Genomic DNA, 54,676 nt, shown 5'->3' on the forward strand with positions numbered 1-54,676 from the left:
ATGACCATCAATCCCTACTTGTAAAAGAGATACTCCAATAGCTAGGTATAATAAGAATGCAACAATTATCATTAAAACAAGTATTGAAAGGGGCACAAGAACCATGTAGAAGAAATTGATAAGAAGAGAAAATAACCATATCATTGGATGAATGAGAGCTATCAATATCACATTAAAAAAAATATTATTTTTATAGTATGTTATTGCAAGAAATAGCACTGAAGAAATAGTAGATAGAACGCAAAGAATACTTACTAATACTTTCATTGGAAAGAACGTTGAATTTAAAGCCGCAATTAAAAACATTACGGCAAGTAAGGTGCAAAAAACAAATGCAGGAACTGAAATAGCCCTATTTACCCCATTTTCTCTTTTAATCTTCTTCATTTGTTTTATCTCTCCTTAGAACTTTCAACTAACGTTTCTGTATTCACGACCCGACGACTGTCGGACCAAAGGCGTATGCCCGCAGCGTGAATATTATGTTATATGACGGAGCCACTTCTTCGAATAAACAAATAGGATATTAAGTTTTATATCAACTTAACCGTATTATTGATTACATCACATTCTAAAATTTCTACATATTGAGGTATCAAATGTCCGTATGTTCTTTTATAATATTCTGCTAATGTCTCATTTCTTTTTATTGAATAATCTTTAAGAACAAATAATATTTTTCTTGTATTTTCGGGCGCAAGTGAAAAGTACAACATCACTTCATTCCAAACTGTCAGTTTAGCACTTGGTACATTATTGCCTAATGTCCATTTGTGGCTTTTGCATTCAATGAGCACATCATTTCCTTTATCGTCTTTGCCTCCAAAATCGAATTTATGAACCTTTTTAGTTTGAAATCCCAGAGCAAAAGGGTATTTTGCAGTTACGTTAAATTTCATACTGATAAAATATTGTTCCGCTAATTCTTCAAATGAACTTCCTACATGAGCATTACTTAAGGCTCCTACTCTTTGAAAATTGGTCATTAATTATTCTCCTTTGATAGTAGTTTTAAATTCACTCTGGCTCTGTCATATAACGTTCCCGTATTCACGACTCGACGTATGTCGAGTGGCCGGCGAATGCCGGACCAAGGACGAATGTCTGCAGCGTGAATATTATGTTATCGGATGTCAATTACTTCTTCGAGTTACTAAGTTAAATTTTCAATAAGTCTGTCATACTATTCCTAAAGATCGTTTCTTTTGTTCTCTAAACTCTTCAAATTCTGACCACGACATTTCATGATTATTAATCATATCCTCAATGACTTTTCCTATATATCCTTGAAGCTCTAGCATTACCTTCTTTACTTGCATCTCATCTTCAAGAATATCTTCAATGCTATCACCTATATGAACAATTCTTGTTCGATAACCTATATGATTACCAGTTTCATCTTTTTTGCTTGTCAATTTATTAAATCTATCTTTTAATCTCAAATAATCATTATAATCTTTCGCTAAATGCGGAGTGATTTTTTTTCTTACATACTTAAACTGTTGATAGTCATCTGGATATGCTAAAAATTCAAGTAGTGTCATAGCTCTTACAAACTGAGTAGTCGGACTGTTAGACTCTAAAAAAGACGTGTGCATTGAAAGAGCCATTTTCGCAATCTTTCCCACTTCTCCATTTGTAGTGGTTAACTTTTCATATTTTTCAGAGATTTCTTCGCAATTATTCAAGTCTAAACCACTACCCTTTACTGCTTTATGAGTGATAATTGAACCTGCGATGATATAGCTTTCGTAATCATCAATATTAAAAATTAGCGCACTTGAGAATCCATCCGGTTGATCCCAAATTCCTGCGACACTTGGTAAAGTATCAATTAAATCTGCTCTACATAAAAAGAATTTCAATATATCCATTACTTTTTCTGCTTCGTTCGTAAGGCTTCTTAAAATTTTTAAATCATAATCATGAGAATCCGCTTCAAGAAACCGATCCCAGTCAAAGCCATCCACTGGAAATACTAATAAAGGGCTAGAATCAAATACTTCGGAGCAAGCGCCAGTTAAAGCTGTTGCAGCTTCTCGTAATGCCTGGCCCTCAAGACCGATTGCCATAAATTCATCTTCATTCATTTCACTACCATTCATAACCGAATGAAATTTATTTGGAACTGGTCTTAAAGAACGTATTTCAAACTCTCCAATTGGATAAAATCTATATTTACCAATTTTAAACTCGTCCTCAATTAAAACTCTTGATAACGGCATTACAACAAGATGTTGGCCATCGTTTAGTTCTTCATTAAATTCTTCAATCATATTCATTATCGTTACACTCTCCATAATTTAGAATTTAAAATATTGCTCTTGATTGATTTCCGATAACGTTCCCGTATTCACGACCCGGCGCATACCGGGTGTCCGACGACTGTCGGACCCAGGACGAATGTCCGCAGCGTGAATATTTTGTTAGATGTCGTGAAATCGACGGGCTTCTCTGCTTTCTCCCGCAAACTCACATCCAGTCTGCTTCCGGACGGAAGCGCACCTTCTCATTCAGTCAATCCGCATTCCTTATTCATGGATCAGTTTCCGTATGGAAACGTACACTCTTTGGCGCTTCTACACTTCTAATCCAAGATTCGCGTGAATCCACTTCCCGTTCTCTTCATTCTTTACCTATCCTTGTTCTTCCGTCGTATTTCATGTTCGTATAACGTCTTATTCATGAACTTCATCTATACCTCGTTTAAGCAGTATTCCTGAACTTCGCATATCCTACTTCACTCAGCTTATTCCCGAACCTCTTCCTTCCCTAATACATCTCAAAATGCTCATTCGCTTACTTTTTTCCATTTTAGCATCATAAGCATTATCCGTACACAAAATTCCCAATAAAAAAAGGTCTTTAGACGCATCATCGTCTAAAGACCTCAATCTTTCCAACTCTATATTACACTCCAATTGGCCTATTACTCCAGCCAATCTCAGCTTCTTCCCGCCTCAATCTGCTCCGCCAGTTCATTCAAATAGGTCCAACGCTCCATCAGTTCCTCCAACTTCGCTTCCGCTGCTGCCTGCTGCTGCATCAGCTCCTGAAGCTTCGCGGAATCGCTGGCTGAGCGTTCCATCTCGGCCGATATATCCTCGATCTTTTTCTCCGCCGCTTCGATCGTCGCGTCGATCGAGTCGTATTCGCGCTGCTCGTTATACGTGAACTTCGCTTTTTTCGCGGCAGGAGCGGGAGCTACGTTATCGGCAGCAGCCGTATTCGCTGCGCCGCTGCTTTTCCCGGCACCGGAAGAACCGTTCGCCGCACCTGATCCACCCGCTCCTTTCCCGCCTTCCGAGAACCCATCTTTTAACGAACCTCCACCCGTCCGCTCCATATACTCGCTATAATTCCCCGCATGAATCGCCACTTTCCCGCCGCCCTCAAAAGCAAACAGCTTATCGCACACCCGATCCAGGAAGTAGCGATCGTGGGATACGGTAATCATGACGCCGGGGAAATCGTCCAGATAATCTTCCAGCACCGTCAACGTCTGAATATCCAGATCGTTCGTCGGCTCGTCGAGCAGCAGGACGTTCGGGGCGGCGATCAGGATGCGTAGCAGGTACAGACGGCGGCGTTCGCCGCCGGATAGCTTCCCGATCGGCGTCCATTGGGCAGTCGGCGTGAACAGGAAGCGTTCCAGCATCTGCGACGCCGTCACGGTGCCTTCGTCCGTTTTGACCGTCTCGGCCGCTTCTTTGATATAATCAATCGCTCGCATACTCGGGTCCATCTCGGCGGCTTCCTGGCGGAAGTAGCCGACGCGGACGGTGGAGCCTTTGTCCACGGTGCCGCTGTCCGGTTCCAGATCGCCCGCGATCAGGTTGAGCAGCGTCGATTTGCCGCGTCCGTTCGGGCCGACGATGCCGATTCGGTCGCCTGGGACGGTCATGTAGGTGAGATCGTCGATCAGCAGGCGTCCGGCCAGCGTTTTGCCGACGTGATCGAGTTCGAGCACTTTGCGGCCCAATCTCGCGGATAACGTCGCCATTTCGAGATCGCCCGATTTTTGCTGCGGCTTGTCGTCCTGAAGCTGTTCGAACCGGTCGATCCGCGCTTTCTGCTTGGTCGAACGGGCTTTGGCGCCGCGACGTATCCAAGCCAGCTCTTTGCGCAGCAGGTTTTGACGCTTATCCTCGGTCGCCGCTTCGCGTTCTTCGCGTTCTGCTTTGAGTTCGAGGAAACGCGAATAGTTCGCGGTATAGCGGTGCATTTTGCCGTAATCCAGCTCCAGCATGACGTCCGCGACCCGATCCAGGAAGTAGCGATCGTGCGTCACCATAAGCAGCCCACCGCGGCGCTTTTTCAAATACGTTTCCAGCCACGCTACCGATTCCGAGTCGATATGGTTGGTTGGCTCGTCGAGGATCAGCAGCTCGGACGGTTGCACGAGCGCCGCCGCCAATGCGACACGCTTGCGCTGACCGCCGGACAACGTACCCATTTTCGCGTCAAAAATATCCAAACCGAGCTTCGACAGCACGCTTTTCGCTTCGCTCTCGATACTCCACGCGTTCAGCCGATCCAGCTCCTGTCCGGCTTTGAGCAGACGCTGCTGAAGTTCGTGCGAATCCGGCTCCTGTTCCAGCTTCAACGCTGTTTCGCTATATGCACGCGCCGCCGCCAACTCTTCCCCTTCGCCGTGCAACAATTGCTGGAGTACCGTCAATTCCGGATCGAAATCCGGGTTCTGCGCCAGGTAACGAATACGCACGCCCCCACCTTTTACTACCTGGCCCGAATCCGGCTGTTCGATGCCCGCGATTACTTTCAGGAACGTCGATTTGCCTGTGCCGTTCACGCCGACGACGCCGATCTTGTCCTGATCTTCCATGCCGAACGAAGCGTCGTCGAACAGCACCTTTTCCCCGTAACTTTTGGATACCCGTTCAACGGTCATGATATTCATCGCCGTTCACTCCCCTTTTCTGCTCACACTTTTCTTCTATAAAAAAACGAACTCCCGCTGCCTGCGGAAGCCCGTTCGTCCTCCAAAACCTCAGTTCAATTCCCCTTCGCTGCCGCGCAGGAACAATCGGACGGTCTGATCCACACGCAGTTCCAACTGTTCGCGCGTGAACTCGCCTTCGAACAAAATGTCCATTTTCAAGCGATCCAGCATCCCGATAAACGCTTTGGCGTAAAAGTCCGGGTCGGGCATCCCCGCTTCTTCCAGCACGTCCTTCACCGTCGCCATATAGCGGGTTAAGAATCCGTGCATCATCTTCATCAGCTCGGAATCATTGTTGGGCGCGTGGAAAAAGATTTTGCCGTGCGACTTTCGCTCGTAATAATACTCCAGATGGTGCTCGGCGACCTGTCGCAGCTTGGGCAGCAGCCCGTCCACATGCTTGACGCGATAATTCAGGTTACGCAAAAAGGTATCCCAATCCCGCCGCGTTACCGCCATAAACAGCTCTTCCTTGCTTTTGAAATATAAATACATCGTCCCTTTAGCGATTCCGGCATGCTCGGTAATATCCGAAATTTTGGTTTCATAGAACCCTTTTTGACCGAAAATCTCAAAGGCCGAATCCAGAATCGCTTCATGCTTCTCGCGCTGCGCTCCGCTCATCCGAACCACCTCCCTGCCAACACCATAATTGCCAAAGCCAACCCGCCGCCCGCGATCGAGGACAGCAGATTGACCGCATCGTTATTCATAAAAGGCCAGCCGCGATAACGCACGGTAGCTTGACCGCAATGCGTGCGGCTTTCGACGCTTTTTCCGCATACTTGGCAGCGATACATGACCTGAACCGTCGCACCCAGATACGAATCGACGAAAGCGCCGACGGTTCCGCCTAGCGCTCCCGCGGGAATCCAGGCCCACCACGGCCAGTCCGGCCCGCTTTTCGTCCATAGCAGCAATACGAGCGCCGCAGTGCCGATCATGCCCGCGCCGACGACCGCAGCCGTGCTGCCGCGAAGCGACACGCCTCCGGACGTCCCCGCAGGCAGCGGCTTCCACGTGACGATCGAGCGCGGCGGACTTTTGCTCAAGCTGCCCCACTCCGTTGCCCAAGTATCGGCGGTTACGGTAGCCATTACGCCGACGAAAGCACCGAACCAGAGCGGCGAAGGCCAGATATAGTTAGCCAGACACAACACCATGCCGATGCCGCCGTTGGCAAGCACCTGCACGGCGTCGCGCCGACCGCTTTTTTCGTACATTTGCTCGGCTTGGCGCTTCTCCGCCTGCTTGACCTTGGACAATACGCTCGATGTGATAAAAAAGAGCAGCAATAAGCCGAACCAGAACAGATCGCCCGCGCCGTAATAAATCGTGCCCATGATCACAGCCGCGATCGCGCCGGACGCCGACAATGAACGTTTTGCGTAGGCCGCACCCGCGACGAGGCAGGCGCCTACAGCTCCGATGATCCAATCCACTTGATGATACGCCTCCCGCGCGGAAGCCGCATCCGTCTAGCCTAGTCGCTTGACAAAGCTGCTAGCCGACGGTGCAGCCGCCCCATTTTTCTTCGTTCCAGTACAGCTCCAGCACGTCGCCGGCCACGGTCGGACCGACGCCTTCCGGCGTGCCCGTATAGATCAGATCGCCTTCGCCGAGACCGTAATGCTCCCCGATGTAGTCAATCAACGTTTGCAGGTCGAAGATCATGTTGGTGATGCTGCCTCGCTGCACGACTTCGCCGTTTTTGCGCAGCGAGAACCAGGCTTCGTTCAATGCGTCCAACCCGGGGAAAGCAATCTCTTGGGTCAACGGGGCAGAATTGCGGAAGCCTTTGGCCGCGGTCCACGGATGTCCTTTGGCTTTGATCTTCGATTGGACGTCGCGCAGCGTGAAGTCGATGCCGAGCGCGACCGATGCGACAAGATCTTCGACTTTGATGCCCGGCTCGTAAGCCCGGCCGATGCGCAGCACAAGCTCCGTCTCGAAATGCACTTCGCCTACGTTTTGCGGCAAAGCGATCGTTCCGTCGTCCAACGCACAAATCGCATGGGACGGCTTCAGGAAGATCATCGGTTCGGAAGGAACGTCATTGCCCAATTCTTCGGCGTGCTTTTTATAGTTGCGTCCTACGCAGTACACATTGTTGACAGCGATCATCGTAAATCCCCACCTTCGTCGTTTTAGGTTAAAAAGGCATCCAGCGACGCCATGCCGCACGTTCGCGGATCTCCGGCAGCTTGCGTGCCAGCAACCAGCGGTCCGGGCGATTCGTACAGATCATCAGATCCGGATGCATGGAGCCTAACTCGCGCATCCGGCGAATATTGTCTACCGTCCACACCATGATGTCGATGCCGCGTTCGATCGTGGATCGGACGAATGCCGGTTCGACTTTTGCGTGTGCAATCGACAGCAGGGTGCAGCCGCACTTCTGCAATCGCTGCTCCAAATCCGGAGGACGGGCATCGGTAATCAGTCCGCGGCGAACATCCGGTGCGAGAGCACGGGCTTCAAGCAACGCTTCGGGGATAAAAGAAGTCAGGACCACATCTTGCCCCATATTGCGCAGAGCCACTTCTTTTAAAACGGCAGCGGCAAGCCCTTGATAACTGTCCGCTTTCGCTTTCAGCTCGATATTGACCTTCAAGCGTCCGCGAACTTCGTCCAGCAGCTCGCCCAGCGTCGGAATCCGTTCCCCAGCATGCCAGCGCGATTTCCAGCGTCCGGCGTCCAGTTTTTTCAGCTCCGCCAATGTATGGTTACGGACAATCCCGCTACCGTTAGCCGTACGGCCGAGCGTAAAGTCATGAATAACCATCGGTACGCCGTCGCTCGACAGCTGGACGTCGATCTCGATCCATTCCACTTCCGGTATCTTCATCGCCAGCCGGATCGCAGCCAGCGTATTTTCAGGCGCCACGCCCGAGAACCCCCGGTGCGCGACGCAGCGATTGTTCAACATCCTTTTCGTCATCTCCTGATGGTTACGCGAGAAAATGGTCGATTGTTGCGGAAGCTCAAAGCAAACGAATCAATTCGCCGTAATCCGTCCGTTGGCATCGATACGCACACCGGGCGACAGACTCTCAATACGCTTTAGCAGCTTCTGCGCATCATCCTGTTCCATCGGAACCGGACGGCCCACTTCAGCCCAGTACGGAACCAGTTTCAGTGAGCAATCGCCGTTTTTGCTGCACTCCGCCTGGAACACGCCTGTCTCCCAAGTCTTTGCCGTGGCGGATTTCGTGAAAATAAAGTTGCCGGTTCCGTATGCGATCCATTTGCCTTTGTATTGTTCAAAGCCTTGCAGCACGTGAGCGTGACCGCCAATGATCAGATCGGCTCCGGCGTCGATCATCCGGTGAGCCAGCGTCGTCTGGTTATCATCCGGCAGATCGACACGTTCTTTGCCCCAATGCACGATAGCAACCACGACATCGGCATTCTTTTTCGCGGCTTCGACGGCACGCGCGGCGGTTTCCGGATCGTAGGCGCTGGCCGCGCCCGGATGATCCGGTCCCGCCGCCCAATCCGTTTCCGGCAACACCCGGCTGACACCGACGATCGCGACCTTGACGCCTTTACGTTCCACGTAGACCGGAGCGTAGGCGGCAGAAGCGTCTTTGCCCGCGCCGACATGGGCAAGGCCCGCCTGATCCAAATTGGTGATCGTATCCAATAACCCGTTGATCCCCTGATCCAGCGTGTGATTGTTCGCCAGATTCACGACATCCACGCCTGCATTCTTCAAAGGACCCAGCGCTTTCGGCGACGACTTGAACACGAATGATTTATCCGCTCCGGTCGTGCTTAGCGCCGTAACTGGCGTTTCAAGATTAATAACCGTCAAATCATCGTTTTTAAACCGATCCTGTACATAAGCGTACGGATAATCGTAGCCTTCTTTCTCCAAAAGAGACTGCACTTTGCCGGAAAAAATGACGTCTCCGGCGAAGGTCAGATTGACAACGGCGCCGTTGTCGGCCGAAGGCGTAGGGATGGCTGCTGTTTCGGCTGGAGCTTGTTCGCCAGCCTGGCCGGAGGAGTCTTCGTCCTCCGGCTGGGAACCGCCTGCCTCGGCAGCAGGCGGCTCGGCGGCAAGTCCTCCGGCCGCCGGTGGGGCCGCGCCTACGGCGGAGCCGGCGGCCAGAGGCGGATTCGCTTCCGAGGAATCCGCCTCGCCGCCGCTGAGCGGCGCGTCCCCGGCCTGATCTTCGGCCGGGGCACCCCCGTCCGGCTGCGCATCTGCGCCGGACGGCTCTTCAAGATCGGCTGCATCGCTGCCGATCGGCTCCGCCCCAGCCGCCGCTTCGGAGGCGGCTGGCTCTTGCGCGTCGGACGATTCTTCCCCGTCCGACAAGCCCGGCGCTTCCGCGATCCCTGCCGCGGAAGCGAGCGCAGATTCATTCTGCGCGGCGGCTGCACGCAAAGCCGCAGCCGTACTGGCTTCTCTAGCCGCGTGCTCGCGCGCATAAACCAACGCCGCGCCTGCGACAACCAACAGCGCCAAGATCAAATTAACCGTCAACAACACCCGGCGCTTACGCTTCCGGGCTTTCTTGGTTCGAGTGCTTCTCGAACGCGGGGAATCCAAATCATTCAAAGCGCAAAATCTCCTTCAATCTATCGGGACAACATCAATAACCGAAGACATTTAAATTTAACTAGGGCGTGTACGCAAACTCCGAAGGGCGCAGATTGAGCTGAATTTTCGTTCTCATCCAGGAACTTTTCCGAAGGCGTGCCGGGGCACGTCAAGGGAACGTGACGTAGAGGAGGGCGAAAAGGCAGCTCAAGATGCACGTCGCCTGAGTTTGCGTACACGCCCTAGTACTCTGTATTAAATCTAAGGTTTTCAAGAGGCGTAACCTACCATCTTAAACGGTCAACGTACTCGCAGTCTGATCCGCAAAGCTAATCTTCATTATAGCAGGTTATCCGGCAGAAGGAGAAGGCAAGCTCGTCAAAACAAAAAAAGCCGCTTCATTATCCCCGATCCCCGGATAACGAAAACGACTGATTGGAGCGGCTTGTTTGCTCACACGGTCATGTTTGCGTTTGTCTGCGACACATACCGTTCAACTGTAATCCGTTGCGAACTTCATTCGAATGCGTGCAAAACGTCAACATTTTCGAGCATCCGACACTCTTTTCCCTTTGGATTATGACGTTTGGTCAACATTTTAGCTAAAATCACTCCGAATCTCGCGATTGCTTTCCAAAATGTTGACGCTTCGTCAGCATTCTCAAAAAAGGAACCTTTTTTCCCGGAAATTGCGTGCAAAACGTCAACATTTCCAAGCCACAGACCGATTTCCCGGCAAATCGCAACTTGTTAGGCTACGATTCGCCCTGCTCACCCTGCCGACATAGCAGGAGCCGAAGCCTCATCCGCTACCGAAGCTTTTGTCGCCGCCGCGATCGCCGCCATTTGCGTCGAAATCTCTTTCGCCTGGCGGATACAGTCCGGCAAGCCGACGCCGTCGTAACCCGCTCCGGCGATAAAGACGCCCGGCAGCTCCTTCGCCATCTGCTCGCGCAAATCGGCAATTTGCTGCTTGTGCCCTACCGGATACTGCGGCATCGAGTTGTTAAGACGCGTCACTTCCGTGAACAGCGGCTCCGCGTCGATCCCCATCAGGTCGAGGATGTCTTGGCGAACCAGTTCCACCAGTCCGGCGTCATCGCGCTTCAATGCTTCCTGCTCCCCGGCCCGTCCGACGTAACAGCGCATCAGCACTTTGTCGTCCGCGCTGGTATGCAGCCATTTGGCCGACGTCCAGGTACAAGCGGTAATCGTGCGCCCTTCTTTGCGCGGAACGAGGAAGCCCGATCCGTCGAACGTGGTTTTGATGTCTTTTTTATCGAAAGCCAATACCACATTCGCCACCGACACATAGTCGATATCGTCCAGCGCCGCCGTGTTCACGTGCGGCGACAGCAGATTCGACGTGGCGAACGTCGGCGTGGTGACCACGACGAAATCCGCCGCGACCGCGCTGCCGTTTTCCAGTTCTACCGTATAGCCGTTTTGCGGCTGCTTGACGATCGAGACCGCTCCCGTGTTCGGACGCAGATCGACCGTGCCGGACAGCTCGGTAATCAGCGCATGGATCAGGCTTTGCAATCCTTGACGGAACGTCAGGAACATGCTTTTTTTCGTGCCCGTATGCGTCTCGACCGGTTTGCGACCCGTCATCATGCCGCGGATCAGGCTACCGTGCTCGCGTTCGACGGCGCCGAATTGCGGGAACGTCGACTGAAGGCTGAGATGGCGCGTATCGCCCGCGTAGATGCCCGCAAGCAGCGGTTCGGTCACGTTTTCCAACACTTCGTGTCCCAATCTCCGCTCGATAAAATCGCCCAGCGATTCGTCTTCTTTGCTCCGACGCGGCGGCAACACGTAATCCATCAGCGCGCGCAGTTTACCCGCAGGCGAAACCAGTTTGCTGGCGAGAAAAGGCTTGAGTTGCGTCGGAATGCCCAGCACAAGCCCCGAAGGCATCTCGTGCAGCTTGCCTTTATGCAGCAAGTACGTTTTTTTGGCATCCGGGTTGGTCGTCACCAGATCGTGGTCGATCTCGAGATCTTTTGCCAGGTCGACCATCGCCGTTTTGCGGGCCAGGAACGAATCCGGGCCTTTTTCGATCACGAAGCCTTCCTTGTGCAGCGTCTCGATCTTTCCGCCCCATGTATTCCCTTTTTCCAGCACGGTGATGATCGGCTCGAAGCCGGCTTCGCGCAGGAAGTTCCGGGTGTAAAAGGCGGCGCTGAGGCCGGTCAGGCCCCCGCCGATAATGACGACGTTACGCTGTTCAGCCATGAACCAGCGCCCCTTTGCGGCATTCGGTTACGACGCAATCCGCCAACGTCTCCATGTATAGCGGATCTGTGTTCAGCGAGTCGATGCGCATCAGGCGAACATCCAGCTCCGCAGCCACGTCCTGCGCTTCGATATCCAGATCGTACAATACTTCCAGATGGTCGGAAACGAAACCGAGCGGCGAAACGAGCATATAACGAACGTCCTTCTCGGACAGATCCTTCATCGTATCGAGCACGTCCGGACCAAGCCACGGCTCTGCCGTGCGGCCGGCGCTTTGCCATGTGAACTGCCAGTTGGTCACGCCTGCCGCAGCCGCGACCGCTTCGGACGTTTCCAGCAGTTGGTCGCGGTACGGATCGCCGATCGACAAGATGCGTTCCGGCAAACTGTGCGCGCTGAACAGCACTTTGACTTCGTCGCGCGGCGCGCCGCTGTCGACGAACGCGTCCAGCTTGGCCGTTACCCGCTTCGCGAACGCTTCGATCAGTTTCGGATGCAGATGGTAGCTTTCGATAAAGCTCATGCGCACGCCGGTTTCTTCGGCCGTTTGCTTCGCGCGCTTGATATAGCTGCCCACGCTCATCGTCGAAAAGTGCGGAGCCAGCACGATGCCGACCGCTTCCGCGATGCCGTCGTTCGCCATATTCCGCACGCCGTCTTCGATAAACGGCTCCGCGTGCTTCAACCCTTGGTAACACACGAATTCCGCGTCCGGCAGTTCCATGCGGTCCAGCTCGGCCTGAATCTTTTCGACCTGGCGATCGGTATTTTCGCGCAGCGGAAACACGCCGCCCACGATCGCTTCGTAACGGTCTTTCAGTTCTTTGAGCTGTTCCGGCGCGGGCGGGTTGCCTCTGCGAATATGGGTGTAATACGCCTCGACGTCATCCAGGCTTTTCGGCGTTCCGTAAGACATGACGAGCACTCCGATTTTTTTCTTCAACTTGATTTCCCCTCTCCTGCCATGATGGGAGCCGGCTTTCGCCGCTCCGTGTCCGTGCTTGTCGCATGTCGGATCTTTGAAGCGTTAACTTAATTATGGCCGCGAAAAGCCGCTTGATTGCGGAAATTCGCGACTTTTCGGTTTTGTTTTTGCGTGGTTGTGGCATGCTTACCTTTTATTTAACCCCGGGTTCCGACGCGCGATAGCGCCTGAGCCGAATATTCATGCACGTATCCGGTCAGCTCGCGCAATTTATCCAACGAAGCTTCCGGGAACAGACCATGCCCCAGATTGAAAATGTATCCGGGTTGCTGCACGCCTTCGTCGATGATTTTCGCGGCACGCTCATGAATAAGTTCCTGCGGTCCGGTCAAAACGAACGGATCGAGATTCCCCTGTACCGCGTAGCCTTCGCCGAGACGTCTGCGGCCTTCCGCAATCGATACGCGCCAGTCCAGTCCGATGACGTTGGCTTTCAACCCGCGCAAGGTCGGCAGCAGCTCGCCCGACGCGACACCCGGGAAATAAATCTTCGGGACGTTTTGCATGTCCGGCAGCGCAGACAGCTCGTCGAAGATTCGCGTAATCGTCGGCAGCACATAATAGGAAAAGTCTGCCGGAGACAATGCGCCGACCCAACTGTCGAACACCTGGAACGCTTTGCCGCCGTTTTGTACATGCGCGCGCAGATAAGCAATGACCATGTCGCCCAGCTTGTCCATGAGCGCGAACCACGTTTTCGGCTCGCTGTACATCATCGTTTTGGTGCGGATGTAATTTTTCGACGGACGGCCTTCGATCAGGTAGCTGGCAATCGTAAAAGGAGCCCCGGCAAACGTAATCAACGGCACGTCCAGCTCGCGGTCCAAGATCCGAATCGTTTCCAACACATGGCCGAGATCGCCTTCGACATCGATCGGCCGCAAACGCTCCACGTCGGCAAGACTGCGAATCGGGTTGTCGATGACCGGACCAATATCCTTTACGATATCAAAATCGATCCCCAGCGAGGCAACCGGATTCATAATGTCCGAATACAAAATGGCCGCGTCCACACCCAGCTTACGCACCGGCATCAGCGTGACTTCGGCTGCAAGCTCTGGACGGCGGCAAATTTCGAGCAGCGAATAGTTTTCTTTGATTTTGCGGTACTCCGGGTCGTATCGGCCGGCCTGCCTCATATACCAGACAGGCAGACGATCGACCTCCTGACCATAACAGGCCCGGATAAAACGATCATTATAAGTCATGTCGATAAGAGCCTCCAATACCGGTTGATAACGGTCTAACGAAATACATTCAATTTTAATTATGCGCTTTTGAAACGTTTGTCACAAGCTGCGATTACGACGATTGTTTGACGTTTTCGTATCTATATATTATCCACCCCAAGCGGCCGTTTGGAAACCACTCGGGACGCTTTCTCATTCAACGTTCACGTATTCTTCACCATTGCGATAGCCAGTCCGTCGTAAGCAGGCAGCAGCGTCCCAAGCAACCTCGGATCGTCCGCCATCCGGCGGTTGAATTCGCGCACGATTTGAATCGCCGGACCGTTGCGCTCGAAATTAAGCGTGCGTCCGCGCAGCAGCAGATTGTCGGCCACGATCACCGCACCCGGATTCGCCATGTCGATCGCCAACTCCAGATAGTTCAGGTAGTTCAGTTTGTCCGCGTCGATAAAAAAGAAATCGAATTTCTCGCCGGCCGCCTTCAACTGTTCCAGGCTGTCGACCGCAGGTCCGATCATATAGCGCGTCTGTTCGCCGAAACCCGCTTCTTCCAAATGCTTTTTCGCCACTTCCGCATAATCGGGTCTCAGCTCCAACGACGTAACCGTGCCGCCTTCCGCCATGCCGCGGGCCATGCAGATCGCACTGTAACCCCCGAGCGCTCCGATTTCCAAAATGCGCTTCGCGCCGGTCAACGTCACCAGCAGCGTCAACATCTTCCCGTACCCCGGCGCTACCGATACATCCGGCATTTTCGCGTCGTGTATTTTTTCCTTGATTCTGATTAAAAGGTCGTCCTCGCGCGCGAGATCGTCCATATAAGCTTCGGCCGCCGAAGCGCTCATATGCAGGTCGTTCATTTTCTTCACTCTCCGTTTTCGCTTATCCGTTGTTTCCGAATCTTCTGAATATATTGTAACCCTAGCAGTGTTCCCCTATACTAGATTGAGCTGAGCATTGGACGCACAAATATCCCCGGAAGCGCAAAGTTGCGCCCGGACACGTCAAGCCTTCATCTGATCATTGTACGATTTTATCGCAGGCTTCACAAGCGAAATCGCGGATTTGTAATGCCTGCTTTTCACCTTTAACAAACGGAGCTGAACTTATGAGAATTCCTGAACAATTAACTCTGATCGCCACCTGTGCCATGGGCATCGAAGCGGTCGTCGCACGCGAACTGAAAGACCTCGGCTACGCCGATGCCCGTACGGAGAACGGCCGCGTCACCTTCACCGGCACGCCTGCCGATATTTGCCGCGCCAATCTGTGGCTGCGCACCGCCGACCGCGTCTTGATCAAAATGGCCGAATTCCCCGCCGTGACGTTCGAAGAACTGTTCCAGGGCGTCAAAGCCGTCGATTGGGCCGCCTTTATCCCGGAGTACGGCGAATTCCCGGTCAACGGACGCTCGCACAAATCGCAGTTGTCCAGCGTGCCGGCCTGCCAATCTATCACGAAAAAAGCCGTTGTCGAGAAAATGCGGGAATCGTACGGCACCGAATGGTTCAACGAAGACGGCCCGCTGTTCACGCTTGAAGTCACGATGCTGAACGATATCGCCACGATCACGCTGGACACGACCGGTCCTTCGCTGCACAAACGCGGCTACCGCAAAACGACCGTCGAAGCGCCTTTGAAAGAAACGATGGCCGCCGCGCTGATCCTGCTCAGCCGCTGGGGCCCGCACCGTCCGTTTTACGATCCGTTCTGCGGTTCCGGCACGTTGCCGATCGAAGCCGCGCTGATCGGCTGGAATATCGCGCCGGGCCTGCGCCGCAGTTTCCCGTCCGAACGTTGGGACTTCGTGCCGGAAGAATTGTGGAACCAGGCTCGCGACGAAGCGTTCGACGCCGTACGCGACGAGATTCCGTTGAATATCGGCGGCAGCGATATCGACCCGGAAGCCGTCGAGATCGCCAAAGCTTCGGCCAAACGCGCCGGGCTCGGCACCGAAATTTCGTTCAGCGTCCAGCCTGTCGCCCGCTTCAAAGCGGAAGGCAAGTTCGGCTGCATGATCACCAACCCGCCTTACGGCGAACGGCTCAGCGAAGAAGAAGAAGTCGAGAAAATGATCCGTCAGCTCGGACGCGCCGCGCTCGATCTGCAAGACTGGTCGTTTTTCGCCATCACCCCGACCGAGAACTTCGAGCAAAACTTCGGCAAAAAAGCCGACAAGCGCCGCAAACTGTTCAACGGACGGATCGAGTGTCAGTTCCTTCAGTTCCTGGGACCGCTGCCTCCTCGCCGTTAAGGAGTGAATATCTTGCAAATGTGGACTTCATCAACCCGACCCGGCCCCAAGCCGGGTCTTCTCTTTACCTCGGTCGTCTATGTGCTGTTCGTGCTGCTGATATTGGGTAAGCTGCGATTGCTGCACGGCAACCTACAGCTTCCGTACATTGATATGGGCGCCATGGACTTCCTGATCGCTGCGGGGTGTGTGCTGGCTCTGTCGTTTTGGGTATTCTGGCTGCCTTTTCGTGCTCGTCTCTGGGCTTTGGCGCTGCTGGATCTGCTGCTGACCGCGCTGATCTTCGCAGATCTCGTCTATTTCCGCTATTTCGGAGATTTTCTCACCGTGCCGGTGCTGCTGCAAGCGGGACAGGTCGAATCGCTCGGCGGCAGCATTGCGGAATTGCTGCGCTGGCGCGACCTTTGGCTATTCGCCGATTGGCCGCTGATGCTAACCGCCGCGCTGTGGGGCTGGTCGAGACGGCGCAAAAACGCCCAAGTCTTGTCCGGTACCTCGACCTACTCGTTTGGAACGGGTACGCCGTCGTCTTCGCGCCGAAGCGTTCGTTTCCTTAAGCGTTTCGCGGCCGGACTTCTGGTGCTGGTCATCGGGTTCTCCGCCGCCTTTTTCCCGATCCGCCATGCTTCCCAGACTTGGGCCAAAAACCTGTTGGAAAACAACTGGTGGAATATGTCGATGTACAATGTGACGGGCTTGCTCGGTTTTCATGCGATCGACGCTTACCGTTACGCGCAGATCGCAATCGGCAAAGGCCAATCGTTGCCGGAGGAACGCTTGGCCGAGATTCGGGATTGGTTTGAGCAACATCGCGCAGCGCGCACGGGTCCGGCAGAACTGCTGGGCAAGTACGAAGGCAGCAATGTCGTCATGGTACAAGGTGAAGCGTTTATGAACTTTTTTGTCGGCAAAGAAATCAACGGACAGCCGATCACCCCAAACCTCGACGCGTTGATGGCGGACAGTCTGTATTTCGATCATTTTTACCATCAGACCGGGCAAGGACGTACTTCGGATGCCGATCTTGCCGCCAACTTTTCGCTGCATCCGCTGCCTTCGGGTTCTGTTTTTATCCGCTACGCCGACAATGAATTCGAGACTTTGCCTTCTATCCTGAAGGAGCAAGGCTATACGGCTAATGTGTTCCACGCGTACGACGGCAGCTTTTGGAATCGGAATCGCATGTATCAGGAAATGGGTTACGACCGTTTTTATACGGAAAAAGATTACGAGATCGACGAACCGCTCGGCTGGTCGCTCGGGGATCGCTCGTTCCTGAATCAGTCGGTCGCTTTTATGGAAAATACGCCTGAGCCGTTCTACTCGTTCCTGATTACGCTCAGCAGCCACCATCCGTACAATCTGACGCTGAGCGAACAGGACAAACTTCCGGTAGGCGAGTTCGAAGGCACGACGTTCGGCGATTATCTGCAATCCGTGCATTACGTCGATTCGGCATTGGGCGATATGGTCGAACGGTTGAAAAGCGACGGGTTATGGGACAATACGATCTTCGTGTTCTACGGGGACCATGACTTTTCGCTCGACGAACGCGAAGCGGTAGGCAAGCTGCTGGGACGCGAGGTGTCAGAGTTTGAGTATACGCAAATGATGGGCCAGGTTCCGCTGCTCATGCACTTGCCGGACGGTCAGCTTGCGGGAACGTACGAACAGCCCGGCGGCCAGCTCGATATCATGCCGACGCTGCTCTCGCTGCTTGGCGTAGATGCTGGGGATTACGCGTTGATGGGCAGCAATCTGCTGAACGACGCGGCGCAGGATCGATTAGTCGTTTTGCGCACCGGTGCTTTTACCGACGGCAACATTTATTACGAGCCTTCGGCCGACGGCGTGTTCGAGAACGGGATCTGCTACGATCTCGCGACCGGGCAACCGACCGATGTGGAGCAAGCACGTACGGGGTACGACGAAGCGGTGAAGAGGCTGGCGATTTCGGATGACGTATTGGCGAAGGATTTGATTCCGACGTTGGAGTTAAAGCCTTGATCTTCATGGATAACGGAGCAGAAGGCGGTAAAGAGAAATATGAAGCGGGATCGCGCAAGGGAAGAATCGGATCGCAAGTAGATTTGGGGCCGACTTCGACAGCGGCAACCGGTGTGTGTGTAGATTCGAAATGAACTCTTTCTTGAAAAGTTGACCAAATATCAAGATTCTATCGAATAAATTATTATATTTCGCAGAATATTGATGAAATGCTCACATTTTCGCCCGAAATAAACCTCAAACGCTTTTTTTCTTGAAAAATGTTGACCAAATCTCAACACTTTTGCTTTTGTGCTTATTTTTAGGCTGAAATGCTGACGAAACGACAACATTTTGTTGCGCAGCCCGCAGTCTCGCTGGCGTTTGAGAAATTTGGATTTTATCGCTGCCGTTCCTGGCACGGCAAGCTTGCATACGCCGTCTTACATTCGAAAAAGCCCCGAATTCCGTCAATGCGGAACTCGGGGCTTTTTTGAAAAACCGGTCGTACGCGCAGCGGGGCAGCCAAGCCGAATGGCTCAGTGCCGACATCATAGCCGCGATGTACCGATTATGATTTTTTTATAAAAGGCGCGACCTTCTCCAACACTTCGGCTTCTGTCGGAGCGCTGACGTAACGGCCGTTAATGAAGACAAATGCCCGTTTGCCGCAAGGACCGCAGTACGACTTGCAGCCGACTTTGATCTCGGCATCGGGAGCCATTTTTTGCAGCTTCGGCACGATGGTCTTCATGCGTACGTGCTGACATTTATCGCAAACGCGAATATCGTTAGCCATGATTCTTCCCTTCTTCTTCGGCGGTTCTTAGTGGTCGCCGTGGTTACCCTTCGAAGGGTTCGTAATCACAAATCCTTCTTCCTGGGTGCTGTACAGATAGTCGATCTTGATTCCGTCGAGCAGCGGTTCGCTTGCATCGACCAGAACGCTGATGTCCTTGTCGGTTGCTACCAGCTCGTCGCCGTCTTTTTGCTTGTCCAGATCCATGCCGTAGTGGGCGTGATCGCCGTGCGAATGCGTAATGAATACGCGGACGTTCATGTCTTTGTTTTCTTCCTTGTTCAATTCTTCCAGCAGTTTTTTGGCAGCGTTACGCGTAATTTTGACCTTCATGACAGACTCCTCCCGCCTACGGCGTTCAGCCGCGGCTCTTCATAAAATGATGATGCAGCAAAAAGGCGGCTTCAATGTTATCCAGTTACATTGATGCGACCTGCCAAATTGCTTTCGTTCTTGCGATATACTCGGCCAGCCACTTTTGCGCGATTTTCTCGAACATATCCGATTCACCGCTATGCAGAAACCGATGCTCGGGGATGGAATCGCCGGTCTCCAGCTGTCCTTTTTCGTACAAGATCGTACTGACCTCGCGGGCTGTCTCTTCCGCCGAACTGATCAGATTCACCGACGGTCCCATGACCCGCTGAATCGTGTCCGCAAGGAACGGATAGTGGGTACAGCCCAAAATCAGACAGTCGAGCGGCAGCGCACGCAGTGGGAGCAGCTCGTTTTTGACAATCTCATACGTAGCCCGGCCACTGAAATGCCCCTGCTCAACCAAAGGAACAAACGACGGACAGGCTCGGCTGACGACATTGACAAAAGGAGAGATCTGCTTGAGCGCCTGGGCATACGCCCCGCTATCGACTGTTCCTTTTGTCCCAATGACTCCGATGATGCCGTTATTGGCTTTGCTGATCGCCGCACGGGCACCTGGATGAATGACGCCGACAACCGGAATATCCACCTTTTCCGCAATCGTATCGAGTGCCGCGGCGGTGGCCGTATTGCAGGCGATGACGATCATTTTGGGATTGAACGTCATGAGATAATCGACGATCTGCTCCGTAAATGCGCGGACTTCCATGAGATCACGCGGTCCGTAAGGGGTACGCGCCGTGTCTCCGAAATAGATGATCTGCTCTCTCGGCAATTGACGCATGACCTCTCTGGCCACGGTTAGGCCGCCGACTCCCGAATCCATTATCGCAATAGCTTGCTGCACGAGTACACGCTTCCTTCATATCGTTTTCCCGAACATCCACCTCTTATGGACAAACTACCCTAAGACATGGACCGGGGTTAAAATTAAGCCTAAACTCTATCATAGCGAAGCTCTACCCTCGCCGCAAGCAACTTTTGCATGAAATAATAGGTTATTCCTCTTCGGAAGTCGAAGGATGGGAATCGCGTGCCGGCGGAGTCTGGCGACTCTCTTGGATCCGGTACTCGCGCTCGGAGCGGAACTCGGTTCCGTCTTCTTCGCGCAATCGGTAGCCCGAGCTTGCGTCTTCGCCGTCATTTTGCCAAGCGTTCGCTTCGTCCTTCTCGTATCCGACCGGATCATCCGTCTGAGTCCCCGCATAATAAGGATGGCCCGGATTAAGGTCGATCACCGCACGTTCGGGAGCGAGCACGGAACGCTGACGCTCGCAGCGCCATCTGAGTCCGGCTCCGCCGAGCAATTGTCCGTCCGCCGCTTCGCCGCCGTTGCCATAGACATAGTAAGACGCGCCGTAGATCATCGGAATAACCCGGTCCGGTGTCATGTCTACAACGCGACACTGAATGTCCGGCACGCCAAGCGAAGTCAAGCCGAGCGTGTCTACCAGCACTTCGTTTTCCCGCTGCATCTGATACACTCTCACGTTCAACGCTCCGTACAACGGCTCGTGCGGATAAGCGTCCAGAAACGCCCCGGCGTCGATCAATTGCCCGCTCGGCTGCCAATAAATCGCGTCGCAGCCGGTCGTCTCGATCACGCTGGCCAGCACGGACTGGAACATCTCGATCCGCCGTTCGAACGGCAGCATCGCGGCATACCAGTCGCATAACGTTACCGCGTACCGATACTTTTCAAGCCGCTCGGCTCCGCCTTCCCATTTCCAGCTTTGTTGCAGCACGCCTTCCCAATTCAGATCCTCGCGAATCTCTCGGGGCTCAAACACTCTCGTCTGCGCGGGCACTTCCGAATCCGTAAAATTCACCGTGTACTCGGTATGATAAAAAACGGCGGCCAGCTCGAAGCGATCGCTGCCGGTTGTCTCTTTGCGGCGCAGTGCCTCGTTCTCTACTTGTTCCGTCTCGCGAAAAGGTCCCGTGTTAATAGCCGTTTTGCGAATCCGCTGATGAATCCGCTCAAGGATATGCGAAGGCTCAAGCTTAGGTTCTTCCCTGAATAATAATTCGACTGCGTATACCGGAAGGAATCCCGGTTTCATTTTCTTGCCTTCTTTTGGTTGTTGCCCTGCCGAATCGGCCATGTGTCTGCTTCCCCCTCCGTGTCTATCCGGTGCGCCTGCTTAATGCGGCCTGCTGCTCTCGCCAAGTTCGCTAAGCAAATACCGGTTCACCCGATCCGCAAAGTGCTCCAAAGCGGCAGGCAATTCCATCGTCAGCGGGTGCAAGGTTTTACGATCCCATTCGTAATAATCCTGCACCAACGGACGACGCAATCGGACCAGCCGCAACAGCACCCCGTGCAGCGGATCGTCGATCACGTTCTCCCCGTGAATAATGTCCACAATATCTTCGTAGCTGCCCGCATCCCGCATGATAAAGCCGTCGATCAGATAGCTTCCGATATCCGTTACGGCTTCCAAAGCCAGATGCAAAGCACGCTCTTGCGCCAGTCCTTGCAACAGCGTGCCTTCCCACTGCGCGGCGACCAAGCGCATGGCTTCGATCGTCTGCGGCAGCGACAGCAGACGCTTCTCGATCTGTTCCCGATTAACGTAATACAATGCCGGTTCCTCCTGTGTATCCGCTGCGGCCGCTTCTATGCAAGCCGCTCGGTTCCTGGATTTTCGCGTTTCGGCGACCTACCATACATAACGATCGCGAAAGCCGGTATCAAATCTCGTAGTCGACAGCGTACGAGACTTCTTTGACACCGTTGATGTATTCGATGATCTTCTGGTGTTCCGGATGCGTATTGTAGGCTTGCAGATCGTCCAGTGTATCGAAAGTCGAAGTGAGTGCGATATCATACGAACGCTCGGTACGCAGGATATCGGTTCCGATCTCTAGCGATTTGAGCTGCTCGATCTTGCCTTCCATGCTGCGCAAAACTCCCGCGGCTTCCGCTACGCTTTCTGCCGAACGGTTTTTCAATTTAAAAAAGACGATATGCTTAATCATAGTTTCCATCTCCCTGCATCATTGAATTGACCTTCAAAAAAGCTCATAAAGAAACTATATCATAAGGAGAGCGGTTACAGCCAAAACGGAACACGGCGATTTGGCGAAAAACAGCGGCGGCGATGCAAAAAAAGACCGCCGCCGGGATTCCGGCAAGCGGTCTTTCAAAGATGTAACCGTTCAGGCGAAAAGCTTAACGCGAACGGCGAAAACGAATAGCTGTGCCGAATGCCATCAAAAGCAGCCCGGCGTACACGAACATGTTGTTCATGCCGTTTTCTCCGGTTTGCGGAAGCTCGGATGCCCAGTTTCCACTCATGGCTTGCGTCGATTCGGCAGCCGAAGCGTTTGCCATCGCGCCCATGTTGTCAGCCGATACGCGTTCTGTTTGATCGGCCGCTACGGAAGCAGCCGCGGCAACCGTAGTTGCGGCCGTAACCGGACGTCCGCCGATATCCGCTGTCGGAGCGTTTGCCATAACGATTGAACCGTCGGTTATTCCGCGTGTTCCCGCATCTTGCGGCGTAAGAGCGTCAAACTCTTCGCCATCGGAAGCTGTAGCGGTCGTCACGTCGTTTCCGGTCATTTCTTGTTCTTCTTCATTAGGTGCGACAATCGGCGTGTTGCCGACAGCAGCAATTACCGTACCGGGTACAGTCGCGACGATCGTGCCTTCAACCGCAAAACCGTCGTTACCGCCTGTGCTCGGGCTCGGCGTTGTTCCGCCTTCGTTACCGCCTGTTCCCGGATTCGGCGTTGTTCCGCCTTCGTTACCGCCTGTTCCCGGATTCGGCGTTGTTCCGCCTTCGTTACCGCCCGTTCCCGGGTTCGGTGTGGTTCCGCCTTCGTTACCGCCCGTTCCCGGGTTCGGCGTTGTTCCGCCTTCGTTACCGCCCGTTCCCGGGTTCGGCGTTGTTCCGCCTTCGTTACCGCCCGTTCCCGGGTTCGGCGTTGTTCCGCCTTCGTTGCCGCCTGTTCCTGGGTTCGGCGTTGTTCCGCCTTCGTTACCGCCCGGTACCGCCGGAGTGAACGACGAATTTTCCAGTACCGTAACTTGTACGCCCGGCAGAATACCGTCCAGATTCAGATCAATCAGCGACGAATTGTTGGAAGTGCCGTTCGAGTTGACAGAATCCGTATTGTCCAGAACAGTCAATCCGACGTCGTTTCCGAGCAGATCGTCAAGGTTCAGATCCAGCAGGGAGTTTGAAGAATTGTTTGTCGCGTTTTCGTTGGTCGTACCGGAGTTCGTATTGGCTGCTTCGTTTTCCAGTACGCCGACATGGATTGTATCACCCAACACTTCGTCGAGGTTCACGTTCACCAGAGAGCTGGATTGGTTTGTCGATGTGTTGGCTGGCGCGTTAGCCGTTGTACCGGAAGTTGCGTTGGTTTCTTCGTTTTCCAGTACGCCTACATGCACGCTATCGCCGACCACTTCGTCAAGCGTTGCGTTTACCAGAGAACTGGACTCACTTGTCGATGTGTTGGCTGGTGTGTTAGTCGTTGTACCGGATGCTGCGTTTGTTGTTTCGTTTTCCAGTACGCCTACATGCACGTTGTCTCCGACCACTTCGTCAAGCGTTGCGTTTACCAGAGAACTGGACTCGCTTGTCGACGTGTTGGCTGGCGTGTTGGTCGTTGTACCGGAAGCTGCGTTGGTTTCTTCGTTTTCCAATACACCTACATGCACGCTGTCGCCGACCACTTCGTCAAGCGTTGCGTTTACCAGAGAACTGGATTGGTTTGTCAATGTGTTGGTTGGCACGTTAGCCGTTGTACCGGATGCTGCGTTGGTTTCTTCGTTTTCCAGTACGCCTACATGCACGCTATCGCCTAAGACTTCGTCAAGCGTTGCGTTGACCAGAGAACTGGATTCGCTTGTCGATGCGTTGGCTGGCGTGTTGGTCGTTGTACCGGATGCTGCGTTGGTTTCTTCGTTTTCCAGTACGCCTACATGCACGCTGTCGCCTACGACTTCGTCAAGCGTTGCGTTTACCAGCGAGCTGGACTCACTTGTCGATGCGTTATTGTTTGTTTCGTTCGTCGTATTGGAGGCATTGCCGGTTGTTTCGTTTTCCAATACGCCGACGTGTACTTGATCGCCCAGCACTTCGTCGAGATTTACGTTGACCAGCGCATTGTATTCGGAAGTTGTCGGTTCGCTGTTCGCGTTGTTGCTTGCCTGGCTTTCGAGTACGCCGACATGCAGCGTATCGCCGACTAGCCCGTCCGCGTTGATATTGAGCAGTGAACGACTTTCCGTCTGAGGAACTGCCTGATCGGTCGACGTGACTTCCGCCGCCGATGCCGCGCCTTGAGCCAATACGAGTGCCGCTGCCGCAAATCCTGTTGTCATCAGTGCTTTTACCGTCTTTTTCATTAGTTATCGCTCCCTTTTATTTTTTTGATTTTTACGTCAAAAAGGGAGCTTGCTTCGGTGGTGAAAAAGGCGGGGCGTTGATCCATTGGCTGCCTTCGGTGTCGGAAGTACTTTTCAACCTGGACGAGGAATCGAAGATCGCGGGCACGAAGCCGGTGTACAATTGCGCGATCGGCGGCTGAGGTCCGGCAGAACCCGAACCGCTCTGTGACGAACCGGACGAGCCTCGTGCAGGTGCATTTTCACTCAAAAGACCAGGTACGATAGGTGCTTGAGGCTGTCTGCCTTCTCGCGGCGCGAGAGGCGATTTTTGCGCTGCTTTTTCCGTCGGCTCAAGCCCGGGAGAGTCCGAAGCGGACAAAGCACTGTTGCCGTTGCCGCTTGTTTGCCGACGGTCGGAATCGGCTTCCGAAGTTGCCGCGTTCGCCGGCAAGCCGTCGGTTCCATCCTCCGCGATGTCCGCCGATACGTTGGACGCGGAAGCCGTGTCTTGAGATTCCGTAACCGACTCTTCGACGTCTTTCAACGCGTAACCGGCAGCAGATACGATTGGTTCCGGCTCCGCTGTCGGTTCGGCCGAAGCCTGTGCGGTCTTTTCGGGATTCTCCGGGAAAGAAGCCGGTTCGCTGTCCGCTGTCGCGGAAGATTCGACATTCACGACTTGTCCGATTAACGCTGCTTGCGCGCCGCCTTGCGAAGCGGAAGCGTCGGATGACACGCCGGACGATTTTTCCGGAACCGGCGTTTGCGCGGCTGCCGTCGAATCGTTAGGCGAGGAAGTCGTCGGTTCGCCGACCGGAGTCCCGCTTTCGCTTTTGCCCGGTTCTTTCTCCGGTAACGTAGGCTTTGGCTTGACCGGAACGATCGGTGGAACGCTTGGTTTCGGCGTAACCGGTTTGACCGCTTCTTTTACCGGCTCGGTGACCGTCTCGACGACTCCGCCTATTACGGTTCCTGTTCCTTCCGTTACCGATTCGACGCTTTCCACGATGCCGCTTGCGTTTCCGGTTGTGTTTTTTACGGTCTGCTCGACCGCTTTGATCGTTTGCCCCGTTTCTTCCAGCAATGTGCCTACAGGATCGGCAGCCTTGCCATTTACTGCTCCCGTGACTTGCGGCAGGGTGTTCAACGGAATGTCAACGCTTTCGTTGACGATAACGTTGGCGTCCTTGACCACTTGGTCCACGGTATTGACCACATTGTCTACACTGTTTGCCGTTGGCGCGGTTACCGGTTCGAGCAGCCCTCCGGCCGCTTGTCCCGTCGCGTTCAACGTATCCTGTACAACTTGCTGCGTCTGATTTAAGGTTCCGCTTACGGTTTGCTCCAGCGCGCCAGTCGCGCCGTTTACGGTGTGATTGACTGAATCGGATACGCCGACGACCGTTTGATCGACGGCATCAACCGCTCCTTTAAGCACATTGTCCAGAAGCGCGGGGTAAGATTTGGCTTCGGCGTTTTGGGTTTGAACAGCGAATAAGCACGAAGCCGCTACGGCGATAGCCAACATTTTTCGTTTCATGATTTCACCTCCTTTCCGTTTGACGATATATCCTTCTTTAGACCCAATTTAGATTTTTTATGGAAAAGTGACTAAACTGTGTCTAATCCTTTTTTACCATGCAGCTTTTAAAACGAAACGCTTTTTTGATTAAAAAGTAAAAAGATCCCATATATGAAAAATTGAAAATTTACTAGCAACAAGGATTGCGGCGTTTAATTTTTTTGGACGCAAAAAAAAGCCGCTTCCCCGAAGGAAAACGGCTTTCGCTCATGCGGTTTGATGACGTTTTTCGAACGACGATTACTCGGATTTTTCTTCTTCGTCTTCTTTTTCTTCGCCTACAAGCTCCGGTGCTACTTCAGCTTCTTCGCCCGCTTCGGTTTCCGGTTCTTCCAGAACCTGCGGTACCACTACGGAAGCGATAACTTCTTCTTCCGAAGACAGCAGACGTACTTTGTCGGACAGCTTAATATCCGATGCGATCAGCTTGTCGCCGATCTCCAGGTTGGAGATATCGATTTCCAGCGTGCTCGGCAGATCGTCCGGCAACGCTTCGATCTCGAGTTCGGTGGCCTGCGTTTGGAAAATGCCGCCTTCTTTCGATCCTTTGGCTTCGCCTTGGTAATCGATCGCGATCGATGCGCGAACCGGCGTGTTTTTGTCGATCTGGATAAAGTCCGCGTGGATAATGCGTCCGTTGATCCGTTGCACGTCTTTAATCATGACCTGCGAAGAAGAACCGTCTTTGATTTTCAAAGAGAAGATATCCGCGCCGCCGCGTTGAACGTGGCGAAGCAGGTCTTTGGCATCGACGTGAACCGGAATGCCGTCCGCTTTCTTGCCGTATACGACAGCCGGAACTCGTCCGCTCTCGCGCAGAACTCTGATATCGGAACGTTTAAAACCGCTTCTTTTTTCAGCTTCAAGTGCTTTACTCATGATTACTCGACCTCCTCGGAATTGGACAACTCAACGATTCGGAAAGTCATTCGTTACCGGCCTGGCCGGGCTTTCCGTCGCCTTCACGTTATTCTATTACCCCGAAGAAGCTAACTTGTATCACTTGCTTGAAATCATCGGACGACAAGCCGTCAAAAAGTATCGCTCATTCCCGGCTCCCACCCGCACCCGCTACGAGATGCGGAGACAAATAAGGAGCGGTGCGGCTATTTTCGTCGTTCGCCACTTCCTTCGGCGTTCCGGCGGTCACGATCCGCCCGCCTTGAGCCGCCGCTCCCGGGCCCAAGTCGATAATCCAGTCGGCTTGCGCGGCTATCCGCATGTTATGTTCCACCATGATGACCGCGTGCCCGGCCGCGGCCAGCGCGTCCAAATGACGCAGCAGACGATCCGCGTCGACCGGATGCAGGCCGTTGGTCGGCTCGTCCAGCAAATACACCGTTCGGCCGCGCTGCGTGCGCTGAAGCTCGGAAGCCAGCTTGATCCGCTGCGATTCCCCGCCCGACAATTCGGTCGCCGGTTGGCCAAGCTTCAAATAACCGAGCCCCAGATCCAACAGCACCGACAGCGCACGGGAAATCGCGCTTTGCTCCGCGAATACGCGCGCCGCTTTTTCCACCGTAAGCCCCAACACGTCGGCGACCGTCATACCGTTCCACGTGACGTCCAGCGTCTCGGCGTTGTAACGCGCGCCTCCGCATTCCGGGCAAGGCACGTACAGGCTCGACAAAAACATCAGCTCGATCTGGACGAAGCCTTGTCCTTCGCAGTTCGGGCAGCGTCCCGCCGCCACATTGAACGAAAAACGTCCGGCTTTGTATCCGCGTTCCCGCGACAACGGCGTATCCGCGAACAGCTTGCGCACCTGATCGAAAAGTCCCGTGTAGGTCGCCAGATTGGAGCGCGGCGTTCGGCCGATCGGTTTCTGGTCGATCCGGACCAGGCGGCGCAGCGTATCCAGATCGCCCGATACATGCCCGGATAACCGTCGGACCTCCCGATCTTCGTTTTCTTCTTCCGGATCGGCCGGAAGATCGCCGAGACGCGAAGCGAGCAGCGCAGGAATCGCCGTCGATACCAGACTCGATTTGCCCGAACCCGATACTCCCGTTACGGCCGTCAGGCAACCGAGCGGAAGATCGACGTCCAATTCGTTCAGATTATTGAAAGAAAGCTGCCGGACGTTCAACCAGCCTTCCGGCTGTCGCGGCTCCCGCAGCGCGGCAGGCGCTTCCGCGAACAAATATCGGCGGGTAATCGATTCTTCCACCTTGTTCAATCCTTCCGGCGGACCGCTGTACAACACCCGCCCCCCGCGTTCGCCCGCTTCCGGTCCGATATCGACCAGCCATTCGGCATGCTTGATTACGTCGAGATTATGCTCGACGACCAGCACCGAATTGCCCGCGTCGCGCAGTGCCGCCAGCGATTCCAACAGCGCTTCGCCGTCGGCGGGGTGCAAACCGGCCGACGGCTCGTCCAGCACGTAAGCGACGCCGAACAGTTTGGAAATCAGCTGCGTCGCCAAACGCAGTCGCTGAAGCTCGCCCGACGACAACGTAGGCGCGGGACGATCGAGCGACAAATGGCCGACGCCGATCGCGATCAGCCGTTCCAGGCGGCTCGAAACGTCGGCGACCAGACGTTCGGCGACAAGCGATTTTTCGCTGGCCCGCTGTTGCTCGGCATTACGGTCTGCCGATTCCGTTGTGTGCGCATGCACGCTTGATTCCAACTTTTGTTGCAGCTCCGCGACCGGCAAACGGAACAATTCCGCAATATCCAGTCCGGCGAACGTGACGGACAACGCTTCGCGCTTCAATCGTTTGCCTTCGCACGCCGGACAAGGGCCGACCGTCAAATAAGGCTCCAACCGCTGCCTGCGGCCCGGCGTATCGGCCGACGCGTACATATTGAGTAGTTGGCGCCGCGCGCCGGTGTAGTTGCCCATATAATCGGGACGCCGACCGACCCGGATCGCTTCCTGGATTTCTTCATGATTCAGGTCGGGATAGACCGGCGCGGAAGGCTTTTCTTCGGTGAACAAGATCCATTCGCGGTCTTTTTGCGGCAGGTCTTTCCACGGCTTGTCCACGTCGTACCCGAGCGAAATCAAGATATCGCGCAGATTCTGACCGTGCCAGGCTCCCGGCCAAGCCGCGATCGCGCGCTGCCGGATACTCAAGGAAGGGTCGGGCACCATGCTTTCTTCGGTCGCGTCGTAAATCCGACCGAGTCCCTGGCATTCCGGGCAAGCGCCTTGCGGCGTATTGGGAGAAAAGTCTTCGGCGTACAGCATGGATTGATGTTCCGGGTAATCGCCGGCGCGCGAATACAGCATGCGCAGCACGTTGGATACGGCGGTCAAGCTACCTACGGTCGAGCGTTCCTGCGGCACGCTGCGCTGCTGCTGAAGGCCGACCGCCGGCGGCAAGCCTTCGATGCTTTCCACTTGCGGGGTACCCGCTTGCTGAATCAGTCTTCGCGCGTAAGGCGCGACCGATTCCAAATATCGCCGCTGCGCTTCGGCATACAGCGTACCGAAAGCAAGCGACGATTTGCCGGAACCGGACACGCCGGTGAAGACCACCAGCGAATCGCGCGGAATATCGAGATCCGCGTGTTTCAAGTTATTTTCATTCGCCCCGCGTACGCGGATCATGCCATCGGATTCGTGCAGGCGTGGAGAAGGTGTCGGTAAAAAATCGGAATTCATGGTCAAGATCCTCCTTTGCGGCTTTTCGTTCGCGGACAGGATCGGCAGCCGATCCTGTCCTGATACGTTTACCGCATTGCGAAGCCTTCAAACCAGTTTAGCGATCCGCGTTCCCTACTTTCCGTCGCGCGTTTCGCGGATCAAGCGCTCGATCCAAACCCGTTCATGCTCCGTCTGCTGCTTTTGAAATTCGATCACTTCGGCAATAAAAAGATCGTTGTCGCCTTGCCGGTCGAATTTTCGGTTGCGCCCGCTTTGTTCCTCGATCGCGGCTAGCCGCTTTTCCAATATGGCGAGCCTGTTCTCCGGCCTAAGCCGGCCGAACAGCGCGACGCGAACCAAAAATTCCATTTGGTGCACCGCCGCTTTTTCCGAAAAGTCGCAAACCAGCTGTGTAAACGTTGTTTCCCCGCTTTGCGTCAGCACGTACACATGCCGATCCGGCTTGCCGTCTCCTTTTTCCGTTTCTTTCGTGATCGCGCCAGCTTCGGCAAATCGCCGCAGTGCCGGGTACAGCGCGTTATTGTTGAGACCGAACGAATCCCCTAGCGCTTCCTGCACGCTTTTTTTGATTTCGTAGCCGTGTTTGGGACCGCTGAGCAGTTGCCCCAAAATCAAAATATCCGCATACATGATAGCAGCTCCTCCTTTTTTGCGCATTTCCGTTTTTGTTATCGGGTATGCTAAAATAGACAAGTGTTTTATAGGTTAAATTAACCTAAGTGTTTTTATCTTATCATCGACGAAAAGAAAATCGCAATGGAGATCCGACGTTTCGTTATGGCCATTCCACACGGGAGGGATCACGTATGAAAAACAGCAATCAGGTCATTTTGCAGGAAATCTCGAAGCTCAGTACGCCGGAAGAACAATGGGAGCCTTATGCCTGGTTCACGCACATGAGGGAAAACGAGCCGATTCAGTACGATGCGGAGCAAGACGTTTGGAGCGTTTTTTCGTACGATGCCGTCAAAAAAGTGCTGTTCGATCACGAGCTTTTTTCCAACAAAAAACAGCGCAGCCTGATCCCTATTCCGCACGAAGTCGATAATCGCAGCAACGTGAATCTGGTCGATCCGCCCGAACACCGCAAACGCCGCGCTCTGCTGGCCCAGGCGTTCACTCCCCGCAGTCTCAAAGACTGGGAACCGCGCATTCAGGAGATTATCGACGAGCTGATCGCGGACATGGAAGGCGACACGGTGGTCGATCTGGTCGACAAACTCGCCGTGCCGCTGCCCGTAACGGTAATCGCCGACCTGCTGGGCGTACCGTCAAGCGACCGCGAAAAGATCAAAGCTTGGTCGGATATTTTGTTCCTGCCTTACAATCTGGACGCTTTCACGGATATCGAGCAACAAAAAGGACAGGCGATGCAGGAGTTTGCCCAATACCTGTATCCGATCGTAGTAAGCAAACGCGCCGATCCTGCGGACGATATCATCTCCGATCTGATCCGCGCGGAACTCGAAGGCGAGAAGTTAAGCGATCAGGAGATCGTGATGTCGGCGATCGGCTTGCTCGGCGCGGGCAACGAAACAACGACTACGCTGCTTGCGAACTTGTTTTACTGCATGCTGTTCGATCGCCCGGGCGTGTACGAAGAGCTTCGAGCCAACGAATCGCTGATACCGAAACTGGTCGAAGAAGTGCTGCGTTTCCGTTTCGGCGCGACCATCGACCGCAAAGTGGCGCAGGATACCGATATTTTCGGCCCGCAAATGAAAGCCGGTCAGGTCGTCGTGGCCTGGATCGGCGCGGGCAACCGGGACGAAGCGCATTTTGAGCATGCCGATACGTTCGATATTCACCGGCCGGGCAAAAACCAACATCTGACGTTCGGCGCCGGTCCCCATTTTTGCCTGGGTGCTCCTCTGGCTCGCCTGGAAGCGAATATGGCATTAAGCGCGTTCGTCAAACGCTTTTCCGCGATCGCTCCGGTCGAAGACTTTAACGTCTCGGATCATTTGACGGTCTCGATCACGGGCCAATCGTTGAAAAGTTTCCCGGTGCGAGTTTCTCGGTAAGATCGGCGTCTCGACCTTTATTCACGCTAAAAAAGGACTGCCTCAAGCCCGAAAAAGCTTGAGAACAGTCCTTTTTTAACGCGAAAACAGATTGCGCTCCGCCAACGCCGCCGGAAACCCCGTACGGGCGCTTTCGTAAAAAGCGTCGACGATCTCCGCGAAATACAGCCCGTGCTCTGCGGGAGCGATAAGCCGCTGATCCGCGTCCCGAACGCAATCGACGAAATGTCGGAATTCTCCGGTCAGTTGCAGATACGGATTGAGGTTCAATTTGGGCGTCAGATCCAGGCAAACGCCGTTATGCTCTCCGAACAGTTTCAGCGTGCCGTTGACGAGGCTTGCGCCGCCTTCCGTACCCATCAATTCCACATAAAACCGTTCTTCTTCGATATTCGCCGCCCAACTGAAATCCAAAGCCAGGCTTGCTCCGTTTTCCAACCCCAGATACCCGTGCGCGGCGTCTTCCACATTGAATACTCCGTTCTCGTTGCCGATATAGCCATGCCGGTTCCGCGTCCCGTTTTGCATAAAGTTCCGATGAATCCGGCCCGCCGCGTAAGCCACTTGAGGCATGCCCATCAGATACAGCGCCAGGTCGATATAATGCGAACCGAGATCGATCAGCACGCCTCCGCCGGAACGCGCACGGTCGGTAAACCATGTTCCGCTTCCCGGTATGCCGCTGCGCCGTACCCATCCCGCTTTCGCGCTGTAAATATCGCCGAGCTTGCCGTCGTCGATCCATTTTTTCAAGTAGACCGCTTCGTTCGTGAACCGGTTGTTTAGCCCGATCATGACCTGCTTGCCGGAACGGTTTTTCGCTGCGACGACGCGCTTCGCCTCTTCCGCGTGAATACTGAGCGGCTTTTCGCAGTGGACGTTTACGCCGTGCAGCAACGCGTATTCCGTGATCTCCGCATGCAAAAAATTGGGCGTAACCACGCTGACGATATCCGGTCGCTCGGTCTCGATCATGTCCCTATAGTCGTCGTACGCGTTCGGAACGTTGTGCCGGGCCGCCATCGCCGCCGCTTTGCTTCCGTCGATATCGCATATGGCGACCACTTCGATATCGTGCAGTTGTTTATACCCTTGAATATGTTTGTATTCGGCGTTGCCGCCCGCTCCGATCAAAGCGTATTTCAGTTTGTCCATGCGTTCAACCTCCTCGGAAAGTTCGGGCGTCGCACACGTTGAAGCGCCGATCCGCTTCTTCGCTTGCCTTATACCGTAAACTACCCAAAAAAGATTCCGGCTCGAACTTTTTTAGCAAAAATTAGAAAAATGTACATTAAAAAGCTCTCTATTCCTTAAAAAAGGAATAAAGAGCTTCCGATCAAAAATGATGCGGTCGAGAGGACTCGAACCTCCACGGGGGTAAGCCCACACGGACCTGAACCGTGCGCGTCTGCCAATTCCGCCACGACCGCATATCATTGGCTGGACAAAATGTCCTGCCCAAATAATATAACACGGTGAGCAAGCAGGATGCAAGTCCTTTTGGCAAAAAAACATTCGCTATTCGCTCATCTAACGCTCTTCACTTCAGTTGTATCGCAGAACTTCGTTCAATCAACTCCGGTACGTACAAAAAGTCTGAATTACGGCCAAGTCAAAATGCAAGCTAAAATTCCCCTTTCCACACGGGTTTGCACCCGGAGTAGCCCATCTCACCAAGCAATTCCCAAGCATTTTCGATCAGAGTGATCCGGCCGATCTGCCACAGTCCCGGTCGTCGCTGCCGCAAATGGGATATGATTTCTGCAATAGATCGAGGCCGTCCCAAATGAACAGGCACTTCTTCTCCACCCTTTTGCGCTAAAATTTCGTAGAACGTCCAAGAGGTATGAGGATCTTCGTCTGGCGGAAAAGCCGGAAAAAGCAGCACGAGTTTGGTATTTTTTTGTTCTTTGGGCGAGAGGTACAGCGTGAATCGGGCTCCGCTCGTATGCCAATACACGAAAGCTTGATCTCCGACCGTAACCGTTCTGCTGTTTGTTTTCATTCGTTCCTTTCTCCTTCCTCCAGCCATTCTTTGAGGATCGTGTTGAATGATTCCGGCTGCACCAAAGGAATGCCATGTCCCACGCCGGGTAAATTTTTTTTCTGCGCTTTTGGGTGTGCCGCCACGATCTGATCCGCCGACTTGTGCATCATTCTTTTTTCCTTTTCGCCCACCGTGACGAGAACACGGGCGTTCGAACGCGAGAATCCCGCTGGCAACCGATAGGTCAGGCTTTGCCGCAGCACCTGGATCAGAACGTGGGGACTGCTTTTTAGGCTCTGCGCATAATACGTCTCGAATTGCTCGGAAGGAATATATAGCGCTTTGGCTTGAAAAGCCGAGAAGCGACGATTGCGAATCAGCGGAAAACTGCAACGAACCATGGGACCGATCATTCGGTCGGCAAAAGGCATCGGAATAGCCGAAGCGCTATTGATCATGGCTCCGTGCAGCAGGCGCGGACTATCGCTCATCATTTGAATCACGATCTGCGCCCCCAGCGAGAAACCGACAGCGTAAATCGGCCGGCCTGCGCCTTTTTGCCTGGCCAGATCGATCAACTGCCGCGCACTCTGTTGGATCGTGAAAACCGGCTTTGCATTCGGACCTTCCGATTCCGCAATTTCCGGCACCAAACAATGATAATGTTGAAAAGAAGCGATCTGACGATCCCACATCCAGCCGCCTACCCCGCCGCCGTGTACGAATATCAATAAAGGAGCATTCGTATCCCCCGACTCCGCATACGTCCATTTCATCGGAATCCACCTTTCCAACAGCATCTTTATCGTTGATAAATCCTTTTATTTTTTATTAATTTTAACACATCTTGATTGCGATCGAGGCTACGTAGGCAATCGTCAAAAATAATTGTGACAATTTAAAGTGAATAATTTCACAATTGATGTGATTACAGTCACCAACCCTTTGAATTTTAATTAAATATAATGAGAATGTAAGTTAGATTAAATTTGAAATAGCGGTGGCTTACCGGGATTTCCGGCTCCGCCCTTTCCCGAATGTTAACTTGTGAAGATTGTCACATGATTGCAAACATCGCCTCTGCGCTTCGGAAGCCGCAGATCGCGATCCTTCCCTACATTGAATTCAACCGCCAAGGAGGCGCATTAGGATGACGAACGCAAAAGAAAAACTCGTCGTGATCGGCAACGGCATGGCTGGCATCAATACGCTGGAACAAATTCTGAAGCTGACCGATCGTTTTGACATTACCGTATTCGGTAGTGAACCTCACCCTAACTATAACCGGATCATGCTCTCGTATGTGCTTGAAGGAAGCAAAACCATTGACGATATCGTCATCAACGACTGGAACTGGTATAAGGAAAACGGAATTGCTCTTCATACGGGACAAACAGTAACAAATATCGATACGGACAACAAAACGGTCGTTACAGACGGCGGCATGACGGCGTCTTACGACAAACTGCTGATCGCGACCGGTTCGAATTCGCTTATGCTTCCTATTCCGGGCAGCGACCGTGAAGGCGTCGTCGGCTTCCGCGATATCGCGGACTGCGACCAAATGCTTGAAGCGGCCAAACAATATAAGACGGCAGCGGTTATCGGCGGCGGCTTGCTTGGTCTTGAAGCAGCCAAAGGTCTGATCGGTCTCGGCATGGATGTGACCGTCGTCCATCTGATGAACGATCTGATGGAACGCCAACTCGACACGGTAGCTTCGGCCATGCTCAAGACCGAACTGGAGCGTCAAGGCATCAAGTTCGCGATGGGCAAATCGACCGCGGAAATGCAAGGCGACCATCGCGTACGCAGACTGGTTTTCACCGACGGCGAAGAACTGGATGCGGAATTCGTGGTTATGGCGGTCGGTATCCGTCCCAACAAACAAATCGGCGAAGTCAGCGGCATCGACACGAATCGAGGCATCCTGGTCGACGATTTCATGCGCACCTCGGCACCGGACGTGTATGCGGTCGGCGAATGCGCGGAACACCGCGGGATCTGCTACGGCCTTGTCGCCCCGCTGTTCGAACAAGGCAATATTTTGGCGAAACAGATCTGCGGCGTCGAAACTGCGGGCTATGCGGGTTCGATCACGTCGACCAAGCTGAAAATTTCCGGTGTGGACGTGTTCTCGGCCGGCGAATTCATCGAAGGCCCCGGACATACCGTAATCGCAGCCAAAGACGAATGGAAACGCACGTACAAAAAAATTCTGCTGGATCAAGGCAAGATCGTCGGCGCGGTACTGTTCGGCGACGTGACCGAATCGGCTTCGCTGCAAAAGTACGTTCGCGAAGCCACAGAAATGACCGACGAAATCTACGGCGATCTGATGGGTACGGGCGGTCACTGCGGCGGCAAGTCCAAAACGGCGGCGGTCGAAAAGATGGCGGACGACGAAATCGTCTGCGGCTGCAAAGGCGTGACTAAGAAAGTCATCGTCGATGCCATCAATGAAAAAGGACTGACCACCGTCGACGAGATCAAAGCCTGCACCGGCGCTACCGGATCATGCGGCGGCTGTAAACCGGTCGTGGAACAAATCCTGAGTTTCGTCCTCGGCGACGGATTCAAGAAAACGGCCAAAGCCGGCATCTGCGCGTGTACGCCGCTGAGTCGCCAAGAAATCGTAGCCAGCATCAAGGAAAAAGGACTGCGTACAACAAAAGAAGTCATGCACGTGTTGGAGTGGCATAACCCGGAAGGTTGCTCGAAATGCCGTCCGGCCGTCAACTACTACCTGGGCGTCATCTATCCGGGCGAACACAAAGACGAGAAAGAATCGCGCTTCGTCAACGAACGCATGAACGCGAATATCCAAAAAGACGGCACGTACACGGTCGTCCCAAGAATGTACGGCGGCGTCACAACACCGGAAGACCTAAAGAAGATCGCCGATGTCTCGGTCAAATACAACGTCAAAGCGGTCAAAGTCACCGGCGGACAACGTCTCGACTTGATCGGCGTGCAAAAAGAAGATCTGCCGAAAGTCTGGGAAGAACTCGATATGCCTTCGGGTTACGCCTATGCCAAATCGCTGCGCACGGTCAAAACTTGCGTCGGTTCGCAATACTGCCGCTTCGGCACCCAGGATTCGATGGGCGTCGGCGCCATGCTGGAACGCAAGTTCGAACGCCTCGACTTCCCGGCCAAGTTCAAGCTCGCCGTGAACGGTTGCCCGCGCAACTGCGCCGAGTCGTGCACCAAAGACATCGGCATCGTCGGTAACGACGGCGGTTGGGAAATCTTCGTCGGCGGTAACGGCGGGATCAAAGCTCGTCTGGCCGACTCGCTGTGCAAAGTGAAAACCGATCAGGAGCTGACGGATACGGTTGCAGCCGTGATGCAGTACTATCGCGAGACCGGCAATTACCTGGAACGGACATCGGAATGGGTAGAGCGGATCGGCCTGGAAGACATCTATAAGAAGACCGTTGAAGATGTCGAGTACCGCCGTACTTTGATCGACAGCATCGAACATGCACTGACGTTTGTCGAAGATCCTTGGAAGCAAGTATTGAACGACAAGAAACTTCGCAGCGAGCTGTTCGAAGCCGGGAAACCGACAGTTATACAAGTTTAAGCTATACTGCCTGCTAACATCCCATACAATGAAACGTTAAAGAAGAGAGCTGCCCACGTAATCAAGCCGTCCTCTCTTCTCCCCGTTTCGTTCTTGCTTCACTATACTTATCATCCCGAGAGGAGCTTGACCATGACTCCACAATTAAACGCCGTAAGTTCGGTTGTATTGGATACCCTCGATCGCTTCCCAAGCCGCATCGGCCGTGTCTTCATCGTTGGCGATACTGAAATTGCCGTTTTCCGCACGTCCGACGATGAAATCTACGCAGTTGAAAATCTTAATCCCCATCCCAAAGGCGGTCCATTGGCCGAAGCCATCGTATCCGAACACTATATCTACGACCCTCTCTATGATTGGAAGATTGATCTGAAAAGCGGTCTTGTTCAAAAACCGGACAGCGGACAGGTTCGTACATTCCGTGTGGAAATCGCGGATAATCAAGTGATTCTATTCACGAAGTAACGCAAAAACCGGATTTGGCTTTTCGACTTCGTTTGCTTTACCTGATTTGCCTATTCGCGCGCCCAGGAGGCTGAAGATCATGTTCACCGAAAGTGTACGGTCCATTGTTGAAGCTGCTGCCAAAAAAAGAGATTTCATGAACGAACACCCCCTCCGTTATTTCATCAGCGCCATGCTGGCGGGAGCCTATGTCGGGCTTGGTATCATTTTGATCTTCTCGCTTGGCGCTCCCCTCGCTGCGATCAAGTCTCCGGCACAATCGCTGGTGATGGGAGCCTCGTTCGGGATTGCCCTTACCCTCGTCATTTTTGCAGGGTCGGAGCTTTTCACCGGAAATAATATGTTCTTCACCGCTTCTACGCTGGCCCGTCGCACGTCGGTTAAAGATCTCGGCAAAAACTGGACGCTAGTCTTCTTCGGCAATCTGGCCGGTGCGGTCGTGCTCAGTCTGCTTGTACTGGGAACCGGACTTTTCAAAGGCATTGCCCCCGAGCATCTGATCTTTGCCGCTGCCGCCAAAAAGATGAGCCTGCCTGTGACGGAGCTGTTCTTCCGCGGCATTCTCTGTAACTGGCTTGTCTGTCTGGCGATCTGGATGGCAAGCCGCACCACAAACGATATCGCCAAAATCATGCTGATCTGGTGGTGTCTGTTCGCCTTTATCGCCAGCGGTTACGAGCACAGCGTAGCGAATATGACCTTGCTGAGCACGGCTCTCTTATTGCCAGGTCATCCGGAGACGATAACGGTGATGGGTTGGCTGCACAATATGATTCCGGTCACGCTGGGCAACATCGTCGGCGGTGCATTTTTCGTCGCTTGCGCATACTGGACGATCTCTCCGGTTCGCAAACCGACTCAAACCGGGACTCAGGAAGTTCGGCAAGAAACTCGTCCGGCGTCTTAAAGCCCGTTTTCTGCGCCATTTTCCCAAAAAAGCCCTTGCTCCAAGCAAAGGCTTTTTCCTTTTTGCTTCATCGGACAAATGATGTATCGTCGAAAACGTTTTTCGTTTAAAGATTCTAGTTCTTTATCCCTGTATTTTCAATAAAAATCGCGTTTAATATTGAATTTAATACAAATTACGCTTATATTCGATTCGTACTTAAGGCTTATACTTTTACTTACTCCACACGTTTCATCGGATGGCCGATTATACTTTTCGCCGATTATTTCTACTTGATCCACTATTGCTTTTATACGGAGAGGAAAGTGAATTACACAATGAGTATCGTCGATTCAATGCTTGCCGTAGCCCCTTACCTGGGAAAAATGATGCGTGAAAACACAGCCGTTATTATTTATGATCGCACGCATATGCTTTATTACGCCCAACACGGAGACTTTGATATGGGTTACAAAACGGGCGACCCTTTGCATCCCGGTTTTGAAAATTTCTCGGCTTTGAAAGGTTCGAAAGAAGCGCGTCTGGACGAATATCCGGCAGAAATGTTCACGTTTGGCTATCCGCTGCATTCCGTAACGATTCCTTTGCTTGAAAACGGAGAAGTCGCTGCCGTGTTGGCGATCAGCTATGATCAGACCAATCAGGAGAAACTCCAGACGCTCGCCAACGATAACCGCTCGATCGCCGAGAATCTGGCCGATATGGTTCAACACATCGCGGCTCATGCCGAGGAACTTCAAGCCACCAGCGAACAGATCCTCGTCAACACCAAAACGGCCGTACAGAACTCAGGCAAGATCACCCACGTCGCGACGTTGATCAAAGAAATCTCCGATCAGACGAACATGCTCGGCCTGAACGCCGCCATCGAAGCTGCGCGTGTCGGAGAGCTGGGAGCCGGATTCGGCGTGGTGGCTTCCGAAGTGCGCAAACTAGCCGTCCATTCCAAATCAGCCACCACCGATATCGAGACGGCGCTAAAAGACGTGCAGGATTCGATCCGTGTCATGGAAAACGAAATTTCCCAAATCGTGTCTTCTTCGCAAGAGCAAGCCCATCTCGTGACGAACTTTACGGACGTGATCGAGCGCCTGCAACAAACCGGAGAATCTATGCAAGATCTCGCTTCTAGTTTGACTCGTTACCACAAAGAAGTCCGTTAACGAAAAAGCTAGGCCGCAGACGGGCCATGATTACTTGCCTTAACAACAAGAGCCGCTTGTCTCCAGCTTGGAGCAGACGGGTACCTCTATGCGAAAACCTATGCCTGATGCTGAACTGCCCATCGGCCACCGCCGGGATATGGGCAGTTTTTGCTTTTCAAATGGGCAATTACCGGAACCAGGCAGCCACATAACATGCAGGTCGTCCCTCCGTGAAATTTGGGGCATGTATGGCAGGCTTCCAGCCTGGCTTCATACTCTTCTTCCGCCACTCTCAATTCGGGCGCGAAAGCTGCCGAGGCCAGCAGGCGCTCCATTTGCTTTTCGTTGACGGCAAATTCCTCACTACAGCCTCGGCAAGTTCGATTGGCGCTTTGCATCCTTTTCACTCCGATCTTTTCGCTTTTCTATGAATGATTAAGGTTTATCTTACCATAACAAGGCCGAAATGAGTCGCTCCGTCAACAGTTGGATAAATTCTTTGCGCTTGAAGGGAAATGCCTGTTTACGTGCTTGCTTTTGTCACCCTTGAGACTCTAAACTATGACATAGAAAGCTTTTCCATAAAGTCTGATTCCGAAGGAGAGAACCGCGATTTCATGAAGGCCCTCAGAGATTTTTTCTACATTCCGGGAATTCGTAGAGCGCTGGCGCTGATTCTGGCCCTCGTTCTGCTCATTTCACTCCGGAGTATGCTCAGCATGCTGCTGATCACGTTCATCCTTACCTACCTGATGAACCGACTGCACCGTTTTATTCGAAAAGGAACGGATCGCATCAAGCTGAACAGTAAACTCGTACTCGTTCTGACGTATGCCTTACTGGTGTTTGCGCTCGGATTCGGGATTTACCGTTATCTGCCCGTCTTTATCTATGAAATTCAGCAGTTAATCAATCAAGTCATATCTTTCTATAACAATCTGTCCAATCTGGCTTTGCCCGACAATGCGTTCACCCGCTATATCATGAACTCCGTCAAGGAATTTGATATTGCGAGCTACGTGGAAGGCGGTCTGGACTTTATCGTGCATACGATCACCGATATTGGCAAATGGAGCCTTAATCTGTTTATCGCGTTCATTCTGAGCTTGTTCTTTAACTTGGAAAAAGACAAAGTCTCTTCGCTGATGTCCAAGTTCCGTTACAGCAAAGCGGCGTACTTCTTCACGGAGTTGGAATACTTCGGCCGTAAATTCGTCGCTTCGTTCGGCAAAGTGCTCGAAGTGCAGTTCATGATCTCGCTGACCAATTCGTTGCTCTCGCTGATTGTTCTGTGGGGACTCGGGTTTCCGAACCTGTTCGCGCTATGGCTGATGATCTTCCTGCTCGGCCTAGTCCCGGTGATGGGCGTTGTGATCTCGCTGATTCCGCTGTGCGCGATTGCGTTCAATATTGGCGGATTCAACATGATTCTGTACATTCTGATCATGATCGTGGTGCTGCATGCGATCGAAGCTTATGTGCTCAATCCGAAGTTTATGTCGAATAAAACGCATCTGCCGATCTTTTTCACGTTCCTTATTTTGCTGCTGGGCGAGCATTTCCTCGGCGCATGGGGCTTGATTGTCGGGGTGCCGATCTTTATTTTCCTGCTCGATATTTTGGAGGTTCCGCTTGAGCCGGGGGGCAAGGGTTCGAAGACGAAGAAAGGGGAGCCTCCTGTGATGCCGCCGAAAGTTCAGTGACTTCGGTGCTTGATAGACGCTGCGGGAGAAATTCGTTTCGGTCGCGTGTTGCCCTTGGGAAGCCTGATTGAAATTTATGATGTAGCTTCCCAAGGACAAAGGCGAACGCTATCGCTCCTGCACTGAATTTCTCCCTCCGCTTCTGCGCTCGTTTGCGAAACCTTTCTTTTTAAGATTAGAAGACCGAACCGGGGTTTGCGGTTCGGTTTTTTTGATGGGTTTCAAAGACGGTGGCGATGTGCGGGCAAAAAAAAGATCCCCGTCGGGGTGGCTCCGACGGGGATAAATATATCTCTCAAAGAGGGGTTGTTTGTATAATAAGCTCCCAAGCTGAAAAGAAGCTGACTGTAACTTAAAGATTTGCTTAAAATTCGGTGCATTAGGGCGTGTACGCAAACTCCGAAGGGCGAAAAGGCAGCTCAAGATGCACGTCGCCTGAGTTTGCGTACACGCCCTAGATCGAGAATCAAAAAAAGGACCCCGACGAGGTGGCTTCGTCGGGGTCAAGCTCTATGATTAGAGGGGATTGAATATAGAATAACGCCGGAACCTGAAAACAACCTGAAACGTCGATGAAGTTTAAATAAAAGACAGCGAGCGGCTTCGGGTCGCGTACGGAAGTTCCGGAATCGTTCGTTTTGGTTTGATGCAGCAAAACGGTTTAAAGCGCGCCGTATGCGGCTGCCCGGACGCGCAGGTGATGGTGCTCTTCCCTGTTCGGCAGCATTTGGTGCATATAGACGATCGCGGTGTTCGTTTCCGGCGAGATCGACGTCCAGGTGCCGGCCATGCCTGTCCAGCCGAACTCGCCCAGCGGGCTGTTGCTGCCGCCTGCGGCGCGGTCGATCAAGGTGCGGACGCCGAGGCCGTAGCCGTAGCCTGCCGAATACGAATTCGTGAAATCGGCGAGTTGCACGTCATTCAGTTGATTGGTCCGCATCAGGTCGATGGTGCTGCGGCTCAAGATGCGAACGCCGTTCAATGTGCCGCCTGCGGCGAGCATGCTGGCGAATTTGATATAATCGCGCGTCGTCGCATATAAGCCCTGCCCGCCCAGCTCCAGCAGGGCATCCGGCCGATGCAAAGCATCCATTTCTTCCGGTGCCGGAGTGAGCGTGCCGTCTTCGGCCCGCTCGTACATGACCGCCATGCGTTCTTGGATATCGTCGCGGTAACGGTAACCGGTGTCGGTCATGCCGAGCGGGCCGAAGATTTCCTCCTGCAAAAACTCGCCCAATGTTTTGCCGGAGACCGCTTCGATCAGCCCGGCGACCAAATCGTGGCCGTAGCCGTACATCCAGCGTGTGCCCGGCTCGAACATAACCGGAGCTTGAGCGGTTGCCCGGATCTCGTCTTGCAACGTGTAGCGCCCGTTCGTGCTCTCGCTCAGTTCGGTGCGCAACCGCGTAATTTCGCGTGCGGTCAGCGATTCGCCGTACGGATACGGATGTCCGGTCATCATGCCAAAAGCGTGCCGCACCAGAATCGGATTTTGTACCGGCTCGGTATGGACTTGCCCGTTGTCTTGCGTCACCGTCTTGCGCACATCCTTATACTCGGGCAGATATAGATGCAGCGGTTCGTTGAGCAAAAACTTGCCGCGTTCGAACAAGATCATCGCGGCGGTGCAGACAACCACTTTGGTCATCGAATACAAACGAAATACCGTGTCGGCGTTCACCGCGCTTCCTTGCTCCCGATTCGCTTGTCCGAAATACCCTTCGTATACGACTTCCCCGTCTTTCGCGATCATGCAGGCGCAGCCGGAAGGCCCTTGCTCGGTAAAAGACTTGAGCAGCGCGGATAAATGATCGAATTGTGCCATTTCTATCGCCTCGTTTTCGTAATTTAGCGACTTTTTCTTTATGTATGCAAAAAAGAATAATCCGCTTTCACGTTTTATTTTGGCAGAAAAAAACCGGCAAAACAACAAAAAAACGGCATCTCTGCCGTTTTTTTCGAGATGGATTCTCAGGGGCTCGAACCCTGGACCTGTCGATTAAGAGTCGAATGCTCTACCAACTGAGCTAAGAATCCATGATATGGTGGAGCCTAGGGGGATCGAACCCCTGACCTCATCGCTGCCAGCGATGCGCTCTCCCAGCTGAGCTAAGGCCCCGATCGAATAACTCGTAATACAGAGTATACCATCTAAAATTTATCAAGTCAATATTATTTTTTGGTAAAAAAGCTAAACAAACAAGCCGAAAATTACGACAAAAAAGAGTATGCTTTTGTCGCATTCGACAACATATGTCGAAAACGATTTTATTTTTCTTGTTGTCATGAATATTAAACTGGACAAAAAGACCTAAATCACCCCCTCGAACCAGGACTTACCGATAATAAATTGACATAGCATGTAAATTTTCATTGCCACTTTCATATCCGTGTACTATAATTCTATTTGGCTATACGAATAGAGTTTGTCCACTTTAATCAAATGAATATTGCAATAAAAATTTCATATTTTAGCAAACTTATTGAAAAATAAGGACGCAAAGCTATAGGGACTAAATCCGTTCGGGTAGGTCAGCCAGTTGCATTCGACAATCGGCGAAATATGGGCATTTGTACCTATTATCGCCTTTTTTATATTACAGGATTGGGGAGAACACATCCGTGTCTACTTACAAAGAAAATTCCGTACAAAACTTTTTTCCAAGCGAAGACGGCAACGCAGAAGAACGTCAGCAATTCATGCAGTTGATCGAGCAATTGATCACCGGCGTCGACGATTTGAAAAATCCCGACGGCGTCAATCTGCTTGGCGAAAAAGAACGTTCCAAATCCTTTTATACGGATCTGATCCAAAATAGCGTCATTCCCAGCAACAGCACCGATCAAAAAGAAGTCAACGAGCATCTGCTGAAATTGCTGCACAACCACCCTTACCATTCCAAATATTTTTTGACCAATATTTTGCCGATGGCAAGCACGCCGGGCATTTTGGGCATGATCACGGCGTTTCTGGTGAACGGCAACAACCTTTGGGATGTGTATGGTCCCGCGGGCGCCGAAGCGGAAGTTAGAGTCATCAGCATGATGTCCAAGCTGGTGGGATACGATCCGCAGTTGAGCGGCGGTTACACGACCTGGGGCGGCCAGGGCGCGATTTTCACGGGACTGCGATTGGCGATCGCCAAATTCGCACCCAACGCTCCCCGCAAAGGCGTTCCGCGGAATCTGTACACGTTCTGCTCGGAATCGGCTCACTACAGCCTGTTCAAGTCGATGGAAGCGACAGGCTTAGGCAGCGACCATCTCATCAAAGTGCGCACGCTTGCCGATAGTTCTATGGATACCGAAGATTTGCGCCTTAAAATGGAGCAGGTCATTTCGGACGGCGGCATCCCGGTATATATCGTTGCGACTACGGGAACCACGGATGCAATGGGCATCGACAATGTTCAACTGATCAAACAGACGGCTGAGGAAGTCTCGGCGGGACACGGCATGCAGCGGCCGCATATCCATGCCGACTCCGCACTCGGCGGATTCTTTGCCTTTTTCCGTCAGTATGATTTCGCCGGCAACCCGCTTGAATTCCAAGCTCCGGTGCTGAACGCTTTGCGGCAAATCAACAACCGGATGCAGCATCTGTCGTTGGCCGACACGCTTTGCTTCGATTTTCAAAAGCTGGGGCAAACGCCGTATTCGACCAGCCTGTTCCTGGTGAAAAACGCGGCCGATCTTCAGCTTGTCGATCTGGCGGAAGAAGAAACGCCTTATGTCGGACACCGCGGCTACGGCGACTACCATACCGGCTACACGCTCGAATGCTCGCGCATGGCAAGCTCCATCAGCATCTACAGCGCGCTGCTCGCTTTCGGCGTCACCGGTTACCAACGCCTGCTGGCGCAATTCGTGGAAGTCAATCTGGAATTCCGCGAGACGCTGCGCCGCGAAGTGCCTGAAGCGGTCATCGTCAACGACCTAAATCCGGCGATCATGACCCTGTTCCGCCTCTACCCGGATAAGCAAAACAACTTCGAAGCCGAATTGTCGGGTCTATGCTCGCACGCCGAGATCGAACGTGCCAACGATCTGAACGCGCAGTTATTCGAAGTGCTGGGTCAAAATCGCGACCGCATGTTCTTCGGCGATACGAAAAAACACCTGGTCGTACCGACAACCGACAACCAGGATACAACGCTGTACGCCGCAAAACTGTTTGTGATTTCGCCGTATACCCAAGTCTCGCACATCCCGGAAATCGTCGCCTATCTCAAGCAAAACATCGATAGCGTATTTCATTCCTATGCAGATGCTTTGCAGCCAATCGGAGGGTAACACGTGTCAAAGAATACGCCTGAGCAAACCAAAAAACCACTATGGGGTTGGTACAAAAACCATATCTCCGCCAAAATGATCTCTTCGATCGTGTTGTTGATCGTTTTCACCTGTACCGCTTTTTCGATCACGGAGTCCCAAATCAGCAATCGGTTGACGAGCGAACTGGAAGGTCAATTCGATCTCAGACTGGCCAGCAGCATTCAATCGATCAATACGTATCTGGAATCCATTCCGGAGAACCCGTCGGATATCGACAGTCTGAACAATGAAGCGTACAAAAAAATCAAAGCGGAACTCGAAGATGTGCTCGTCACCGATACGCTGGAAAATGTCTATATCCTCAGTAACAGCACCGGCAAGGAACAACTCGTGATCCTGACCGGCGTGGATGACGATTACGGCACGGAATATGCGTTTTCAGATGAAATGAAAGAAGCGATCTCTTCTCAGAAGATGACGTACAGCTCGATCTACAAAGACGAATACGGCATCCACAAATCGGTCTTTTTGCCTTTGAAAGATAGCAACGGCAACCCGTTCGGCATCGCCGGTATCGATATCGACGCCAGCGTCATTCCGGCCACGCAGACGTTTATCTTCTGGTTCACGGTCATCATCGTGGGCGCGGTCATCGTGATCGGCGTTACCGTCGCTTTCCTGCTCAGCCGCAGCTTGACCCGTCCGATCAACAAGCTTGTACGCGCGACGAAAAAAGTAGCCGAAGGCGATCTGACCGAAGAATTCGTGCTGAAGCGCGAAGACGAGCTTGGCACGCTGGCCGACTCGTTCAACGCGATGCGCGGCAACCTGGAAAGCCTGATCCATCAAATCTCGAATTCTTCGACCGTTTTCTCGACGACGGCGGGCAATATCCATCAGGCGTCCGGCGAAATGGGAGCCAGCTCGCATCAGGTTGCCTTGTCTATGAACAGCGTCAACGAAGGCGTGTCGGAAGTGGTCGTCTCGATCAACGACAGCACCTCTTCGATCGTCGAAGTGAACGAAGAGCTGGCCAATGTCACCAACGAAGTGACCGGCATGCAGCAAATGGCGCTTGAAGTCAGCTCTTATTCGCAGGACGGCCAGGTACTGGTCGAAAAAACGCTCAATCAAATGAACGTGATCCAACAGGAAATGAAGCAATCGCAAGAAGCGGCTGTCCAGCTTGATACGCGCTCCAAAGAAATCAGCGATTTTATTACGGTCATCACGCATATCGCGACGCAAACGAATCTGCTCGCGCTGAACGCTTCGATCGAAGCCGCGCATGTAGGCGAACACGGCAAAGGCTTCGCGGTCGTCGCCGGCGAAGTGAAAAAGCTCGCCGAGCAATCGTCCAACGCGGCCAAATCCATTACCGAATTGATCAACAGCACGCAGCAGGACAGCCAGTCGGTACTGACCAGTATCGAGCAAGGCAGCCAAGCCGTCGAGCAAGGGCAAGAATGGATCAACAAAATGTCCGACAATTTCAAAATCATTTTCGACGGCGTTTCTTCTTTCTCTTCGCAAATCGGCCATCTGAAAAGCTCGCTCGATAAAACGGACCGTTCGTTCGAACTGATTACGGACTCCATGCAAAAAATATCCGGCATCACCGAAGAACAATCGGCCGGATATCAAGAAGTGGGCGCCGCGATCGAAGAACAAAGCGCCACGATACAGGAAATCGCGGGCGCGATCCGCAACCTGTCGCAAATGGCGGACGAGCTGCAAGCTTCCGTTCAATATTTCAAAGTATCCTGATTGTTCGGCAAATCCATACGCAGAAGGAGATCGACACCTGTCGATCTCCTTCTTTTTGGTTTGTTGCCGCTTGGCTTGTCGCCGCTACGCCAAACACGCTGATGCTTATCCCCAGCCTGCCAGCAACACCGCCGCGATAAAAACAAGCTGGATCGCGGTTCGCGCAAACAGACCCGGTACGGCTTTGCCTCCGATCGCCAATCGGTTCCGCGCCGCGAACACGTTCGCCGGAAACATCGCCGACAGCAGCAACGCCAGACCGATCGAAGCCGTTTGGGACGTGGCCGGAACCAGAATTCCGATCGCGCCGAGAAGTTCGAGCACTCCCGTGACAGTCACGATCGCGGCCGGTCTCGGAAAAGCAGGCGGCACCATGCGGATCAGATCCTCTTTTTTGCTCCCCCAATGCGCGGACGCTCCCAACAGCAGCATGATCGCAACCGCAGCTTGAAGCGAAGTCTGCCAGTTTTGAAAACAGTCGATACCGATAAAACCGAGACCGATAAACAGTACGAACGAAGTGATCAACGCGTAAAAAGGAACCATTGCGTTCACTCCTTCACTGAGTTGTTCCGTTCCTGCGGCTGAAGCATCTGCGTAATCCATTCGGAAAAATGCGAAGCCGAGAAACATTCAGTCGTACCTGGAATGGAAGATCGTACGCGAAGCCCCATCGTCAATAGCACGAACATATCCGCCGTTCGCGCCGCGTCGACGGTCTCGGCGATAACGCCGTGCCGTTGGCCGATCCGTATCCATTCCTCCGATAACTCCAACGTGCGCTCATAGTATTCTTTTAACGCTTGAGCCACGATCGGTTGCTCTTCCCTGCCTAGCAAATACAGCAAAATGCGGTTGGTCACGTCTTGCGCATCGGCATACGAAGCGATACTGTCCGAGATCCGCCGCATCGGTTCGGCAAAAGACGCCCCGCTTTGCTGTACTTCGTTTCGAAACCGGACGTTCGTGTCTTCCAAGCGCTTTTGCAACACCTGAACAAACAATTCGTCTTTGCTTTTGACATAATGAAAAATCGCGCCTTTCGACAAACCCGATTGCTCCATAATGTCTTTCATCGTCACGACGGTACAGCCTTTTCCCTGCACGAGCTGCTTGACTGTATCCAATAACAGAGTCATCGTGTGCTGCCTGCGTTCTTCCTGCTTCAAAACCATCCCTCCGCTTCATCGAACATCACTTTCGGTCTGCTTGATATTTATTATAAAAACAGACCGTCGGTTTGTAAATGAAAACTTGCTACGCAGGGGATGATTGTCCGAAGCCTATTGCGAATGCTGTCCGATGTGGTGTTTGGGAACCGAAACGGCTACACGCCGCTTATGTTCAATCAGCTTTGTTCGTATTTTCGCAGCACGATCGCCGAGTTATGGCCGCCGAAGCCGAACGAGTTCGAGATTCCGACGGTCAGCTCTGCTGTTCTCGCCGTTCCCGCCGTGTAGTCCAGATCGCAGCTTTCGTCCGCCTGTTGCAGATTAACGGTCGGCGGCACGATTCCGGTTCGCAACGATTGGAGCAGCGCCACCGCCTCCACGGCGCCCGATGCGCCTAACATATGTCCGGTCATGGACTTATTCGCCGTAACCGGTATCCGGTACGCTTCCGCGCCGAACACGGCTTTGATCGCGGCCGTTTCCGAACGGTCGCCGATAACCGTACTCGTCGCGTGGGCGCTGATCACATCCACGCGTTGCGGCTCCGTCTTCGCTTCTTTTAACGCCAATCGCATCGCCCGCGCCGCTCCGTGCCCGTCTTCCGGCGTCGCCACCATATGGTACGCGTCCGAACTTGCCCCGTATCCGATCACTTCGCCCAGAATCGTCGCTCCGCGTTCCCGCGCATGGGTCAACGATTCCAGCACCAGGATACCCGCTCCTTCCGCCATGACGAATCCGTCCCGATCCCGATCGAACGGACGGCTTGCGCGCGTCGGATCGTCGTTACGCGTGGACAACGCCGTGGCGTTCGAGAAGCTTGCCAGCGCGATTCCGTGCAGTGCCGCTTCGGTTCCGCCTGCGATCATCACATCCGAACGTCCGGCTTGGATATGGAAAAAAGCTTCGCCGATCGCCGTGTTGCCGATCGAGCAGGCCGTGACCGGTGACATCGAAGTTCCCAAAGCTCCATAACGGATACTGATCAACGCCGCCGCCATATTGGGAATCATCGCCGGAACGAGCATCGGACTGACCCGTCCGGGCCCGCGGCTTGCGAGCGTTCCCGCCTGATCCATCAGTGTTCCGATCCCTCCGATTCCGGAACCCACGTAGACGCCTATCCGCTCTCGATCCGTTTTTTCCAGATCAAGCCTCGATTGTTGAATCGCCTGCTCGGCCGCGACCAGCGCGAATTGACAAAAACGGTCCAGTTTCCGTGCTTCTTTCGCTCCGAGCAATCCCGAGGCATCGAAATCTTTGACCGCTCCCGCAATATTCACTTTATAACCGCCGGCCTCGAAAGCTTCGATAAACGAAATACCCGATTCTCCCCGAACCAGACGCGTCCAGAACGGTTCAGTTCCTATCCCCAAAGGCGACACGACGCCCGTTCCCGTGATAACCACTCTTTCCATCTTGCATCTTCCTCCTCGGATTTCAGCCTTGGCGACTGCCGTCAGGCTTGGTATACCGTTATCATGTCATGTAGAATATCCTAGTACAAGTTACCGTTTATACGGGTATAAAAACTGCTCGATTCATTTTAATAGGAGGTTTGATCAACGATGAATTCCACTGCCAGGCTCCAAGCCCTTTCTGTCTTTTTAAAAAGCCAACGCGCCAAAATCTCCCCCGAATCCGCAGGTTTCCCTATAGGAACAAGACGTCGGACACCCGGACTGCGCCGCGAAGAAGTCGCTCAACTGGCTGGCGTAAGCACGACCTGGTATACCTGGCTGGAACAGGGTCGAGACATTCAAGCGTCGCCTTCCGTGCTCGATTGCGTCGCCAATGCGCTCAACATGAATACCGACGAACGCAAATACCTATACTCGCTCGCAATCGAAGACGGTTCCACCGTGTACGTGCCGGAAAGCGACCTCCTTCGAATCAGCCCCTCTTTGCAAAAGATCATCACCGGACTTCAGCATTGCCCCGTCATCGTCTCCGATCGCATGTGCAATATTGTCGGATGGAATCAGGCGGCTTGCCATGTTTTTTTGGACTTTGACCACATCCCGCCCGAAGAACGCAATATGATCCGTCTGCTTTTTGCGCGTCGTGAATTTCGTCGGTTGGCGGTCAATTGGGAACAATTCGCCAGCGGCTTTCTTTCCATGTTCCGTTCCTACTATGGCCGCTATGTCAGCGATGAATGGTACGAACGCTTTTTACAAGAGATGACTGAAGCCCACCCCGAATTCCGGTCCATGTGGGAACACGGTCAGGTCAGTTACGCGCCGGAAGTCCATCTTGAGTTCCGTCATGCCAAGGCCGGTAAAATGGTTTATGAGCTGACATCGCTGAGCGTATCCGGACAGGACGACCTTCGGCTCAGCATTTACACGCCCGCACCGGATACCCCTACCGAAAGCAAATTACGCCGCCTAATGGACGAAGAAAATTTTGCGTAAAAAGACCGTCTTTCTTCTATTAGAATGCAATTTGGTCGAAAACGGTCTCGAAAAAAACATAAAGAAAGCGTATTCTTTTCTCTTGTCAAACCAACTGGTTCTTGCTATGATTGCCTTGGGATTGTTACTGAAGAAGGCAAAACCCACCGCATATGCTAGCTGTATATGTGTTGGGTTTTGCCTTCTTTTCGTAACGATCCTTTTTCCAAACGTTGGGTGTAAGCGCTTATATCGCCCGTTTCATGATTTCGCAGGATAAGGAGGGCGGCAGGTGATTATCGGGAAAATTTTTAACAACAACGCCATAATAGCCAGTGACGCGGGTAAAAGTGAATTCGTGGTTATGGGACGCGGCATCGCGTTCAAAAAAAAGGTCGGCGAAGCCGTAGATCAAGACCTGGTCGAAAAAATTTTCGTTTTGCAGCAAAAAGACGCTTCGGAGAAATTCAAGCTCCTGCTGGAAGATGTGCCGCCCGAGTATATCTCCTTATGTTACGACATCATCGAATACGGCAAAAACATGCTGGACGTGCCGCTGAGCGATTATATCTACGTGACGCTGACCGACCACATGAACAATGCGCTTAAGCTGCTGGAAGAAGGCATCACGACGACCAATCCGCTAATCTGGGAAATCAGGCGCATCTATCCGAAAGAATTCGCGATCGGAAAAAAGGCGCTGGAGTTTATCGAAGATTCGGTCGGCAAAAAGCTCCCGGAGGACGAAGCGGCCAACGTCGCTTTGCACCTGATCAACGCGCAGATCGACCAGTCTTCCCGCCGAACGGAAAACGTAGCGGCGCAAACGGAAAAGATCAGCGATATTCTGAACATCATCAAGTACAGTTACGGCAAATCGCCGGACGAGAGTTCGATCAGCTACGAGCGGTTCGTGACGCATCTGCGGTTTTTCTTTCAGCGGATCGGCAAGCCCCGGCGCGGAGAACTCGAAGACGACTTTTTGCTCAAGCAGGTCAAGTCGAAGTACAAAAAAGCGTATGCCTGCATGCTCAAAGTCGAGACGTATCTTCAGATCGAACTGCCCGACGAAGAAAAGTTGTACCTGACGCTCCATATCCATCGCGTCACCCGGGAATCGGCCCCCTGACGGGCGCTTCTCCCCGATCGAAAGCAAGCGTATTCAGTAAGCGTTAACAATTCCATAAAATCACGGATCGTGACTGGTAATGCAGGCGAGACCAACAGCAAGCATGTTCCTTCGGAATGCCGGGGACGCGCGCTTGCTTGGTCTCGTCTTTTTTTATAGCCATTCCTGAATCATCATTCTCCTAAAAGGAGCGAGAACAATGGGAAAATACGAAAAATTAGCTAAAGACATCATTCAAAACGTGGGCGGCAAAGAAAACGTCAACAGCCTGGAGCATTGCGTCACAAGACTTCGGTTCCGGTTGAAAGACGAAAACAAAGCCAACACCGACGTGCTCAAAAATATGGACGGCGTCGTTACGGTCGTGAAAAGCGGCGGCCAATATCAAGTCGTAATCGGCAACCACGTGCCTGACGTGTACGCCGAAGTGAACGCTGCGGGCGGTTTTGCGGCAGAGTCCGGTTCTTCCGACGCGGGCGGCGAAAAAGGAAACCTGTTCAACCGCTTCGTCGACATGATCTCCGGCGTTTTCGCGCCAACGCTCGGCGTATTGGCCGCAACCGGTATGATCAAGGGCTTCAATGCGCTGTTCCTGACGTTGGGCTGGTTGACAGCAGAATCAGGCACGTACCAGATTCTCAACGCGATCGGCGACTGTCTTTTCTACTTCTTCCCGATCTTCCTGGGCTTCACGGCAGCGAAAAAATTCGGGGCCAACCACTTTATCGGTATGGCGATAGGCGCGGCGCTTGTTTATCCGAACATTGCCGGCATCACTTCGTCGGGCGTCGAACCTCTGTATACGTTATTCGGCGGTACGATATTCGAGTCACCGGTCTACATCACGTTCCTGGGTATCCCGGTCATCCTGATGACCTATTCGTCCAGCGTTATCCCGATCATTATCGCGACGTTCGTCGCTTCCAAGATCGAAGCCTTTTTTAAACGGGTTATTCCTAGCGTCGTTCGTACCTTCCTGGTTCCTTTCTGCACCCTGCTCGTTATCGTACCGCTGACCTTCATCTTCATCGGTCCGATCGCGACTTGGGCAGGTACGCTGATCGGTAACGGCACGCTCGCGGTTTACAACTTCAGCCCGATTGCGGCAGGCGTGGTTATCGGTGCTTTCTGGCAAGTATTCGTTATTTTCGGTCTCCATTGGGGCTTCGTTCCGATCGCGATCAACAACCTGACCGTTCTGGGCAGAGACCCGATCCTGGTGGGCATGCTCGGCGCTTCTTTCGCTCAAACCGGTGTTGTATTGGCTATCCTGCTTAAAACGAAAAACGTCAAATTGAAATCCTTGTCCATTCCAGCTTTCATTTCCGGGATCTTCGGCGTTACCGAACCCGCGATTTACGGCATCACGCTTCCGCGTAAAAAACCGTTCATCATCAGTTGCGTATCGGCGGCTGTCGGCGGTGCTTTCCTGGGCGGCATGGGTACGCAAGGGTACATGATCGGCGGTCTCGGCATCTTCGCGATTCCTTCCTACATCGGTCCGAACGGACTGGATATGGGCTTCTACGGCGCAATCGTCGGTATCGTAGTCAGCTTCGTGCTCGGTCTCGTCATCACTTTGGTTATGTTCAAAGACGAAGTCGTAGCGACAGACAGCACGCCAACAAAAAAAGACGACTCCGTTATTCAACAAGAAACTGTCGGCAGCCCGATGAAAGGCAATGTGATCGCACTGTCCACCATCAAAGACGAAGCGTTCTCCACCGGCGCAATGGGCAAAGGCGTCGCGATCGAACCGATCGAAGGGAAAGTTTACTCGCCGGTTGACGGCGTATTGACTTCCCTCTTCTCTTCCGGTCACGCAATCGGTATCACCAGCGACACCGGCGTTGAAATCCTGATCCACGTCGGACAAGACACGGTTAAACTCAAAGGCAAATACTTCACACCGCAAGTCAAACAAGGCGATACGGTGAAAAAAGGCGATCTGCTGATGGAATTCGATATGAACGCGATCCGTCAAGAAGGCTATATCCTGACGACTCCGATCATCATTTCGAACACCGGCAGCTATCTGGACGTAATCGAAACGGAAAAGAAAGACATCGGATACCAGGACGGTCTGCTGACTGTCGTCATCTAAGTTCGGTCAATACGATACGCTGAAGTAACCAAAATTCCGGGGCGCTCCGTAAGCTCGCGACCTAGTAGCTTGTCTTGTTTTAATCCGGGGTTTGCGCTTTCCTGAAACGTGCATGGT

General features: G+C 53.0%; 45 protein-coding genes, 3 tRNA genes and 1 riboswitch. Of the genes, 13 read left to right on the plus strand and 35 right to left on the minus strand.

The genetic code is table 11. From position 1 onward, the window contains the following. The 13 genes from WKI47_RS06935 to WKI47_RS06995 all read right to left on the minus strand — a co-directional run. Window positions 1–387, minus strand: a 387-nt coding sequence (locus tag WKI47_RS06935; RefSeq protein ID WP_340226448.1) for a hypothetical protein, incomplete at its 3' end; no start/stop codon positions are given. A 146-nt stretch (window positions 388–533) separates the two neighbouring features. Continuing rightward, window positions 534–986 carry a hypothetical protein gene (locus WKI47_RS06940; RefSeq protein WP_340226449.1) on the minus strand — a complete coding sequence of 151 codons (453 nt, stop codon included), beginning with the start codon at window positions 984–986 and terminating at the stop codon, window positions 534–536. 192 nt (window positions 987–1,178) lie between these two features. Beyond that, window positions 1,179–2,282 (minus strand): hypothetical protein, encoded by a 1,104-nt coding sequence (locus WKI47_RS06945; RefSeq protein WP_340226450.1) that lies wholly within the window; start codon window positions 2,280–2,282, stop codon window positions 1,179–1,181. A gap of 662 nt (window positions 2,283–2,944) precedes the next feature. Beyond that, window positions 2,945–4,921: an ABC-F family ATP-binding cassette domain-containing protein gene (locus WKI47_RS06950; RefSeq protein ID WP_340226451.1), complete on the minus strand. Its 1,977-nt coding sequence runs from the start codon at window positions 4,919–4,921 to the stop codon at window positions 2,945–2,947. A 90-nt stretch (window positions 4,922–5,011) separates the two neighbouring features. Further along, window positions 5,012–5,587: a TetR/AcrR family transcriptional regulator gene (locus WKI47_RS06955; protein WP_340226452.1), complete on the minus strand. Its 576-nt coding sequence runs from the start codon at window positions 5,585–5,587 to the stop codon at window positions 5,012–5,014. Further along, a complete protein-coding gene (locus WKI47_RS06960) occupies window positions 5,584–6,405 on the minus strand; it encodes a DUF92 domain-containing protein (protein WP_340226453.1) in 822 nt (273 codons plus the stop codon). The genes WKI47_RS06955 and WKI47_RS06960 overlap by 4 nt, the downstream gene beginning before the upstream one ends. A gap of 61 nt (window positions 6,406–6,466) precedes the next feature. After that, window positions 6,467–7,087, minus strand: coding sequence for a fumarylacetoacetate hydrolase family protein (locus WKI47_RS06965; protein WP_340226454.1), 621 nt, complete (start codon window positions 7,085–7,087; stop codon window positions 6,467–6,469). A 28-nt stretch (window positions 7,088–7,115) separates the two neighbouring features. Beyond that, the gene (locus WKI47_RS06970) at window positions 7,116–7,892 is read right to left on the minus strand and encodes a glycerophosphodiester phosphodiesterase (RefSeq protein WP_340226455.1); all 777 of its coding nucleotides are present in this window, start codon (window positions 7,890–7,892) and stop codon (window positions 7,116–7,118) included. 69 nt (window positions 7,893–7,961) lie between these two features. Continuing rightward, window positions 7,962–9,533 (minus strand): CapA family protein, encoded by a 1,572-nt coding sequence (locus WKI47_RS06975; RefSeq protein ID WP_340226456.1) that lies wholly within the window; start codon window positions 9,531–9,533, stop codon window positions 7,962–7,964. A 753-nt stretch (window positions 9,534–10,286) separates the two neighbouring features. Beyond that, window positions 10,287–11,753: a protoporphyrinogen oxidase gene (gene hemG, locus WKI47_RS06980; protein WP_340226457.1), complete on the minus strand. Its 1,467-nt coding sequence runs from the start codon at window positions 11,751–11,753 to the stop codon at window positions 10,287–10,289. Next, window positions 11,746–12,699, minus strand: a complete 954-nt coding sequence (gene hemH / locus WKI47_RS06985) for a ferrochelatase (RefSeq protein WP_340226458.1) — start codon at window positions 12,697–12,699, stop codon at window positions 11,746–11,748. Before hemH ends, hemG begins: the two co-directional genes overlap by 8 nt. Before the next feature lie 179 nt (window positions 12,700–12,878). Further along, window positions 12,879–13,949 carry a uroporphyrinogen decarboxylase gene (gene hemE, locus WKI47_RS06990; protein WP_340226459.1) on the minus strand — a complete coding sequence of 357 codons (1,071 nt, stop codon included), beginning with the start codon at window positions 13,947–13,949 and terminating at the stop codon, window positions 12,879–12,881. A gap of 185 nt (window positions 13,950–14,134) precedes the next feature. Continuing rightward, a complete protein-coding gene (locus tag WKI47_RS06995) occupies window positions 14,135–14,791 on the minus strand; it encodes an O-methyltransferase (RefSeq protein ID WP_340226460.1) in 657 nt (218 codons plus the stop codon). 248 nt (window positions 14,792–15,039) lie between these two features. Here WKI47_RS06995 and WKI47_RS07000 point away from each other — a divergent pair, with 248 nt between their 5' ends. After that, window positions 15,040–16,185 carry a class I SAM-dependent RNA methyltransferase gene (locus WKI47_RS07000; RefSeq protein WP_340226461.1) on the plus strand — a complete coding sequence of 382 codons (1,146 nt, stop codon included), beginning with the start codon at window positions 15,040–15,042 and terminating at the stop codon, window positions 16,183–16,185. Window positions 16,186–16,203: 18 nt separating this feature from the next. After that, entirely contained in the window at window positions 16,204–18,192 is a 1,989-nt protein-coding gene (locus WKI47_RS07005) for an LTA synthase family protein (RefSeq protein WP_340226490.1), read from the plus strand. Between the two features lie 550 nt (window positions 18,193–18,742). Here WKI47_RS07005 and WKI47_RS07010 read toward each other — a convergent pair. The 11 genes from WKI47_RS07010 to WKI47_RS07060 all read right to left on the minus strand — a co-directional run bounded on the left by WKI47_RS07010 (window position 18,743) and on the right by WKI47_RS07060 (window position 30,526). Further along, a complete protein-coding gene (locus WKI47_RS07010) occupies window positions 18,743–18,970 on the minus strand; it encodes a DUF1450 domain-containing protein (protein ID WP_037282874.1) in 228 nt (75 codons plus the stop codon). A 27-nt stretch (window positions 18,971–18,997) separates the two neighbouring features. Next, a complete protein-coding gene (locus WKI47_RS07015) occupies window positions 18,998–19,303 on the minus strand; it encodes an iron-sulfur cluster assembly accessory protein (protein ID WP_340226462.1) in 306 nt (101 codons plus the stop codon). An 85-nt stretch (window positions 19,304–19,388) separates the two neighbouring features. Next, complete coding sequence (gene racE, locus WKI47_RS07020) at window positions 19,389–20,195, minus strand: glutamate racemase (RefSeq protein WP_340226463.1); 807 nt, start codon at window positions 20,193–20,195, stop codon at window positions 19,389–19,391. Window positions 20,196–20,346: 151 nt separating this feature from the next. Continuing rightward, the gene (locus WKI47_RS07025; RefSeq protein ID WP_340226464.1) at window positions 20,347–21,453 is read right to left on the minus strand and encodes a DUF4261 domain-containing protein; all 1,107 of its coding nucleotides are present in this window, start codon (window positions 21,451–21,453) and stop codon (window positions 20,347–20,349) included. A 39-nt stretch (window positions 21,454–21,492) separates the two neighbouring features. Further along, window positions 21,493–21,933, minus strand: a complete 441-nt coding sequence (locus WKI47_RS07030; protein ID WP_340226465.1) for a DUF86 domain-containing protein — start codon at window positions 21,931–21,933, stop codon at window positions 21,493–21,495. A gap of 109 nt (window positions 21,934–22,042) precedes the next feature. Next, window positions 22,043–22,330 (minus strand): Dabb family protein, encoded by a 288-nt coding sequence (locus WKI47_RS07035; protein ID WP_340226466.1) that lies wholly within the window; start codon window positions 22,328–22,330, stop codon window positions 22,043–22,045. 193 nt (window positions 22,331–22,523) lie between these two features. Beyond that, complete coding sequence (locus tag WKI47_RS07040) at window positions 22,524–24,713, minus strand: LPXTG cell wall anchor domain-containing protein (RefSeq protein WP_340226467.1); 2,190 nt, start codon at window positions 24,711–24,713, stop codon at window positions 22,524–22,526. A gap of 31 nt (window positions 24,714–24,744) precedes the next feature. Next, window positions 24,745–26,235: a hypothetical protein gene (locus WKI47_RS07045; RefSeq protein WP_340226468.1), complete on the minus strand. Its 1,491-nt coding sequence runs from the start codon at window positions 26,233–26,235 to the stop codon at window positions 24,745–24,747. Window positions 26,236–26,517: 282 nt separating this feature from the next. Then, window positions 26,518–27,156, minus strand: coding sequence for a 50S ribosomal protein L25 (locus WKI47_RS07050; RefSeq protein WP_340226469.1), 639 nt, complete (start codon window positions 27,154–27,156; stop codon window positions 26,518–26,520). 166 nt (window positions 27,157–27,322) lie between these two features. Then, window positions 27,323–29,893, minus strand: coding sequence for an excinuclease ABC subunit UvrA (locus tag WKI47_RS07055; protein WP_340226470.1), 2,571 nt, complete (start codon window positions 29,891–29,893; stop codon window positions 27,323–27,325). Window positions 29,894–30,007: 114 nt separating this feature from the next. Next, window positions 30,008–30,526, minus strand: coding sequence for a PadR family transcriptional regulator (locus WKI47_RS07060; protein WP_340226471.1), 519 nt, complete (start codon window positions 30,524–30,526; stop codon window positions 30,008–30,010). A gap of 176 nt (window positions 30,527–30,702) precedes the next feature. Here WKI47_RS07060 and WKI47_RS07065 point away from each other — a divergent pair, with 176 nt between their 5' ends. Further along, the gene (locus tag WKI47_RS07065; protein ID WP_340226472.1) at window positions 30,703–31,920 is read left to right on the plus strand and encodes a cytochrome P450; all 1,218 of its coding nucleotides are present in this window, start codon (window positions 30,703–30,705) and stop codon (window positions 31,918–31,920) included. 75 nt (window positions 31,921–31,995) lie between these two features. Here the strand turns inward: WKI47_RS07065 and WKI47_RS07070 are convergent, their stop codons facing one another. The 4 genes from WKI47_RS07070 to WKI47_RS07085 form a co-directional block, all read right to left on the minus strand. Then, window positions 31,996–33,075 carry a Gfo/Idh/MocA family oxidoreductase gene (locus tag WKI47_RS07070; protein ID WP_340226473.1) on the minus strand — a complete coding sequence of 360 codons (1,080 nt, stop codon included), beginning with the start codon at window positions 33,073–33,075 and terminating at the stop codon, window positions 31,996–31,998. Between the two features lie 191 nt (window positions 33,076–33,266). Beyond that, window positions 33,267–33,350 (minus strand) — tRNA-Leu (locus WKI47_RS07075). A 194-nt stretch (window positions 33,351–33,544) separates the two neighbouring features. Continuing rightward, on the minus strand, window positions 33,545–33,925 hold the full coding sequence (locus tag WKI47_RS07080; RefSeq protein ID WP_340226474.1) for a hypothetical protein: 381 nt from the start codon (window positions 33,923–33,925) through the stop codon (window positions 33,545–33,547). Then, a complete protein-coding gene (locus WKI47_RS07085) occupies window positions 33,922–34,683 on the minus strand; it encodes an alpha/beta hydrolase (RefSeq protein ID WP_340226475.1) in 762 nt (253 codons plus the stop codon). Before WKI47_RS07085 ends, WKI47_RS07080 begins: the two co-directional genes overlap by 4 nt. Before the next feature lie 374 nt (window positions 34,684–35,057). Here WKI47_RS07085 and nirB point away from each other — a divergent pair, with 374 nt between their 5' ends. From nirB to WKI47_RS07105, 4 genes are all read left to right on the plus strand, one after another. Beyond that, entirely contained in the window at window positions 35,058–37,496 is a 2,439-nt protein-coding gene (gene nirB, locus WKI47_RS07090) for a nitrite reductase large subunit NirB (protein WP_340226476.1), read from the plus strand. 132 nt (window positions 37,497–37,628) lie between these two features. Beyond that, a complete protein-coding gene (nirD, locus tag WKI47_RS07095) occupies window positions 37,629–37,961 on the plus strand; it encodes a nitrite reductase small subunit NirD (RefSeq protein WP_340226477.1) in 333 nt (110 codons plus the stop codon). 79 nt (window positions 37,962–38,040) lie between these two features. Further along, a complete protein-coding gene (locus WKI47_RS07100) occupies window positions 38,041–38,868 on the plus strand; it encodes a formate/nitrite transporter family protein (RefSeq protein WP_340226478.1) in 828 nt (275 codons plus the stop codon). 317 nt (window positions 38,869–39,185) lie between these two features. Then, the gene (locus tag WKI47_RS07105; RefSeq protein WP_340226491.1) at window positions 39,186–40,031 is read left to right on the plus strand and encodes a methyl-accepting chemotaxis protein; all 846 of its coding nucleotides are present in this window, start codon (window positions 39,186–39,188) and stop codon (window positions 40,029–40,031) included. A 98-nt stretch (window positions 40,032–40,129) separates the two neighbouring features. Here the strand turns inward: WKI47_RS07105 and WKI47_RS07110 are convergent, their stop codons facing one another. Further along, on the minus strand, window positions 40,130–40,411 hold the full coding sequence (locus tag WKI47_RS07110; RefSeq protein ID WP_340226479.1) for a DUF6171 family protein: 282 nt from the start codon (window positions 40,409–40,411) through the stop codon (window positions 40,130–40,132). Window positions 40,412–40,630: 219 nt separating this feature from the next. Here WKI47_RS07110 and WKI47_RS07115 point away from each other — a divergent pair, with 219 nt between their 5' ends. Continuing rightward, window positions 40,631–41,716: an AI-2E family transporter gene (locus WKI47_RS07115; RefSeq protein WP_340226480.1), complete on the plus strand. Its 1,086-nt coding sequence runs from the start codon at window positions 40,631–40,633 to the stop codon at window positions 41,714–41,716. Between the two features lie 661 nt (window positions 41,717–42,377). Here the strand turns inward: WKI47_RS07115 and WKI47_RS07120 are convergent. The 3 genes from WKI47_RS07120 to WKI47_RS07130 form a co-directional block, all read right to left on the minus strand. After that, the gene (locus WKI47_RS07120) at window positions 42,378–43,541 is read right to left on the minus strand and encodes a serine hydrolase domain-containing protein (protein WP_340226481.1); all 1,164 of its coding nucleotides are present in this window, start codon (window positions 43,539–43,541) and stop codon (window positions 42,378–42,380) included. Window positions 43,542–43,680: 139 nt separating this feature from the next. Further along, a tRNA-Lys gene (locus WKI47_RS07125) sits at window positions 43,681–43,753 on the minus strand. A 6-nt stretch (window positions 43,754–43,759) separates the two neighbouring features. Continuing rightward, a tRNA-Ala gene (locus WKI47_RS07130) sits at window positions 43,760–43,835 on the minus strand. Between the two features lie 344 nt (window positions 43,836–44,179). Then, window positions 44,180–44,264: riboswitch (cyclic di-GMP riboswitch) on the plus strand. Between the two features lie 74 nt (window positions 44,265–44,338). Between WKI47_RS07130 and WKI47_RS07135 the strand changes: the two genes are divergently transcribed. Both WKI47_RS07135 and WKI47_RS07140 read left to right on the plus strand, forming a co-directional pair. Further along, window positions 44,339–46,009, plus strand: coding sequence for a pyridoxal phosphate-dependent decarboxylase family protein (locus WKI47_RS07135; protein ID WP_340226482.1), 1,671 nt, complete (start codon window positions 44,339–44,341; stop codon window positions 46,007–46,009). A gap of 3 nt (window positions 46,010–46,012) precedes the next feature. Continuing rightward, on the plus strand, window positions 46,013–47,758 hold the full coding sequence (locus WKI47_RS07140; RefSeq protein ID WP_340226483.1) for a methyl-accepting chemotaxis protein: 1,746 nt from the start codon (window positions 46,013–46,015) through the stop codon (window positions 47,756–47,758). A 105-nt stretch (window positions 47,759–47,863) separates the two neighbouring features. Here the strand turns inward: WKI47_RS07140 and WKI47_RS07145 are convergent, their stop codons facing one another. The 3 genes from WKI47_RS07145 to fabF form a co-directional block, all read right to left on the minus strand. Further along, window positions 47,864–48,304, minus strand: coding sequence for a hypothetical protein (locus WKI47_RS07145; protein WP_340226484.1), 441 nt, complete (start codon window positions 48,302–48,304; stop codon window positions 47,864–47,866). 5 nt (window positions 48,305–48,309) lie between these two features. Next, window positions 48,310–48,927 carry a TetR/AcrR family transcriptional regulator gene (locus WKI47_RS07150; protein ID WP_340226485.1) on the minus strand — a complete coding sequence of 206 codons (618 nt, stop codon included), beginning with the start codon at window positions 48,925–48,927 and terminating at the stop codon, window positions 48,310–48,312. A gap of 179 nt (window positions 48,928–49,106) precedes the next feature. Next, entirely contained in the window at window positions 49,107–50,348 is a 1,242-nt protein-coding gene (fabF, locus tag WKI47_RS07155) for a beta-ketoacyl-ACP synthase II (RefSeq protein WP_340226486.1), read from the minus strand. A gap of 150 nt (window positions 50,349–50,498) precedes the next feature. Between fabF and WKI47_RS07160 the strand changes: the two genes are divergently transcribed. From WKI47_RS07160 to WKI47_RS07170, 3 genes are all read left to right on the plus strand, one after another. Next, window positions 50,499–51,347 (plus strand): helix-turn-helix transcriptional regulator, encoded by an 849-nt coding sequence (locus WKI47_RS07160; RefSeq protein ID WP_340226487.1) that lies wholly within the window; start codon window positions 50,499–50,501, stop codon window positions 51,345–51,347. A 271-nt stretch (window positions 51,348–51,618) separates the two neighbouring features. Continuing rightward, window positions 51,619–52,455: a BglG family transcription antiterminator LicT gene (licT, locus tag WKI47_RS07165; protein ID WP_340226488.1), complete on the plus strand. Its 837-nt coding sequence runs from the start codon at window positions 51,619–51,621 to the stop codon at window positions 52,453–52,455. 199 nt (window positions 52,456–52,654) lie between these two features. Beyond that, window positions 52,655–54,559: a beta-glucoside-specific PTS transporter subunit IIABC gene (locus WKI47_RS07170; RefSeq protein WP_340226489.1), complete on the plus strand. Its 1,905-nt coding sequence runs from the start codon at window positions 52,655–52,657 to the stop codon at window positions 54,557–54,559. Window positions 54,560–54,676: the final 117 nt, after the last annotated feature.

It is taken from the genome of Saccharibacillus sacchari (assembly GCF_037722395.1).
In the GTDB taxonomy this organism is placed as follows: Bacteria; Bacillota; Bacilli; order Paenibacillales; family Paenibacillaceae; genus Saccharibacillus; species Saccharibacillus sacchari_A.

Bases quoted from the DNA above. Each gene is read 5' to 3' on its own strand.
- WKI47_RS06940 (WP_340226449.1), bottom strand. From the start codon at position 986: ATGACCAATTTTCAAAGAGTAGGAGCCTTAAGTAATGCTCATGTAGGA.
- WKI47_RS06945 (WP_340226450.1), bottom strand. From the start codon at position 2,282: ATGAATATGATTGAAGAATTTAATGAAGAACTAAACGATGGCCAACAT.
- WKI47_RS06950 (WP_340226451.1), bottom strand. From the start codon at position 4,921: ATGAATATCATGACCGTTGAACGGGTATCCAAAAGTTACGGGGAAAAG.
- WKI47_RS06955 (WP_340226452.1), bottom strand. From the start codon at position 5,587: ATGAGCGGAGCGCAGCGCGAGAAGCATGAAGCGATTCTGGATTCGGCC.
- WKI47_RS06965 (WP_340226454.1), bottom strand. From the start codon at position 7,087: ATGATCGCTGTCAACAATGTGTACTGCGTAGGACGCAACTATAAAAAG.
- WKI47_RS06970 (WP_340226455.1), bottom strand. From the start codon at position 7,892: ATGTTGAACAATCGCTGCGTCGCGCACCGGGGGTTCTCGGGCGTGGCG.
- hemG (WP_340226457.1), bottom strand. From the start codon at position 11,753: ATGGCTGAACAGCGTAACGTCGTCATTATCGGCGGGGGCCTGACCGGC.
- hemE (WP_340226459.1), bottom strand. From the start codon at position 13,949: ATGACTTATAATGATCGTTTTATCCGGGCCTGTTATGGTCAGGAGGTC.
- WKI47_RS06995 (WP_340226460.1), bottom strand. From the start codon at position 14,791: ATGAACGACCTGCATATGAGCGCTTCGGCGGCCGAAGCTTATATGGAC.
- WKI47_RS07000 (WP_340226461.1), top strand. From the start codon at position 15,040: ATGAGAATTCCTGAACAATTAACTCTGATCGCCACCTGTGCCATGGGC.
- WKI47_RS07005 (WP_340226490.1), top strand. From the start codon at position 16,204: ATGTGGACTTCATCAACCCGACCCGGCCCCAAGCCGGGTCTTCTCTTT.
- WKI47_RS07010 (WP_037282874.1), bottom strand. From the start codon at position 18,970: ATGGCTAACGATATTCGCGTTTGCGATAAATGTCAGCACGTACGCATG.
- WKI47_RS07015 (WP_340226462.1), bottom strand. From the start codon at position 19,303: ATGAAGGTCAAAATTACGCGTAACGCTGCCAAAAAACTGCTGGAAGAA.
- WKI47_RS07025 (WP_340226464.1), bottom strand. From the start codon at position 21,453: ATGGCCGATTCGGCAGGGCAACAACCAAAAGAAGGCAAGAAAATGAAA.
- WKI47_RS07035 (WP_340226466.1), bottom strand. From the start codon at position 22,330: ATGATTAAGCATATCGTCTTTTTTAAATTGAAAAACCGTTCGGCAGAA.
- WKI47_RS07040 (WP_340226467.1), bottom strand. From the start codon at position 24,713: ATGAAAAAGACGGTAAAAGCACTGATGACAACAGGATTTGCGGCAGCG.
- WKI47_RS07045 (WP_340226468.1), bottom strand. From the start codon at position 26,235: ATGAAACGAAAAATGTTGGCTATCGCCGTAGCGGCTTCGTGCTTATTC.
- WKI47_RS07050 (WP_340226469.1), bottom strand. From the start codon at position 27,156: ATGAGTAAAGCACTTGAAGCTGAAAAAAGAAGCGGTTTTAAACGTTCC.
- WKI47_RS07055 (WP_340226470.1), bottom strand. From the start codon at position 29,893: ATGAATTCCGATTTTTTACCGACACCTTCTCCACGCCTGCACGAATCC.
- WKI47_RS07060 (WP_340226471.1), bottom strand. From the start codon at position 30,526: ATGTATGCGGATATTTTGATTTTGGGGCAACTGCTCAGCGGTCCCAAA.
- WKI47_RS07065 (WP_340226472.1), top strand. From the start codon at position 30,703: ATGAAAAACAGCAATCAGGTCATTTTGCAGGAAATCTCGAAGCTCAGT.
- WKI47_RS07070 (WP_340226473.1), bottom strand. From the start codon at position 33,075: ATGGACAAACTGAAATACGCTTTGATCGGAGCGGGCGGCAACGCCGAA.
- WKI47_RS07080 (WP_340226474.1), bottom strand. From the start codon at position 33,925: ATGAAAACAAACAGCAGAACGGTTACGGTCGGAGATCAAGCTTTCGTG.
- WKI47_RS07085 (WP_340226475.1), bottom strand. From the start codon at position 34,683: ATGAAATGGACGTATGCGGAGTCGGGGGATACGAATGCTCCTTTATTG.
- nirB (WP_340226476.1), top strand. From the start codon at position 35,058: ATGACGAACGCAAAAGAAAAACTCGTCGTGATCGGCAACGGCATGGCT.
- nirD (WP_340226477.1), top strand. From the start codon at position 37,629: ATGACTCCACAATTAAACGCCGTAAGTTCGGTTGTATTGGATACCCTC.
- WKI47_RS07100 (WP_340226478.1), top strand. From the start codon at position 38,041: ATGTTCACCGAAAGTGTACGGTCCATTGTTGAAGCTGCTGCCAAAAAA.
- WKI47_RS07105 (WP_340226491.1), top strand. From the start codon at position 39,186: ATGAGTATCGTCGATTCAATGCTTGCCGTAGCCCCTTACCTGGGAAAA.
- WKI47_RS07110 (WP_340226479.1), bottom strand. From the start codon at position 40,411: ATGCAAAGCGCCAATCGAACTTGCCGAGGCTGTAGTGAGGAATTTGCC.
- WKI47_RS07115 (WP_340226480.1), top strand. From the start codon at position 40,631: ATGAAGGCCCTCAGAGATTTTTTCTACATTCCGGGAATTCGTAGAGCG.
- WKI47_RS07120 (WP_340226481.1), bottom strand. From the start codon at position 43,541: ATGGCACAATTCGATCATTTATCCGCGCTGCTCAAGTCTTTTACCGAG.
- WKI47_RS07145 (WP_340226484.1), bottom strand. From the start codon at position 48,304: ATGGTTCCTTTTTACGCGTTGATCACTTCGTTCGTACTGTTTATCGGT.
- fabF (WP_340226486.1), bottom strand. From the start codon at position 50,348: ATGGAAAGAGTGGTTATCACGGGAACGGGCGTCGTGTCGCCTTTGGGG.
- WKI47_RS07160 (WP_340226487.1), top strand. From the start codon at position 50,499: ATGAATTCCACTGCCAGGCTCCAAGCCCTTTCTGTCTTTTTAAAAAGC.
- WKI47_RS07170 (WP_340226489.1), top strand. From the start codon at position 52,655: ATGGGAAAATACGAAAAATTAGCTAAAGACATCATTCAAAACGTGGGC.